Annotated in this window: 48 protein-coding genes (2 of these 48 cut by a window edge); 13 read left to right on the top strand and 35 right to left on the bottom strand. The window is 44.8% G+C overall.

Features of this window, described 5'->3' with window-relative positions; translation table 11 throughout:
- A protein-coding gene (locus ASD24_RS08760) for a CotH kinase family protein (protein ID WP_056694529.1) crosses the window boundary here: on the bottom strand, positions 1 to 1,023 show its 5' portion. The gene continues 990 nt to the left of window position 1, outside the view; 1,023 of the gene's 2,013 nt are visible here — the first part of the coding sequence; it begins with the start codon at positions 1,021 to 1,023; the stop codon falls past the left edge of the window.
- A 488-nt stretch (positions 1,024 to 1,511) separates the two neighbouring features.
- Here ASD24_RS08760 and ASD24_RS08765 point away from each other — a divergent pair, with 488 nt between their 5' ends.
- Complete coding sequence (locus ASD24_RS08765; RefSeq protein ID WP_056694712.1) at positions 1,512 to 3,248, top strand: methyl-accepting chemotaxis protein; 1,737 nt, start codon at positions 1,512 to 1,514, stop codon at positions 3,246 to 3,248.
- Positions 3,249 to 3,387: 139 nt separating this feature from the next.
- Complete coding sequence (locus tag ASD24_RS08770) at positions 3,388 to 3,897, top strand: hypothetical protein (protein WP_156395387.1); 510 nt, start codon at positions 3,388 to 3,390, stop codon at positions 3,895 to 3,897.
- Between the two features lie 536 nt (positions 3,898 to 4,433).
- Here ASD24_RS08770 and ASD24_RS08780 read toward each other — a convergent pair.
- Both ASD24_RS08780 and ASD24_RS08785 read right to left on the bottom strand, forming a co-directional pair.
- On the bottom strand, positions 4,434 to 5,534 hold the full coding sequence (locus tag ASD24_RS08780; RefSeq protein WP_056694534.1) for a hypothetical protein: 1,101 nt from the start codon (positions 5,532 to 5,534) through the stop codon (positions 4,434 to 4,436).
- A gap of 800 nt (positions 5,535 to 6,334) precedes the next feature.
- Positions 6,335 to 6,856 carry a hypothetical protein gene (locus tag ASD24_RS08785; protein ID WP_056694536.1) on the bottom strand — a complete coding sequence of 174 codons (522 nt, stop codon included), beginning with the start codon at positions 6,854 to 6,856 and terminating at the stop codon, positions 6,335 to 6,337.
- Positions 6,857 to 7,166: 310 nt separating this feature from the next.
- On the opposite strand from ASD24_RS08785, the gene ASD24_RS08790 reads away from it, so the two are divergent.
- Positions 7,167 to 7,745, top strand: coding sequence for a TetR/AcrR family transcriptional regulator (locus tag ASD24_RS08790; protein WP_056694538.1), 579 nt, complete (start codon positions 7,167 to 7,169; stop codon positions 7,743 to 7,745).
- A gap of 73 nt (positions 7,746 to 7,818) precedes the next feature.
- Positions 7,819 to 10,005 (top strand): YhgE/Pip domain-containing protein, encoded by a 2,187-nt coding sequence (locus ASD24_RS08795; protein ID WP_056694540.1) that lies wholly within the window; start codon positions 7,819 to 7,821, stop codon positions 10,003 to 10,005.
- Positions 10,006 to 10,276: 271 nt separating this feature from the next.
- Here ASD24_RS08795 and ASD24_RS08800 read toward each other — a convergent pair whose 3' ends face one another.
- Positions 10,277 to 10,669, bottom strand: a complete 393-nt coding sequence (locus ASD24_RS08800; RefSeq protein WP_056694543.1) for a DUF4190 domain-containing protein — start codon at positions 10,667 to 10,669, stop codon at positions 10,277 to 10,279.
- A gap of 279 nt (positions 10,670 to 10,948) precedes the next feature.
- Between ASD24_RS08800 and ASD24_RS08805 the strand changes: the two genes are divergently transcribed.
- Positions 10,949 to 11,500: a hypothetical protein gene (locus ASD24_RS08805; RefSeq protein WP_056694545.1), complete on the top strand. Its 552-nt coding sequence runs from the start codon at positions 10,949 to 10,951 to the stop codon at positions 11,498 to 11,500.
- 83 nt (positions 11,501 to 11,583) lie between these two features.
- Here the strand turns inward: ASD24_RS08805 and ASD24_RS08810 are convergent, their stop codons facing one another.
- The 9 genes from ASD24_RS08810 to ASD24_RS08850 form a co-directional block, all read right to left on the bottom strand.
- A complete protein-coding gene (locus ASD24_RS08810; RefSeq protein ID WP_056694549.1) occupies positions 11,584 to 12,015 on the bottom strand; it encodes an ATP-binding cassette domain-containing protein in 432 nt (143 codons plus the stop codon).
- A 167-nt stretch (positions 12,016 to 12,182) separates the two neighbouring features.
- Positions 12,183 to 12,938: an amino acid ABC transporter ATP-binding protein gene (locus tag ASD24_RS08815; protein WP_056694551.1), complete on the bottom strand. Its 756-nt coding sequence runs from the start codon at positions 12,936 to 12,938 to the stop codon at positions 12,183 to 12,185.
- A 108-nt stretch (positions 12,939 to 13,046) separates the two neighbouring features.
- The gene (locus ASD24_RS08820) at positions 13,047 to 13,706 is read right to left on the bottom strand and encodes an amino acid ABC transporter permease (RefSeq protein WP_056694553.1); all 660 of its coding nucleotides are present in this window, start codon (positions 13,704 to 13,706) and stop codon (positions 13,047 to 13,049) included.
- Between the two features lie 140 nt (positions 13,707 to 13,846).
- The gene (locus ASD24_RS08825) at positions 13,847 to 14,617 is read right to left on the bottom strand and encodes an amino acid ABC transporter substrate-binding protein (RefSeq protein WP_056694555.1); all 771 of its coding nucleotides are present in this window, start codon (positions 14,615 to 14,617) and stop codon (positions 13,847 to 13,849) included.
- Positions 14,618 to 14,749: 132 nt separating this feature from the next.
- Positions 14,750 to 15,304 (bottom strand): DUF4825 domain-containing protein, encoded by a 555-nt coding sequence (locus ASD24_RS08830; protein WP_056694557.1) that lies wholly within the window; start codon positions 15,302 to 15,304, stop codon positions 14,750 to 14,752.
- Positions 15,301 to 15,996 carry a permease prefix domain 1-containing protein gene (locus ASD24_RS08835; protein ID WP_056694559.1) on the bottom strand — a complete coding sequence of 232 codons (696 nt, stop codon included), beginning with the start codon at positions 15,994 to 15,996 and terminating at the stop codon, positions 15,301 to 15,303. Before ASD24_RS08835 ends, ASD24_RS08830 begins: the two co-directional genes overlap by 4 nt.
- Before the next feature lie 2 nt (positions 15,997 to 15,998).
- Positions 15,999 to 16,358: a PadR family transcriptional regulator gene (locus tag ASD24_RS08840; RefSeq protein ID WP_056694562.1), complete on the bottom strand. Its 360-nt coding sequence runs from the start codon at positions 16,356 to 16,358 to the stop codon at positions 15,999 to 16,001.
- A gap of 350 nt (positions 16,359 to 16,708) precedes the next feature.
- Positions 16,709 to 18,214: an alpha-glucosidase/alpha-galactosidase gene (locus ASD24_RS08845; protein WP_056694564.1), complete on the bottom strand. Its 1,506-nt coding sequence runs from the start codon at positions 18,212 to 18,214 to the stop codon at positions 16,709 to 16,711.
- Between the two features lie 184 nt (positions 18,215 to 18,398).
- Positions 18,399 to 19,412, bottom strand: coding sequence for an AraC family transcriptional regulator (locus ASD24_RS08850; protein WP_056694714.1), 1,014 nt, complete (start codon positions 19,410 to 19,412; stop codon positions 18,399 to 18,401).
- A 454-nt stretch (positions 19,413 to 19,866) separates the two neighbouring features.
- Here ASD24_RS08850 and ASD24_RS08855 point away from each other — a divergent pair, with 454 nt between their 5' ends.
- A complete protein-coding gene (locus tag ASD24_RS08855; RefSeq protein ID WP_056694566.1) occupies positions 19,867 to 20,511 on the top strand; it encodes a histidine phosphatase family protein in 645 nt (214 codons plus the stop codon).
- 387 nt (positions 20,512 to 20,898) lie between these two features.
- Here the strand turns inward: ASD24_RS08855 and ASD24_RS08860 are convergent, their stop codons facing one another.
- The 8 genes from ASD24_RS08860 to ASD24_RS08895 all read right to left on the bottom strand — a co-directional run bounded on the left by ASD24_RS08860 (position 20,899) and on the right by ASD24_RS08895 (position 33,914).
- Positions 20,899 to 23,235, bottom strand: a complete 2,337-nt coding sequence (locus tag ASD24_RS08860; protein ID WP_056694717.1) for a rhamnogalacturonan lyase — start codon at positions 23,233 to 23,235, stop codon at positions 20,899 to 20,901.
- A 449-nt stretch (positions 23,236 to 23,684) separates the two neighbouring features.
- Positions 23,685 to 26,132: a glycoside hydrolase family 6 protein gene (locus ASD24_RS08865; protein WP_056694568.1), complete on the bottom strand. Its 2,448-nt coding sequence runs from the start codon at positions 26,130 to 26,132 to the stop codon at positions 23,685 to 23,687.
- Between the two features lie 816 nt (positions 26,133 to 26,948).
- A complete protein-coding gene (locus ASD24_RS08870; RefSeq protein ID WP_056694569.1) occupies positions 26,949 to 28,025 on the bottom strand; it encodes an efflux RND transporter periplasmic adaptor subunit in 1,077 nt (358 codons plus the stop codon).
- A 63-nt stretch (positions 28,026 to 28,088) separates the two neighbouring features.
- Positions 28,089 to 29,456, bottom strand: a complete 1,368-nt coding sequence (locus ASD24_RS08875) for an ABC transporter permease (protein ID WP_056694571.1) — start codon at positions 29,454 to 29,456, stop codon at positions 28,089 to 28,091.
- A gap of 26 nt (positions 29,457 to 29,482) precedes the next feature.
- Positions 29,483 to 30,157 (bottom strand): ABC transporter ATP-binding protein, encoded by a 675-nt coding sequence (locus ASD24_RS08880; RefSeq protein WP_056694589.1) that lies wholly within the window; start codon positions 30,155 to 30,157, stop codon positions 29,483 to 29,485.
- 426 nt (positions 30,158 to 30,583) lie between these two features.
- On the bottom strand, positions 30,584 to 31,741 hold the full coding sequence (locus ASD24_RS08885) for a hypothetical protein (RefSeq protein WP_056694590.1): 1,158 nt from the start codon (positions 31,739 to 31,741) through the stop codon (positions 30,584 to 30,586).
- Positions 31,738 to 33,204, bottom strand: coding sequence for a sensor histidine kinase (locus ASD24_RS08890; protein ID WP_056694591.1), 1,467 nt, complete (start codon positions 33,202 to 33,204; stop codon positions 31,738 to 31,740). Before ASD24_RS08890 ends, ASD24_RS08885 begins: the two co-directional genes overlap by 4 nt.
- Complete coding sequence (locus ASD24_RS08895; RefSeq protein ID WP_056694593.1) at positions 33,201 to 33,914, bottom strand: response regulator transcription factor; 714 nt, start codon at positions 33,912 to 33,914, stop codon at positions 33,201 to 33,203. The genes ASD24_RS08890 and ASD24_RS08895 overlap by 4 nt, the downstream gene beginning before the upstream one ends.
- A gap of 374 nt (positions 33,915 to 34,288) precedes the next feature.
- Here ASD24_RS08895 and ASD24_RS08900 point away from each other — a divergent pair, with 374 nt between their 5' ends.
- Positions 34,289 to 34,765, top strand: coding sequence for an RNA polymerase sigma factor (locus ASD24_RS08900; protein WP_056694594.1), 477 nt, complete (start codon positions 34,289 to 34,291; stop codon positions 34,763 to 34,765).
- A gap of 368 nt (positions 34,766 to 35,133) precedes the next feature.
- The gene (locus tag ASD24_RS08905; RefSeq protein WP_056694598.1) at positions 35,134 to 37,941 is read left to right on the top strand and encodes a DUF5689 domain-containing protein; all 2,808 of its coding nucleotides are present in this window, start codon (positions 35,134 to 35,136) and stop codon (positions 37,939 to 37,941) included.
- A 122-nt stretch (positions 37,942 to 38,063) separates the two neighbouring features.
- Here the strand turns inward: ASD24_RS08905 and ASD24_RS08910 are convergent, their stop codons facing one another.
- The 7 genes from ASD24_RS08910 to ASD24_RS08940 form a co-directional block, all read right to left on the bottom strand.
- Positions 38,064 to 38,324, bottom strand: a complete 261-nt coding sequence (locus tag ASD24_RS08910; protein ID WP_056694599.1) for a hypothetical protein — start codon at positions 38,322 to 38,324, stop codon at positions 38,064 to 38,066.
- An 18-nt stretch (positions 38,325 to 38,342) separates the two neighbouring features.
- Positions 38,343 to 38,762 carry a hypothetical protein gene (locus ASD24_RS08915; protein ID WP_056694602.1) on the bottom strand — a complete coding sequence of 140 codons (420 nt, stop codon included), beginning with the start codon at positions 38,760 to 38,762 and terminating at the stop codon, positions 38,343 to 38,345.
- On the bottom strand, positions 38,762 to 39,259 hold the full coding sequence (locus ASD24_RS08920) for a hypothetical protein (protein ID WP_056694607.1): 498 nt from the start codon (positions 39,257 to 39,259) through the stop codon (positions 38,762 to 38,764). The genes ASD24_RS08915 and ASD24_RS08920 overlap by 1 nt, the downstream gene beginning before the upstream one ends.
- Positions 39,260 to 39,651: 392 nt before the next feature.
- The gene (gene phnE / locus ASD24_RS08925; RefSeq protein WP_156395388.1) at positions 39,652 to 40,458 is read right to left on the bottom strand and encodes a phosphonate ABC transporter, permease protein PhnE; all 807 of its coding nucleotides are present in this window, start codon (positions 40,456 to 40,458) and stop codon (positions 39,652 to 39,654) included.
- Complete coding sequence (phnE, locus tag ASD24_RS08930; protein WP_082560341.1) at positions 40,455 to 41,312, bottom strand: phosphonate ABC transporter, permease protein PhnE; 858 nt, start codon at positions 41,310 to 41,312, stop codon at positions 40,455 to 40,457. Before phnE (ASD24_RS08930) ends, phnE (ASD24_RS08925) begins: the two co-directional genes overlap by 4 nt.
- The gene (gene phnC / locus ASD24_RS08935; protein WP_056694609.1) at positions 41,309 to 42,106 is read right to left on the bottom strand and encodes a phosphonate ABC transporter ATP-binding protein; all 798 of its coding nucleotides are present in this window, start codon (positions 42,104 to 42,106) and stop codon (positions 41,309 to 41,311) included. The genes phnE (ASD24_RS08930) and phnC overlap by 4 nt, the downstream gene beginning before the upstream one ends.
- Positions 42,107 to 42,301: 195 nt before the next feature.
- On the bottom strand, positions 42,302 to 43,303 hold the full coding sequence (locus ASD24_RS08940; RefSeq protein WP_442952587.1) for a phosphate/phosphite/phosphonate ABC transporter substrate-binding protein: 1,002 nt from the start codon (positions 43,301 to 43,303) through the stop codon (positions 42,302 to 42,304).
- A 270-nt stretch (positions 43,304 to 43,573) separates the two neighbouring features.
- On the opposite strand from ASD24_RS08940, the gene ASD24_RS08945 reads away from it, so the two are divergent.
- Positions 43,574 to 45,322 carry a bifunctional metallophosphatase/5'-nucleotidase gene (locus ASD24_RS08945; RefSeq protein WP_056694616.1) on the top strand — a complete coding sequence of 583 codons (1,749 nt, stop codon included), beginning with the start codon at positions 43,574 to 43,576 and terminating at the stop codon, positions 45,320 to 45,322.
- A 158-nt stretch (positions 45,323 to 45,480) separates the two neighbouring features.
- Here ASD24_RS08945 and ASD24_RS08950 read toward each other — a convergent pair whose 3' ends face one another.
- The 6 genes from ASD24_RS08950 to ASD24_RS08975 all read right to left on the bottom strand — a co-directional run bounded on the left by ASD24_RS08950 (position 45,481) and on the right by ASD24_RS08975 (position 53,415).
- The gene (locus tag ASD24_RS08950) at positions 45,481 to 45,798 is read right to left on the bottom strand and encodes a hypothetical protein (RefSeq protein ID WP_056694618.1); all 318 of its coding nucleotides are present in this window, start codon (positions 45,796 to 45,798) and stop codon (positions 45,481 to 45,483) included.
- Between the two features lie 256 nt (positions 45,799 to 46,054).
- Positions 46,055 to 47,362, bottom strand: a complete 1,308-nt coding sequence (locus ASD24_RS08955; RefSeq protein ID WP_156395392.1) for an MATE family efflux transporter — start codon at positions 47,360 to 47,362, stop codon at positions 46,055 to 46,057.
- A 236-nt stretch (positions 47,363 to 47,598) separates the two neighbouring features.
- A complete protein-coding gene (locus ASD24_RS08960) occupies positions 47,599 to 48,021 on the bottom strand; it encodes a MarR family winged helix-turn-helix transcriptional regulator (protein ID WP_056694621.1) in 423 nt (140 codons plus the stop codon).
- Between the two features lie 470 nt (positions 48,022 to 48,491).
- Entirely contained in the window at positions 48,492 to 50,330 is a 1,839-nt protein-coding gene (locus ASD24_RS08965; RefSeq protein WP_056694624.1) for an ABC transporter ATP-binding protein, read from the bottom strand.
- Complete coding sequence (locus tag ASD24_RS08970) at positions 50,311 to 52,116, bottom strand: ABC transporter ATP-binding protein (protein ID WP_056694626.1); 1,806 nt, start codon at positions 52,114 to 52,116, stop codon at positions 50,311 to 50,313. The genes ASD24_RS08965 and ASD24_RS08970 overlap by 20 nt, the downstream gene beginning before the upstream one ends.
- A 246-nt stretch (positions 52,117 to 52,362) precedes the next feature.
- Positions 52,363 to 53,415 (bottom strand): CotH kinase family protein, encoded by a 1,053-nt coding sequence (locus tag ASD24_RS08975; protein WP_235540470.1) that lies wholly within the window; start codon positions 53,413 to 53,415, stop codon positions 52,363 to 52,365.
- A gap of 345 nt (positions 53,416 to 53,760) precedes the next feature.
- Between ASD24_RS08975 and ASD24_RS08980 the strand changes: the two genes are divergently transcribed.
- Genes ASD24_RS08980 through ASD24_RS08990 form a run of 4 tightly spaced genes read left to right on the top strand, consistent with a single transcriptional unit; the run spans position 53,761 to position 56,727 of the window.
- Positions 53,761 to 54,510, top strand: coding sequence for a hypothetical protein (locus ASD24_RS08980; protein ID WP_056694630.1), 750 nt, complete (start codon positions 53,761 to 53,763; stop codon positions 54,508 to 54,510).
- A 53-nt stretch (positions 54,511 to 54,563) separates the two neighbouring features.
- Positions 54,564 to 54,704, top strand: coding sequence for a hypothetical protein (locus tag ASD24_RS30200; RefSeq protein ID WP_156395389.1), 141 nt, complete (start codon positions 54,564 to 54,566; stop codon positions 54,702 to 54,704).
- Positions 54,705 to 56,051: an arsenic transporter gene (locus ASD24_RS08985; RefSeq protein WP_056694632.1), complete on the top strand. Its 1,347-nt coding sequence runs from the start codon at positions 54,705 to 54,707 to the stop codon at positions 56,049 to 56,051.
- Positions 56,052 to 56,064: 13 nt separating this feature from the next.
- Positions 56,065 to 56,727 carry a hypothetical protein gene (locus ASD24_RS08990; protein ID WP_056694634.1) on the top strand — a complete coding sequence of 221 codons (663 nt, stop codon included), beginning with the start codon at positions 56,065 to 56,067 and terminating at the stop codon, positions 56,725 to 56,727.
- 202 nt (positions 56,728 to 56,929) lie between these two features.
- Here ASD24_RS08990 and ASD24_RS08995 read toward each other — a convergent pair whose 3' ends face one another.
- Positions 56,930 to 57,671, bottom strand: partial view of an extracellular solute-binding protein gene (locus tag ASD24_RS08995; protein ID WP_056694635.1) — the final stretch only. It continues 914 nt past the right edge of the window; the window shows 742 of its 1,656 coding nt (coding positions 915–1,656); its start codon lies off the right edge, out of view; the stop codon is at positions 56,930 to 56,932.

The following is a 57,671-nucleotide window of genomic DNA, read 5'->3' on the forward strand; positions in this document are numbered from 1 at the left end:
TACGTTGGTCGCGTTCGTATTTGTCGTGGTTGAGTCAGTCGTCGCTCCCCCGCGACCTCCACCACCAGCTGAATATCCATTAAAGGACATATTGAAGTCCCAAGGCACAACCGTAAATTTGCCAGTAGCATCACTATATAGCATATAGTTATGTCCCTTGTCTCCGTTATAACTGTCATAGTTACCTAGGACGGTATTTCCTGCAATATATTGAAGTGCAGAATCAATGTCCAGCACACTCTCGATATCGCCTTTTTCACCTTCTGGCATTTCGTTCAATGTTTGAATGAAATTTTTAAGCTTTGTTTTGTCTTTATCGGAGCCTAAGTCCTTGGAGAGTGTACTGTATTCGCCATTTTCCTCATATTGAAGGTAGCTCTTCTCCTCAGTATCGTAGAGGACACCATCTTCGTAATCTTCCCCATAGTTACGCTCCAAATAGCTGTCATCTACAGCTTCAACACCTGTATAAAAACCAACCAGCTCACCGTTAACATAGAGGTTGACGTAGTTCGTCATCGGCACATCCATGCCAATGCTACGCAGTGCTTCATAATGGAGAATCTCACGCATATACGAAGGATCTGTATAGTTATTATTGAGTACCATTTTATCTAGACCGAGCAAGGTTTGTGTCTTGTCATACTTGTCGAATTTCAATCTGAAACTGTAACGGTCGGAATCCTCCATGGAAGCAACGGATCTTAACGTCATATTGCCTTTCGTCGAGAACCCTACGTTATCCAACTTGTTGCCATCCACTTCCACGCTAACTTGTTTGTAATCTTTATCAAGCGGGCTTTCGAGCATGCTCTGCCAGTCGGCATCTTCCATCGTAATCTTCACATCAATTACATTATCCGTTTGGAACAAGGATTCGTATGCTTGGGTAACGCCTGTACTTGAAGTTGTAGCTGTACTCTCTGCGGCATATGCCTGCTGACCTCCAACCCATGCAAAAGATGACGTAACCATTGTCACAGACAAGGCTGTCACTGCAACTTTCCGTAGTAAATGATTCAAATGATGATTCCTCCTTCTTGAGTCTCTGTTAAGCAACTGTGGCTTATGGAACCATCGTAGAGGACGAACCTTTAGTGAATCTTAAATGTTGAAACGGAAGCAAAATTGAATAGTATGTATACCGATGAATTTTTCATGGTCATACAAGAAAAAAGATGAAAAAAACGCAAAATATTACCTAAGAACCAGTTCTTAAGAACTAATTAAGCGCCAAAATCTAACATTAATATGGCTATATTACGATATATCACAGGTATAGAACTTATATGGAGGTCCTGCGCATGACATAAGTGACACACGATAGAACGGATCTATAGCAATTAGATAGAAGAAAAGCATCAAAGAAACCGAAAAAACTTAGGTTAAGAAAATTAACTTCCTTTAATAATGACCTGAACATACATACGTACCATTTCGTCCAGGCCACACATCTATTAACATCCACTAAGGAGTGAACCACCTTGTTAAACAAGCTTCGTTGGAGTACTATGCCTTTCTTTGCCAAAAATCTAGTCATCTCATTCGGTAGTATCGTGTTGATTGGTATCATCCTCATTACTGCCGCGTATCAGTTACAAAAGAATATTCTTGTCGAACAACTGCATGATCAAGCAACTGTCATTACCGAGAAATGGTCTGTCGATCTGGACACAGCCAAAGTAAATGAAGCCATGAATGAGAAAAGCTACACAGGCCCTGCTCAGCAGGAAATGAAAGCTTACCTTGATTCCATTCACGAACTCTATCCAAACATCGCTCAGGCTTATATTTTCGGTTCGGAACTTGAAGGTGGAGACGGAACATCGATTATCGCTGTCCCTACGAACCTCGTAGAACCCTTCCAGGAAAGCAATCTATCCGCAGGCGACATGTACCCACTGCCCCAGAATAACGTTGTGGTACTTGAACAGATGAAGGTGGACGGGAAGCCTGCGTTCAGTGATTTCTACACGGATGAGTACGGCACTTGGACAACCTTGATCTATCCGATCAATAACGCCGATGGTTCCATGTATGCTGCTCTTTTTTTTGATGTAGATGCAAGTGCAGTGCCTAAAGGTCTGAATGAACTGCTGTTGTACGGCACGATATGTCTGGTTGGTTTCCTACTTCTATTCATGATCCTGCAGTACATTCTACTGAAGCGAACACTTGCCCCGATCCGTAGCCTCATGCACGGTATTGAGGAAGTGAGCACAGGTAACCTCGATGTAACGATTCAAGTAGGACGTGACGATCTAGGAATTATCAATAGCAAATTCAATACGATGATTCAACGAATCAACGATACGATGTACAAGGTACAGAATACGTCGCATCACCTGTCGAACTCATCCAAGAAACTACTTAATATTTCAGAGAAAAATAATGAAAATATTCAAAGCATTAGTAACCACATGAAGGATATCTCCAGCGGACTTCGCTCCCAAGATCAAGCAACGGTTGAAAGTGCACGCGCCATGACGGAGATGTCCACCGTTATTCAGACGATTGCCAGCAGTTCATCTGACGCAGCGGATCAAGCTTTAAGTATGGAGCAACGCTCCAGTGCAGGGAATGAAGTAATGCAACAGGTCGTCGAGCAGATGCGTCTCATCGCGGGCGCGGTGGAGAATACGTCCGAGTCGATTCAATCATTGGAAAATAACTCGAATCAGATTAGCAACATTGTCAATATGATTACGGAAATTGCTGGACAAACGAACCTGCTCGCACTGAATGCTTCCATTGAAGCGGCTCGTGCAGGCGAGGAAGGCAGAGGCTTCGCCGTCGTAGCTGGAGAAGTTCGTAACCTGGCAGAACAATCCCAAGAATCCGCGAAACAAATACGTCAACTGATTGAAGAAATTCAGCAGGATATCGTTCAATCCTCCGAGTCGATGCAGCTTGGCTCTCAGGAAGTGAAGAAAGGCTTAGAGGTGACGCAAGAGACGGGCGTGTTCTTCGAGAACATTCTTACAGCAACGAATAAAGTAGCAAACCAAATCCAAGATATCTCCAGCTCTACAGAGGAAATATCAGCAAGCACACAAGAGATGTCTGCTACTGCAGATGAACTATCTTCAAGTGTCAGCAGAGCGGCTAGCAGCAGTAAACAGATCGAGCAATCCATTGAAGAGCAAGAATCCTCCATGGCTTCCATCGTTACCGCTTCTGATGAACTGTCAGCGGTATCAGAGCAATTGCAAGAACTAATCTCGTTCTTCAAAGTAAGAGCGAATTAAATAGAAAACGGCTGAATGGCAGAAATGCTGTTCAGCCGTTTTTTATTTGAAATAGGTTAAAGCAACATTTTTTTCTTGTTCTTTCTGAAGTGATTTATTTTGAAAAATGGTACCGTGTATTTTCAACTCACGCACCCGTATGGAGTGCGACCATGGAACCACATACAGTGACTTGAGTACGGGTTTAGATCTACTTGGCTTTCCTTCAATGTATTTCTATCAGACTGGTCATCGTTTGACGATTGTTCGTCAAGCAAGCGGGAGACATTGGCAAATTGGTCAGAAAAACGCTTGTGAGACTGTCTACAGTGGGTATACAGGGTCTATGCAGGAACTTGCTATTAATCTTATGGCAACTAAGATGAACGCAGCCTTAGCCCTTGAAAGACAGTTTAGTGAGGATGGTTTATCCGCGTTGACGGATAGTTCTGGTGGTGGTAATTTGGCTAATGAGTTGGCCAAACGTTTCATTGGAAATAAAATAGATGGTGTAGAGAGTGCAGAATCTATTTGGGGTAAGATGACTATAGATGCAACTCAATTTACGACTCACATAGAGTCAGCCACTGTCGATGCTATTGAAGTAGAAGAACGTGTTAACAGCGAATTGCTTCCTGTCAGCAATTCGAGTTGCCATAAGCGGGGATGATACAGCTTTCCGTAGATGGGTGTTTAACCTGACGAATAGGCCTGTACAGGTGAAAGCCGGTATAGATGAATGGACTCCGTCAATTGTTATCGAAGGAAAGAAAGCTAAGACGAAAAGAAAGAAAATCTATAACGTGTCTGAAGGGCAGATAGCTTTTATTTTGTAGACATTAGGCTTAACCCGGAATGAAAATTTAATTCCGGGTTAAGCCTTTCATTTCAGATATTTACCTAACAAGGGTAGGAAGTAATTCCATATGGATGTCAAGGTCTGAAAACATGGTCTGTTATGAGATTATATTAATCCAGACTTAATCCATTTTCTTATTCTGTAGAAACCAAATAAAATGACCACAAATAGTAGAATTGAGAATAGTAAAAAAGTTATGTTACTTGAACCTAGCCCATCCCAATTCAAAACAGTAAAGATTATTATAGAAATATTAAAAATCAATAAAAAGATAAGAGGAATAATCCATGCAAGACGGAGTTTGTAATTTTTCAAAGTTAAAACCTCCCGTCACTATATATTATGCCTTAAAAACCTCTCACAAAGCTCAAATCAATATTGGGCCAGTATTTTCCACCTTGAATATTCATTACTGTTGCATTGTGTTGATATTGAGCTGCTGTTTTACTTAAATCCATTCTCGCTTTAGTTGCATAGGCAGTAGTAGTTAATCCTGCAAAAGTTGTTAGAGCACCTACATAGTTTGAAACAATTGCAACCCATCCAGCAGGACCACCGAGAAATCCTGCTACTAGTATAGCTAGACCGGCCAATGCAGAAACCCAACCCACTGTTTCTGGCCATTTTGCTGCATCCATATATTGTATGACATACTTCTCATAATTGTTGATATGTGATTTAAATGTTACCAGCGAACTTGCAGCAGTAGAATTATTTTTTATTGTACCTGTGTATTTCAAATATGTGTTTGCTGCGGCACTTAATGATTGTGCAACGAATTCACCGGTAACTATATTATGATTATAATAGTTATCGTAAGCACCAGCTCTTTCAGTTGTCGAAGCCATTGCCATAGTTTCTTCAAATTCTGAAATAAATGATTTCACTTCTTCTAGTTGAGCTTTAGTAATGCCTTGGCTACTTCTAGGTGTAGCATTAGAGGATAGGCTAGACGTAAGAATCTCCACTTTTTTACGAACATTTACTTCTTCCTTAGTAGTCAAACTCGATTGATAGAATTGGGTTTTTCCTTGAGTATTAGAATTAAGTTTAATTTGCGTAGCATCAGTTTCTACAAGTGGAGTTATAAATGTTTCAGCTTGTTTTAATTCAGTAGCCTCCCCAGTTTTCCAATTGTTTTTGAATTCTTCATACGCAACACTAGAATCTTTGTAGGTATTGTTAGTGTCATAATAGTCTTCAACTACACTTAATTTCGTTTCGATTTCTATACCGTTATCTGTTATTTCAGTTATTGCATTTACATTTTTATAACCTGTTGGTTCATAAAAACCTTCTTCATTTTGATTGTCTGACAACGTTTCAATCGTATAGGATTCTACATTCACTACAGTGTTGTCAGAAGTTTTCGCCTGGGAAGCAGGGGCTGTTACTGTTACAAAAAGTAAAGTAGCCGCAAGAAATGTACTTAGAGTCTTTTTAATCAATACTAAAACCTCCCATATCTTTTTTTTAAAGACAGGCAGACAACTATGAAGTGTAAGTTTTCAAATAGATCCAATTATATACATTAACCACCTCTTTATTCCATATTTAGATAAATAATACCATAATTTTGCTAACTGTATAGCTTTTAATTTAAATAATTTAAATAAAAGGTTATTTTGTAGTTTGGGCAAAAATAGTTTTTTCATGTCCTCGCGTTGTACAAAATTCAGTTAAGATATGAAATAGGCGGCATTAACGTAAACATCCTGTTATCAGCTTTAATCCTAGACACCGGTGGGAGTGCTCAAGCCCATGCATTTCATGTGCTTATGGGTTGTGCTAGAAACACAGTCGCAATGACCAGTACACTCCATAAAGATATAGAAGCCAAATCTAAAAATCCCAACCTAGAATTAATATGATTTAGTTCTGAAAATAACTGATAAATCTATCCTTTATTACCAACACACAAAAAAATCCACGCACTCCAAACGGAGTGCGACCACGAGGTCAATCATCCAGACACTGAGCATTATTGTATTTCAATCCACGCACTCCATACAGAGTGCGACAGCGGAAAAAACGTAATAAAGTCATATCACATTCAAATTATCACGCATTCCCAGTAATTGTTACACTTATTCTCTCATCATATGATAAACAACAAGGGAAATTCAAGGTTTGCCATTGCCAAAAGGTCACAGAAATCTCACGTTCGACAAAATGTGAGATGCGAATCCCCCAGGAAAATCATGTGAGCTTGGCATTCGCACCTTCACCACCCTGCATTAGTCCATTATCAATCAACCGCTACCAAACCCCACTTTCCTTCTTCGTCTTTTGCAAAATAATACGTAATCGCATACTCCTCTACATCGTGGGTATCTCTCATTATTTCACCGAGCACACTTACGAGGATGTGGTTCTTCGTTGTGTCCTTGGAAACATGCCCAATCTCCGTATATCTTACGTTGCCTCCGAATTGCCCCCAATGCCGATCAGCTACTTCAGGCTCTAAGAACAAACTTCGAAAGGCAGACTGATCCGATCTCACGTTAGCGTCTAAAGCTTCTTGCAATACCTCTCGGATCTCATCATTAAGAAGAGGATCATGGACCTGCTCCCAATCAATAAATACACCTTGTTCAAAGTTGGTCTCGCTGTCCTCCGACTCAGTCACCTGCTGTGCAGATACTGTTTCACTTTGCACTTTCTCCTTACTTTGCTCTGCTGACGAGCTGCCCTCTCTGTTCAAGTCATTGCACGCCGCCATTCCGGTAGCAAGGAACAACAACACTAGAATACTAGCTACTTTTCTCACTCTATTCACCCTTATATGAAATGATTAATCTCAATCTCACACTGCTCTCTATACGTAGATTAAAGCTATTTTACCATACAAAATAATCCATATAATCAAAATCTATGATAGTAGAATTCAGCTCTATTTTCTCAACACTGCTTCCATAACTCAAAACATTTATTAAAAATATGATATAGATCACTTTCTCCTCCCCCAGGAAGGTGCTACATTTGTTAACGACCAATTGACCAAAATAGTAAACCAGTCAAATTGAACAGGATTCACCACAATTATCACCAATCCACCTCATAAAGGAGATGCATAACCTATGGCTGCTATGGATCGAAGGCAGCAAATTATGAATTCCGCAGAACGATCGTTTGCCCTGTTTGGTTATAAGGCCACAACGATGGAACAGGTTGCCCGCATTGCGAATGTAGGCAAAGGCACGATCTATACCTTTTTCGATAACAAAGAAGAACTGTTCAGGGAGATTCTGCGCTCCATCATTAGAGACATGAAGCACATTACGGAAGAAACCGTGCAAGACGATCAACCTTTTCTCGACAATGTGCACCAGAGCATGGATGCTCTACTGGAGTACAGGCAGAAACATGAACTGTTAATCAAGTTGTTTCAAGAGGTCAATGAGTTCGGCACACCGCAAGCGAAGGAGGGTTTACAAAAGGTAGAATCAGCCATTCTTGAATATATGGAGCGTCAGGTTACGAGAGCCATGGAGCTGGGACAGATTCGCCAAGACAATCCCAAGATCGTGTCCTTTGTGCTCCTGAAATTGTACGTCACCTTAACCTCCGATTGGAACAAAACGAACCCAGCCTTACACAAGGCTCAGATACAGGCATTTGTGAGTCAGTTTCTCCAAAGCGGACTATCCCCAACCTAGAGACTGGCTCCACAATCCATACAGAACAATACAGAAATATAACGATAGTGTGATAATGGGGAGAGAGCGCATAATGAGATCCATACAAGTATTTTTCCAAGATATAAAGTCATCCTTCAAGAAACCCAAAGTATTCATCCCAATCCTCGTGGTGCTGTTTATTCCTGTGCTGTACAGCGGCATGTTTCTCAATGCATTCTGGGATCCTTATGGCAAAATGAATGAGCTTCCTGTAGCTGTGGTCAATAACGATCAAGGTGCCACATTTAATGACCAAACCTTAGAAGTCGGTAATAATCTCGTCGATGAATTGAGAAAAAGTGATGATTTTCGCTGGGAGTTTGTAAGTCGTGAGCAAGCGGATCAAGGCATGAATGATAATACGTATTATATGACGATTGTGATCCCCGAGGACTTTTCCGCAAAAGCAACAACGCTAATGGATGACCACCCTACACCAGCAGAGCTTATATATGAGCCTAACGAAGGTTACAACTTCTTGGCAGGGCAGATTGGCGGTACCGCGGTCAAACAGATTAAGGCAAAGGTATCTGCGAAGGTCACTGAATCCTACACCGAAACACTGCTAGATCAGGTAGCAACGATATCCAGTGGTCTGTCTGACGCGGGTGATGGTGCGAGTAAGCTAAATGAGGGCTCAGCCAAGCTAAACGATGGAGCTAGCAAACTGAAACAAAACCTGTCCAAACTCGTGGACGGAACAGATCAACTCCAAGCTGGCGCAGCAACCCTGCAAGATGGTACAGGTACACTCGCAGATGGTATCGGCACACTTCATCAAGGCGCAAACTCTCTATCTAGTGGACTCTCCCAACTGGCCGCTGCTGTTCAGAAGCTGGAGAACGGAGCCACACAAGCTCAAGCTGGAGGTCAGCAACTACAAGCAGGTATCCAATCTGCTCATGATGGTGCTTCTAAGCTGGAGGCTGGTCTCGCCGCATCCGAAGAAGGCAGTGCGAAGTTAACCGCAGGTATTCAGGCTTCTGTTGATGGCAGCAGCAAAGTAAGCGAAGGAGCAAAAGCTGTTGCACAAGGATTAGCTCAGTTAACAGCGGCAAGCCCAGAGCTCGCCAGCAATCCAGCCGTACAGCAATTACTTGCTGCAAGTCAGGCAGTTGCTACGGGTAGTGAGCAGCTGGTACAAGGTGGACAACAATTGATCACGGGTAGTCAGAACCTGCAGGCAGCTCAGCAGCAATTACATCAAGGCAGTACACAGCTTGTACAAGGTGAGCAGCAATTGCTTCAAGGTGCTTCTCAGCTCTCTGCCGGACAGGAGCAATTAGCTGGTGGCATACAACAGTTCAATACCAAATTATCTGAAGCTGCTGCGGGCGGAGCCAAACTTGCAACAGGTGCAGATCAACTGAATACTGGTGCAGGCAAATTAGTGGCAGGTATGAATGAATTTTCAGGCGGCATGACTACGATTGCAGATGGCTCCAGACAGCTGGATGCCGGCGCAGCCCAGTTGCAGGATGGCACCACGAAGTTAACCGATGGATCAGACGAACTTGCGAGTAAACTGCTTGATGCTGCTGAAGAGACATCCAGTGTACAAAAGACGGATGAACTTGTATCCATGTATGCTGAACCTGTCCAAGTCGAAGAACAGAAGCATAACGAGGTACCTAACTATGGAACAGGGTTCTCTCCTTACTTCCTTTCCTTAGGTTTATTCGTCGGGGCTCTAATCGCAACATTAGTTGTACCCACGCGCAATAGCTCAGTCACAGATGCGAGTGGTTGGAATCGTTTTGTGAGTCGAACCTTAGCTTTTACATTGATGAGTGCCATTCAATCTTTGCTCGCTTCGTGGCTCGTTCTGTCAGGACTGGGGCTAGAAGTGAAAAGCGTTCCACTGTTTCTCTTATTCAGCTTCGTCACCAGCCTCAGCTTCATGTACATTATCCAGGCTCTCGTGACATGGCTTGAGAATCCAGGACGCTTCCTTGCTATTCTCATGCTGATCTTCCAATTGACGACAAGTGCAGGTACGTTCCCACTGGAACTTATCCCGAACTGGCTAAGAGTATTCAACCCATGGTTGCCGATGACCTACAGTGTAACTGGATATAAAGCGGTAATCTCAAGTGGCCAATTCAGTGTCGCATGGGATCAGATCGGGCTTCTGTTGATCTTTGCCTTTGTGGGGTTAGCAGGTTCGTTCACTTACTTCATGGTGCATCGTGTCGAGAAAGCCGAACTTGTTCAAGGTGAGGCAGCGCTTCATATGTAAAAAAAGATAGCAAGCAAGGCGGATATCATTAATGCACTTTCCTCGACTTATGAGCGAAGGTGGTTACGAGATATCTTGTCTTGCTTTTTTTATTGAGATAAAGCGGTGGTACGCTATGTGTCTTCTTTATTTTTGCGACTACGAAAATGGATAACAGAAAAGACGATCCTCAGGTAACTACATACCTTACAGACCGTCTAATGATTAACCCTATAAAATCACACTACATGCTCCGCCATCAGGTGGTATGCACGTAGCCTGAAATATCTGCTTAGAACAGATACGTAAGTGAATACGTAGATGAGTACGAATCCGCATAAAAAAGAGCTACTAAGATAACAAACAAAATAATCAGTGCATAGATTAGTGTGCCGATAATTCCGCAGACCAGACCGGCAACGGCTAGCCCTTTCCCCTGCTCCATACGAGCATTGATTTCTTTAAGCGAGAGTGCTGCAAAAATAATAGCTACAATTCCGATAACAAATCCAATATATGGGATCATAATCGACAATATCCCCAACACAAGTGCTGCAATTGATTTGCCGTTAGTCTTCGGTGCCATATATGGTGGATAAGGCGGAAACGGTGGTAGTGGATCATTATAGTTCGGGTGTTGATTCTGATTATAATTCTGATCCACATTATTCTGGCGGTAATCCAAGGTAAATCCTCCCTATTCATGAAGTATTATCATTATACTTGATTATGCGGAAAACCAATATATGTATTTATATAAGAAAGCTAATATCAGTGAATGTATTCCCTATTATATAAGGTTTGCATATTTTATAATCCTTTCTTTAAATTCCAACTACTGTTTTTTCTAAGTTTATATCGGTCTATCTCGCAGTTAAATGAAGTAATAAACTACAAAAACATCTAAAGCCCTCTATAAATAGTAAAAATATGTTATTCTAACTTAAGGAATGGGAGGTATAATATGTACAAGATTGCACTTATATTGATATCCGTAATTGGTTTGATAGCGGGATGTACCCCATCTGAAGCACCTGTCGATACGTTGCAGCAAGTGGATCAGAACCAGGATCAGACGCAAACGATCACGGAGCTTGAAGAGGAAAACCAACAACTTCAGGAACAGATCACTCAACTTCAGGTAGATGTAAATAGTGAGGAGATTAGAAACAATCTAAGAGAAACATTGAATATGACATTCAAACTAATTGCTGCTATGGAGTCTGGGGATACTGCATACATGAAGTCCATTTCCTCACCAAACGTGGAGATGTCTCAGGATAACAAGCAATTCATCATTACAAAGGAAGATCAGTCCTATGAGGTCAACTTCATTAGCGGATTAGCGTGGGATGAGTTCGAATTCAGAGGTTACAATCAGACGGATTCAGATCATTTTATGCTCTTCATAGCCCATTATAATAACATAGAAGGTTCAGAAGGACATGCCGCGTATGAGTTTTCTTTTGTCCGTTCGTCAGGAGGAGAATGGCTATTTGACGGATATATTTCTTAAGTGAGAAAAAAATAGAAAGGCCTCTGATTACCCAATAGGATGAAGAGGCTTTTTTCATATGTCTCGCAATTAGCAATTTTAGCTTATTCTTCTCGGCTGATAAAACCTCGTACACATAAATCCTTAAGTACATACCACAAGAACGAGACAAGAAGCTCATCCTCATCTGATGCATACTCATGGCAATGATCGAATATTACAATCCATTTACCTCCAGCAGTTCGAAGATCAAAATCGTGGTCGTATGACAACACACTAATTAAAGAACCAACTGAGAATAGAGGAAATACGTTCTTTTCAGGTACTCGTCTTCCTCCATTGTAAATAATAATCCAATGGTCGTCATATTCTTCGATCGCCTCTACATAGTGGGTTTCATAAGTATATGGAGTCATGATAAAAAAAGTATCTCCGACTCTCATAGAATATTTAATTGAACGGATTACACTCTGGAACTCTTCAGGATCCAAATCAAATACTTCATCAATTATCAACACATCTGAATCATATCTCATACCTAATCTCTCCCTAGATGTAATACTACTTCATTCGACAACTGGTTTAATTTACCTCCCCATTATCATTACAATTTAAATCTATGTATTCCACACAGTGTCTGATAACGAAAAAACACGTAACGACGGTATGTAGAACTACCTCATTACGTGTTCATATTGTTTATTTACTCTTCCACCTCTACACGTTGTAAAAATGTCCGTGTACGCTCCAGTTTCGGTGCACCAAAGATCTGTTCTGGTGGGCCGGCCTCGGCAATTTCTCCGTTGTCCATGAAGAACACGCGATCCGCTACCTCACGGGCAAAGCTCATCTCATGGGTTACGATCATCATGGTTATGTTCTCCTGTGCTAACTGCTTAATTACACGGAGCACCTCACCTGTTAGCTCTGGATCAAGTGCGGATGTCGGCTCATCGAAGAGCAGAATATCCGGCTGCATCATTAAGGCACGAGCAATCGCCACCCGCTGCTTCTGTCCACCAGACAGGTTCGCTGGGTAAGCATCTGCCTTGTCAGACAGTCCTACTTTGCCGAGCAATTCCAGGCTACGCTGCCGAATAACTGCCGCGCTTTCTTTTTTCAACGTCTTCGGAGCCAGTTCCAGGTTCGCTCGCACAGTCAGATGTGGGAACAGGTTAAAATGCTGGAATACCATACCCATCCGGTCAGTGATCTTTCGGATCTCCGCGGCATTTGCATAACTTCCGTTCTCCACCAGCTTCTGTCCTTGAATGCGAACCGTGCCTCCTGTGATCTCTTCGAGATGAATGAGGCTACGTAGCATCGTACTTTTACCCGAACCGGACGGACCGATGACAGCAATGACTTCGCCGGGTGCAACGTTAAACGACACCTGTTTGAGCACATCCAGTGCACCAAATGATTTTTTTAACTGAGTTACTTCTATTATATGTGTCATCCATACACAGTCCTTTGTTTAAATAATCTGAAAACTCATTCCAACACCACGGCGGAAGATTGATCTGTTATCGAAGTAATAGATGTAAGTATCCCTATAGTTCAGCAATTACTCGAACGAGAAACGCTTTTCCAATGCCTTAAACAGCAAGGTAAGCACAAGCGTCATCAACAAATACATAACTGCAGCTATAAAAAATGGAACCAACTGAATATCTCTATTTACCGCAGCTTGAGCGTAATATAGCAATTCAGGCACAGCGACAGCATATAACAGTGCCGTATCCTTGATCAACGTAATCGACTCGTTCGCCGTTGCAGGCAACACCACGCGGATCATCTGTGGAATAATGACTTTTACCATCGTTTGTCTCTTGGACAGTCCAAGTACCTTCGCTGCCTCATGTTGTCCCTTGTCAATGGAGAGCAGGCCACCTCGGAAGATCTCAGCAAAGTATGCTGCATAATTGAGCACAAATGCCATCGCCGCTGCAACGATACGCTCAAATACTAGATATTCGCCGATTACCGGCAACAGCGGAAGACCGAAGCAGAAGAACAAAATTTGCAGCAATAGTGGTGTTCCACGCATCACATAGACGTAAGTGTGTGCAATCCAGGCTAGTGGTTTAAACCGGCTACGCATCAGTAAAGTAATACCAAAACCAAGCGGTATAGATAGAACAATAGAGAATAAAAACATCAAAATCGTCGTCTGAGTCCCTTCAAGCATAGGCTTCATTACTGTTAATATATAATCCCAACTCATGAATATGTCTCCTCTAATCTGTTAACCCCGCACTCCTCGGCAGCATCACATGCTCCATTGAGGAATACGGGGTCATTATGGTAGCGAACGTTCTGGACAAGCCAGATCCATTCACATCAGTATGTCAGGCGATCGCCTGTCTATTTCAGAACCTTATCTTCACCCAACCATTTGGTTGAGATCTCAGCTGCTGTGCCATCCGCATTCAGCTCATCAAGTGCTTTTTGCAGATCGTTCAGCAAGGCCTCATTTCCTTTTTTGATACCAATACCATATTGCTCTGGAGCAAGGGATTCATCTAGCAATTTGTAGGTTCCCTCTTCCTTCGCCATGTAGTATCTAGCAACAACCTCATCGATAATGACCGCATCAAGACGAGTCGTTTTCAGATCTGTCAGAGCCAATACGTTATCTTTAAACTCAGAAGCTTTCACTTTGTCGTTCAGTGGACTTGCCGCCAGTGCATCTGCCGCAGAGGACAGCGCCTGCAAACCTACGTTTTTTCCGTCCAATTCATCAAGCTTCGTAATAGGTGAACCTGCAAGCGTAATGACTACCTGACTATTTTCAAGATACGGCTTCGTAAACAGCACTTTCTCTTTACGCTCATCCGTAATCGTATATCCGTTCCAGATCATATCGATCCGACCACTATTCAGCTCAGACTCTTTGGAAGACCAGTCAATCGGCTGGAAAGTAACCTCTTTACCCATTTTCTCCGCTGCTGCCCGTGCATAATCAATATCGAAGCCAACAATTTCATTCTGTTCATCCCGGAACCCCATCGGTGCGAACTTATCATCAATCCCCACAATAATGGTGTTATCGTCCTTGCTTCCGGAACTGGAGCATCCAGCCACAATAATCATACATATACTGATGAATAATAGTAAAATCGCTTTTTTTCTCATCTCTCTTACCCCTCCATGTCTATAAACCAAGCCCAAACGCTTTAGTTCGTTACCACGTTATCAGAGACTTATAATAACATAGCATGGGAGAAGAGTCGAGCATGTTGTGCAATTCCATTCATATCATACAGCTTAATTGTCAATAATTTGTGAAAAAGCGACATCCACCTGCTCGGGTGACACGAGCTGCTCACGCACATGGGAATCCCACTCATCTGGCGTCTGAAGCGCTCCTAGTTCAAGCCCAGCCCATTGTTTGGTAGCCTCACGACTCAAAGAATAACGCGTATCCTCCAATTCGTACACGATGTGCTCCAGATTATCAATCAGTACAAAATTGGCAGTTGCATTATAAACAAGCTTCCGCTTCAGTTCTGTCTCTGGCAACTCATCCGAACGTAAACTGTACTTCACTTCCGCCGTAAACGTATCGGGATACAGCTGATAACCATTCAGATATTCAGCCAAAGGTAACCCCTGATTCAGATGACTAAGATTAGAGAAGTCTCCCATATATGCACTACGATATTTCTGTATGGCGGCAAAATCATGAGTTAACGGATGCTGCTGCTCGGCAGCATAAGCCTTCTGCTTCGCTTCAATTCTAGGATTAATGATCCCTTCAACCACAGTAAGAGCTCCGAGTCCGACGAGTACTAACACAATGATCCAACGATTCTTCCTCATCCTCTGATCTCACCCACCTCAAATTCTCTCACCAGCCGACCTGCCTTCTGCACAACTAATGGCACGACAATGGTCAGCAAAGGAATCACAAAAGCAATAACTAGTACAGCAAATTGATAAGGACCCTCCACCTGAAAAGGCCGGCTATACCAGATGTTACTTCCGAATCTTAACGCAGCCTGTGTTCCCCACATAATCAAAATTAATGCACCCCACATCCACCAGACGATGCGCGTCCACTTCCTTAATGTCGTTGATCGTATGACAGTCGTCGCTTCTGCATTCCGTTGACGTTCTCGATTGCTCCACATGTATAGCAGGTATACCCCACCCACAAGTGCACTTGCAATCATAAGCCAAAAGTTGACGATCTTACCCTCCATCAGAACTCTCATCGGAATAGTAATGATCCACGCGATCAAACAGTAGATCAATGCAGACTGCAATACCGCAGTCCAATAAGGGAATCGTTGTACCTGATGTTGATCACTCATAATCTGATCCAAACCCGCAATATGCTGAATAGCCTTCTCAAAAGCTTGTTCCTCACTCATTCCCTGATCGATATAATCCTCCATTCGGGCTGTAAGGTTGCTATGTATCTCCTCCTTCAATTCTCTGTTCGCTGTTGAGTCCTGCGCATGTTCAAACAGACGTTCCATATGCCTTGAAATACGTTCTTCTAGATTCATGTCTATCCTTCATCTCCCTCTGCTCTAGATATAATGATCATGCTATCAATCAACGTCTTGGCTGCTTGCCAGTCCTGAAGCTGTCTCTCGTAGGCTATCCGGCCCTCTGAAGTAATTCGGTAATATTTGCGTCTCCCGCCCTGCGTCTGTTCTCCCCAGTACGATTCTACATATCCATTCGACTCCAACCGCTTCAAGCTAGAATAGAGCGTTGGTTCTTTCAATTCGAACCGTTCTCCACTCTTGCGGTAAATTTCCTTAATAATGCCGTACCCATAATGATCTGTCGCCAGAAGAACACTCAGAATCATGGGATCAATATTTCCTCGAATCAAATCACTATTAATGGTTTGCTCTTGCATCTGACCGACTCACCGACTTTCCTTAACCTGGGTATACTATAAGACATATTACTATGTCTGTAAAGGTAATATGTCTATCATAACAAACATTGAAAATAAAAAAAATAGTGATACACACCAGCACGAGAACTGGAGCACATCACTATTGAAAACTAGAAGTATTTATTCAAAAATGGTGGTTCTCACTACCACGAAGATGGGATGAAGCTAGAATTGGAGTAGCGAAGCGTAGGCAAACCTACGTGAGCAATTACATGGTCTCCGAAGGAAACAAACTTCGTAAGCCTCCCCTTATTTCAGCTAAATCCCATATTCGACGCTGAGATGCCGTCACCCCTGATAGTACCAAACTATTGTTGTACTTTCTCACGATCTTTCCCTTTGTCGGACTCACCTGCATTTTTGTTCGCCGCATCCCGATCCTGCTGCATTTCTTCCACCGTCTTCACCTTAAGACGCGCAGCACCTTCATATTCCTTCGTTGGAATGAGATTACCCGCAGCCAGTCTCGCTTCAGCGGCAGCAATCGCTTCTCCATACTGCGGTAGCCATTGTGCCTGAGCAACCAGCATCTCATCAACCATTTGCCAGATTTCCTTCGGATTACATACCGCACCAACGAGCGGATCCATCATGAAGGCTTGGCGGAGCAACGTGTCATCTCCATGCACAGCCGCCTCAACGGCAAGCCGCTGCACCGAAATGCTCACATTACATACAGCTGCTGGCCCGAGTGGAAGATCACCTACATGCGGCATTGAAATCCCATTGCGATCCACATACCCCGGAGCTTCAATTATCGCATCATCCGGCAAGTTGGAAATGACTCCATTATTCACGGTGTTAAAGTGTCCACGATACACACGCCCTGTCTCAAGTCCTTCAATAATATAGGAACCATGTTCCTCCCCACGTTTCTCTGGAACAAACCGCATCGGTTCATCCTTCATCCAGTTCGGGAAATCCGTCTCAAACCAATTTCTTCCCTCTGTACATACACGCAAGTATCCGCCCGTCTCACCATTAATCCAGTTACCTAGATCAATCCAGTCTGTGATCTCTTCAGGACGCTTGCGATACCAAGGCACATACTCGCTAAGATGACCATTCGATTCCGTGCTATAGTAGCCAAACCGGCGTAACATATCAATTCGAACTTTCTCCGTACGGCTAAACTCTGGATGCTTCTCGAAGGCTTCAAGCAGATCGCCCGTTAGATCCCGCCCCTCATGCGATGCCTGAATGTACCAAGTCTGATGATTAATCCCTGCACAGATGATATCGACTTCACTCTTTTGCAATCCAAATGCTTCGGCAATCTGATGATGCCCGTGCTGCACACCATGACACAATCCAATCGTACGCACGCCGCCATACTTATTACATGCCCAAGTTAACATCGCCATCGGGTTGGAGTAGTTCAAGAGCAATACATCTGGTGCACTGTGCTCACGAATATCCTTACATATGTCCAGCATCTCGGCGATCCCACGTTGCCCATACATGATGCCACCCGCACAGAGCGTATCGCCTACACATTGGTCAACACCATATTTGAGCGGGATATCCACATCGGTTGCAAAAGCCTCCAGTCCACCTACACGAATGGTGCAGAGCACATACTTTGCATCCTTGAGTGCTTCTCTGCGATCTGTCGTTGGCTGGATTGTAATATTCAGTCCATTCTCACGAATGTCCCGCTGACATAACTCTGTAACCATGTCCAGGTTATGCTGATTAATATCACAGAATGCGATCTCAATATCGTGGAACTCTGGAACAGTTAACAGATCGCGCAACAGCCCCCGTGTAAACCCAATACTTCCCGCACCGATAAATGCCACTTTAAAAGACATATCTAATTCCTCCCCGTGATCCGAATCTTGAGCTTCGGTCATGATCTCATCTCAGTGGATGTACTTCGTGAAATCATTGTATCAACGGCGGTGAAGGAAGCGTTATCAAAATCATGACTTGTTCAGGTTGAGGTTGTCAAAAATCCTAACCTTTGAAGGTTGGCTGCAAGCTCTGCATATCCCTTTATTCTTCCATTGGATGTATTGGATAGTGACTGACATGACGGTCTTTGGAAGAACGAAAGGCTACAGGAGTAAGTGACGTATACTTTTTGAATAACATGTGAAAATACTGCCTGCTTCCTACTCCGACATAATCGGAAATTTCGGAAATAGGGATATCCGTCTGTTGCAGCAGCATCTTAGCCTTCTCCATCCGAAGCATCGTCAGATAGTCCGTTGGTGTTCGCTGCGTGTGCTGACGGAAAATCCGGTGCAGATACCCTGGATGTAAATTCACAGCCGCAGCAATGTCCTTCATCTGAATGTTACGATCCATGTTCTGATGCATGAATTCTACCGTTCGTTTCACATACAGCTCCGTCTGATCCGAGGCACTCCGACTCATCTCCCCACGCAGACGCGCAACGCGAATCAACAGTTGAATAAACAGGGTTCGCACCAGTATGCCTTGATCCAGCGCTTTTAGATTTCGTGCCTCTCGGTGTTCCCACCGTTCTTCCTGAGGGATCACCCTCATCGGCTGGAAGCTTCGCCCTTGCTCTGATAATCCGCGCTGATCCAGCTCTAATACGAGGCTTTTCATAATGTAGTACACCTCTTCGGGGTCAGGCAGTACCAGATAGGCACAAGCATGTTGAAGGAATTGCTGCACCTCTTCTTCTTCCAGCGCCAATTGGCGAATAGAGGATTGACCCAATGCCGACGATGCAGAGATGGCAAAGCCAAATTCAACATTCAGCATGCGGCAAGCAGCACCATCCTCAACTATCAAGCGGTGCGGGACACCGGCATCGATCAGGATGAACTGCCCTTTTTTCAACAAGGTCTGCTCCTCGCTTCCATCTGGCATCTGCACATCCACACGGCACATTCCCGAGATAATATACATAATTTCCGTAGAGGCGTGGTCATGATAGTTCATCCGGTAGTTATTCCACTGCTTGTAATAATAGGCATAGAAACGAGGTTCACAGTTCTTGCTTCGTAATTGCTCTTGAAACAAACTGCCTGTCATAGGTTCGTCTTGCTCTTGTTCCATTCTGCACACCTTCCTCGCTGCAGTAATCCTCACTTCCCCTATTGTATCAATAGCCCTTGCGTAAATTAAACTACCTATATAGATTGAACTACAAATATTTATACAGTCCACTCCGATGACAGAACAACCTTCCAATCGCTGTTATCCCCAGATTTTTCGGATTCCCTTTTCCAAAGGGGAAAATCCGGGGATAGCTTGTGCTTCCGATGTAGCTTTCTTTCAGAAATCTTTCAGGCAAACGCTCCGCTTTTTCAGTTTTTTTCTGTCCTCTCCGTTAAAGTGTAAATGTCTAGTTCAATCTATGTAGCTTAATTAAAAAACTGATATAATATTATTAAATTAGATGATAATCTAATTAGATAGATGAAAAAACTACTCTTCAATGAGAAAAAGTAACTCCATATTTATATTATCTAGGAGGTCTATGATCATGAGCATGATGATTTATCTTGTTAGACATGGAATCAAGGAACAGCATATAGGAGATGTCGGGCTTACGGTGAAAGGGATAGTGCAAGCTGAACAGACCGCGGAATATTTCAAACACATGCCGAATGCCCGCATCTTCTCCAGCCCTCTTCGAAGAGCAATGGATACGGCTAATTACATCAGTCTTGCTACTGCAATTCCTGTAGAGAAAGATCAACGACTCCGTGAGCGTGCCAATTGGGGAGATGACCCTGACCAGACCTTCGAACAATTCGTCGAGATGTGGAATCGTTGTACGCGTGAACCGGATTATATCCCACCAGTAGGCGATTCAGCCAGGCAGGCTGGGGATCGTTTAGCCAACTTTCTATCTGAGCTAGCACTGTCTGAACCTGAGCAGACTACGACTGACCATTATATCCTTGTCACCCATGGCGGGTTAATTACGGATTTCCTCGTTCACACCCTGTCCACGCAAGAGCTTCACGCATGGGTTCCTGATTTCGTTGCTGTACAACATACACTCATCCCCGAATGCTCCATCACTACACTCGCATATGAGCAGGGACAGGTTGTCCTTAAGGATCTCGCCTCTGTGCAGCATTTACATTCCGATGTTGTTCACAAGCAAGAGCAGAAGAATTGAACAGCAACCATGTCATTCATTGTTGTATCCAAGTCACTTTCTCCATGTAAAACAACCTCCTGTAATGGCTGTCTCACCTAATCATACGAACCTGATCATACGAAAAAAGCTCTGACTGCCCCATGTGTTTAACCACAGGGTCTGTCAGAGCTTTCTCCAAAGTTGCTTCCACCAAATGAAAGGAGCTAACGTGCCTAACTAATAACTGATGCAGAGCATAATCTGCCCGTCTAAACTTCATCGGTCACTGGTTAGCTTTTAACATTAACCTTCAACTTTAGCTTTTCCATTAGCCTCAACTTTAGCTTTTTTCATTAACTTCATAGGTGTTTACTATCATTCATTCCGCATACACATACTTCAATCCGGATTTACTTGTGGTTCAGCTTACTTACCGCCCTTACCCGTATGGAATTTAGGCAGTGGCACTTTCGACCAGTCTATATCCGAAGCCATATAGAAGGATGGATAGGAAGGCTGATTGTATCCGCTGTTCTGTCCAGCAATACCTACGCGATACATTGGATCATGCATGAGCGTGTACAGCTTCCGATCCGTCTCTTCGGTGCTGAGATAGATACGGATTGCAGAGCTGTCTGCGGTTCTCACCAGCATCTCTTCTCGCCAATCCCCGAAAATATCTGCCACTAAACCAGGTGTACCCTTGGTGTAGTTATTGGTCAACGTTCCTGTTGCGGTTAGCAACGTACCGCGCTTCCAATCTTTAATGGTAGGCGTGACATCGATAGCGCCATCCACGATCTGTGTCGTCATATCTCCAGCCCAGCGAATGTTCATATTCGTACCTGGTGCTGTATCACTTATTTTCTCACCTTGGGCTGTCCACAATCCCACTGCCCACGTCTCCAGTCCACGGCGTGTTGGATCAACATCTCCAATCATTCCGCGTCCTGTGTCTTTACCAGTGTAACCACCATAGATCACTTCGCCAGTCTTCGCATCACGCAGAGAGTATCCATACGGAGCCCATGGCCCACCTTCATGCACCATGAAGATCTCAAGTCCTGGACGATCCGGGTCAATATCTGCTACATGCAGAGCATCGCCGTGTCCCAATCGTGCTATTGTTCCTGGCGCTGCACTTTCAGCAGGCATGACATCCTTCGAGTTATACAGCACGCTACCGTCATGATCTATCGTAACAGAGCCGTATACAATCTCTTGTTTGCCATCCCCATCTACATCAGCCACACTGAAATAGTGTGCACCTTGTGTTGTAATCTCACCATACGTTGGATCTGTGCCATCTACGCCATGAGGTCCATCATTGAATGGATTTTTCATTGGCGTCCATCCACTATCTACCTTCCACTCACGTTTGAGCTTCTTGCCATCCCAGTTATAAGCAACCATCGTGGTGCGGGTATAATACCCACGCGCGAAGATCGCGGATGGCTTCTTCCCATCCAGATACGCCACACCTGCCAGGAAGCGGTCTACGCGGTTTGCCGGTTCGATGCGGTTCATCGCATAATCTCCCCACATCAGACCATCATCGTGACGTTCCGGTTCATAAGGGATCGTTTCCAGCTCTTTGCCTGACTTCCCTTCGAATACCGTTACATACTCAGGTCCATCCACCACGAATCCTTCGAATTTGCGCAGCTCATTGCGGTCACTGCGGCTCGGTGCATACACATCGATGAAGTAGTCAGCTAGACTCTTCGCATCGGCTTCAGACAGCGGATAGTTATACTTCTTCTCTATACCAAATGCTTCTTCCAGCGTAGCAGGCCAGTTGCCTTTGACCACTTCTTCGTGCTTGTGCCAGTTCTTGAACATATCTACAACATGGTTGTAGTAGTCCGTTGCACTCATGCGGTAGTCATCCTCATGGGAGTATCCTGCTTTGCGATCTTCTTTCGGTAACGTAATATATTTCTCGGACGTTACTTTTCCTTTTTTGTTATACTTCACGATTTTGGTACCCGGCGCCGTCTTGAACATCAATTCAGCCTTGCCATCCCCATCAAAATCATAAACCAGCATCTGTGTATAATGGGCACCTGAACGGATGTTAACCCCGAGGTCGATTCGGTACAACAACTGTCCATCGAGCGTGTAACAATCTACGTAAGTATTACCTGTATAGCCTTTTTGGGATACGTCCTTGGAGTTGGAAGGATCCCATTTCACAAAGAACTCATACTGCCCGTCCCCGTCTACATCGCCAACGCTCATATCATTAGCCGAATACGTGTACTTTTCTCCAGCAGGAGTAACCCCATCGGCTGGTTTTTGCAAAGGTAGATCAACATAACCGTTAGCCCAAGGTTTGACCGATGAACTGCGCTTGCTCTCCTTGCCTTTCGCATTAACTGCGGCAACTTCATAACGAGAGGAAGCTTTGCCCGATTTATCTACATAGTTGGTGCTGTCCTTGACTGTAGCGATTTTCTTCCCGTCCCGGTATACGTTGAAATTAGTGCCTGTCAGTCCTTGGTCACTGTAACCAGTAGCTTCATCTCCAAGCAAACGCCAACTGAGAAAAACACCTTCCGAAGTCGATGCTGCCACGAGACCGCGATCCAAGTATTCCAGTTGAATGTCTTTCACATGCCCGCCTCCCTTACTGGATTGCAGACCTACCTCTGCTGAACCTGCTCCGTTTGCAGCGGCGGTTGCCCCACCGATTCCGGCCGTTCCTGCAAAGAGCAATGCTACACTAAGTGCAGAAGAGAGCACCTTTGCTGCGAGTGGCATCCCCGTTTTTTTACGATTACCATATTGCCGAGAAGCTGCTCTCTGTTGCACCTGCGTTGTTGTTTCTGAGTTCATCTACCTTCACTCTCCTTAAGACAGAATAGTGACGCCAAAGAAATGATTGCGCTTACAATAAATCGGATCAACCTAGCCCTTATCTGACTTAATTCAGTACTGTCCCCCTTCGATCTCATCAGTCAGGAGCAGTAAGATCCTGCCATCGGGTACTATTATAGACATCCTCCCGTTTCCACCATAGGTAATTATCCGTTGAAAATGATCAATATTCAGTGTTTGTTACCAATGAGTTGGACATATGTATTGACCGTTCCAATATGACATAGAGAAAACCGCAATCCTCCAACATTCGGAGAATTGCGGTTACTCTGATTAAGACAGCTGTTCCAGTGCGTGTTCATAACGATGGATTTTCTTTTTTCAACAATCTCTTAAGGCTCGATTCCCCATACCAGGTTTCCACCTTGATAGAGCGTTACCTTGCTCCAGTCCTGATACGATGTTTTGGTTGGATCAAAGGAATAATCGTTAGACTCGTCAAAGCTCGACCAATCCGTCTTATACATCCGAAGTTGAATCTCTCCGGATTGTCCGCCAGGCTGGATGCTTCCAGCTCCTGATGTGAAGCTGAGCTCCACATAGGAATCCGTGAAGGTGCGTTGAATGTTGGATGCACCGATCTGTGCCCAGTCAATCGCGGAATCCATCGCGGCTGTGCCCTCTTTTGAGAAGTAATAACGGATCTTCAGATCGCTCAAGTCCACAGCGGTTGTACCCACATTTTTGATATTAAAATATGGCTTGATCTGACTGTCTGTTGCATTCGTATCCCCTGCACGATATTGCAATACGAGATCACTCGTTGGCACAACTACACTCTGAGGTGTAGCGGAAGCCGCAGCAGAGTTAACACTTTCACCTGCTGTATTCACAGCCGTTACCACATAATGATAGGTTGTCCCATTTGTCAGCCCTGTGTTCGCGAATGAAGTTCCGCTCACATTGGCTGCAATGGTGGTGAATGGACCTGCTGCACTTGTTGCGCGTTTCACATTGTAGCTTGTCGCTCCTGCCGATGCCGTCCACGTCAGGTTAACTTGTGCGTTGCCTGCCGTTGCGGTTAATGCTGTCGGCGCTGCAGGCGTTGTCACACCCGCTACCGGAGTAGCTGTAGCTGTCGTAGAATTAACACTTTCACCTACAGCATTCTTGGCGGTCACAACATAATAATACGTTGTACCGTTAATCAGTCCAGTATTGTTGAATGACGTTCCACTTACATTTGCTGCAATGGTAGTGAACGGTCCAGAAGCACTTAACGCACGCTTCACACTATAACTCGTTGCACCAGCAGAAGCTGTCCAAGTCAATGACACCTGAGCATTACCCGCAGAAGCAGTCAATGCGGATGGCGCTGCCGGAGCTGTGTCGCCACCTCCTGGAGGGTTGCCCCCGCCATTACTTGCAGGCAGAACAGGGAATGAATTTTTTACCAAAGTTACGAATTGATCATGGAACCAGTGACCGGAGACTGGAGCGTTAGGTAATGCACCTGTTAATACGCCATCCCGCGTGATGAAGGTAGGATCACACATCCGGTCGAAGCCTTTGCCTTCATTATTCGGAATTTCGGAACTGGAGCCATCCGATTCACCTGGAGGTTTCACCCATACATAGGCATCCAGATGTGCCGGACCTGGAGCAGCTTTAGGTGCTTCCCCTATGCCTGCGCCACTGTTATTACACCAATTGCCTCGGTGATCACGACGATCGATCCGTCCAGAATTCACGTAGTCGTTGATGTTACTGCCTGTAGCCGATGTTGGACGGTTCACCCCGCCCCATCCGTTACGGCTGGTATCAATGAGGAAGCCTGTGCTGGTCGGCCATCCCGCTTGAACGAATCCAGAATAGAGCGCTGCAGTGAAATCCGTCTCATCAAAGTACGGGTTCCATTCATAGAAACTGGAGGATCGAATCGGTTGTCCACCAATGTTCAGATCCGGATTAGGCAGATTTGGTTCATGCAGAGGAGTCGTATTAGCTGTATTCGTGATGAAACCATCAGCACTTTGCAGACCTGCTGCTGTATCTTGTACTACACTAGTGTAAAGAGCGATGGCAGGTGCACGATTGGTATCCCACCCAAGCCAGCCGGAGTGTCCGATATCCAGATAATTGTATACGTTTGGAACGGCATGCAGCTTGTCCAGCGCATATTTGATGCCATCTTCATAGATACCTGTTGAGCTCGCTTGAGCACAGGCTGGTGTACTCAGGTTCGTTACAAGGTTCGGCAGACTATCCGGTTCAATGATCGCAACAATACGAATATCCTGATATTTCGGATCTGCGAAAATATCTGCAATAACATCAATGTAATCCGTCTTATATGTCTGTAGTGCAGCCTGTGTTAGGGGAAGTTCTCCGTTAGATGCAAGGGCATGACAATCCCGACCTGGTAGGTTATAGATAACAAAAGATGCCGTTATAGGTACGCCAGGTTGCTTCTGAGCGAGGACTGCATCCAGATGCTGCTCGATGCTTTTGCGTCCCGCATTATCCGTACCGCCATAGATGGCAGCAATGCGGTCGATCCAGACAGCCGTTGGATATGATTTGACAGTTTCCATCTTCGCTTTTAGCGATGTATCATTGGTGAGGGCAATGGACGTATCCACGAGAGCGGAATAATCCTGATTCAGATAAGCCGTCGCTCCAACAAACGGGTTGTCCACACGTGCCTCTGCCGCCTGAGCTATACCCGAAGACATCCCAGGGAATATGCCCGCCGCAAGCAACGTAGCTGCCAGCATTTGTTTTACACCTTTGCGCAGCGCGTTCTTACCTCTCGATTTAGCTTTCAATTTAGTCTTCATAGTTCCACCTTTCCTTTAGTTAGATTTGTTCAACTAAAGAAGTTTTACACTGACCATTTCGATGACAGAATAACCTTCCGATCGCTGTTATCCCCAGATTTTTTGATTCCCTTTTCTAAAGGGAAAATCCGGTGATAAAGGCGACCACTTCGCTTCTTCACGTTATTTCTGTCCTCTCCATTAGCGTGTAAAAAATTTAGTTGAACCTGTTCAAATTTGGTTTATACTCATTTTCTGATCCTCTGTGTTAGCATGATGCATAGCACGTAGAGAACATTCGGATGAGCTGAAATAACACCTCCATGCGGGATTCATTCATGTTGAAGAACAACCAAGACAATAGCCAAGGAACGAAGAGCATACCAAAAACAGAACCATAAACAATCGAGTTTGTCGTAGGTCGGAATGACTGGAATTGTGGGTAACTAAGGATGTGTGGGGTCGAACCATGTGGTAATCATGTGGGTGATGTTGATTGTGTGTATAGACGTAACGAAGATGAAATGGTGTGACGAACAGACGAACGAACGTGCCTACTTCATTTTAGTAAGCGCTTACTTATTAAGGTTATAAAAAAGGCTCATCGCCTGCAAACCTCAACCTCCCATCGCATGTTCACCTCCTTATAGATCGATTATACGACATGTAAATATTACTGTAAATTGAATTAACTAAAATTATTTATATTTTTTTCCATAAATTTGGCAGGAATTCGAGAATCCCTTTCCCAGAGCCCATAAAAGGCTCATCATAGCCTATTTTGCCACAATGAACCTCTCATTAGAACACTCCTCTGTCTAATAGCAAGCAACCTTCCTAAGGGATGACTACAACATCTCCCGGTTTTAGACCGCTGAGCACCTCTGTTTTGTCACCTGACTCCATCCCGGCTTTAATCGTCAGTGGCTCGGTCTGTCCATTTCCTTTGTCGAGTAACACATAAGGCTCCGTCTGATCACGCATAACGGCTATGCTGGATACAACCGTGGCTTTGTCTTTGCGCGTTGTCTCAATATCCCCCTCAAGACTTACCCCTCCAAACATTTTTGCGTCTGGCTTCAGGTCAATCACCACATCGAATTGGGAAGCTTGTTTCAGATCTGTATCCGTACTCTTGCGTGCAAATTTGGACACTTTGCTTACCTTACCCGTAAATTCGAGATCTTTCTGTGCGGTCATTCGTACCTGAACGGGCATACCTACCTTGAGCCTGAACATCTCTTCTTCTCCAACGATCGTCATAAATTTCAGCTTGCTCGTGTTCGTAATGGACCCGATCACTTGACCCTCTGTCACTGCACGCGTTTTGCTGTCCTCGTCATTCATCTGGAATATCCCAGACGCGGGAGCATAGACAACGGCTTTACTCATCACATCTTTCTTCTTCTGTATCTCCTGCTCCTTGAGAACTAATGCTTTTTGACTCAACTCACTTGTCAGGCGTTTGCCCTCCCGTTCAACAAAAGCCTTCTTGCGTTCTTCCTCGGTTACACCAAGCGTTTCCGTCATCCCCGCTTGCTCAACGCTAACCTGATTGATTTCATAATCTAGCCGAGCTTTCTCCAGATCGCTTTCCAGTTGCTGAACTTCTGTTTGTTGCGCTGTAGTATCTAACGTGAACAGAATATCTCCCTTCTTGACCTGATCTCCATTTTTCACATGCCATTGTTTAATGCTTGAAGCATACGGAGCGAATACATCTGTCTGATCGGTGTACACCGATTTTCCCTTCACCTGGATGGTCTGCGTCATCGTTTCCTGTGTCACGTCAAATGTAATTGGCGGTGGAATCTCTACCGGCAACTCCGGCTTAGGCTTGTACTTCTCATATAACCAGTAGCCAACGCCTGCTAATAGTACGATTGTGATGATGATTTTAATCCATTTCTTCATGTGCCCATATTCCCTTTCGCTGATAAAGTTTGGGGAGTTCTCTCTCCTTATACAAGCTGTGTATTACATCGATTTGATAACGTTCAGTGCATTGGTGCGGGATGCACTAATGGCTGGATAGATACCGGAAACAACCCCAACCAGCACAGCAAAAACGATGCCTAGCGGCAGAGCAGACTGCTCGATAATGACCGTCATTGGCCCGTTCTGTTGATCTGCCATCTGGCTTGCCAACAGACTATTCACTCCATCCAGGGCAGCAAAGGCAATACCGACACCAGCAACACCGCCCATCAGTCCAAGCATCGCTGCTTCAGTAATAAACATCTGGCGAATCTGCCATAGATTCGCACCGAGCACCTTCATGACACCGATCTGTTTGCGCCGCTGATGCGTAGACATGATCATGGCTACAATAATGGATAGGGAAGCCAACAGCATAATAAATCCACCAATGCCCATAGCAGCCTTTTGATACATCGCTAACTGACTCGACATCGCTTCCTCTTGAAACAGATTACTCTGTGTATTTAATGTCAGTTTTTTGATCTGTTCCTCAACCTGAGAGACATAGCGTTTATTCTCTACCTTGACTAGAGCTGAGTTAAGACGCTTTGCAGCCGAAAGATCTGTCTGTTGTATGCCTAGCTCATCCTGCAATGCACGAACTGTATCCAGTGGCAAATATACTTTTTTATCATTTTGGGCAGTAAAATCATCCATATTAGAAGGCTTCGTCAATTCTCCAGATACAGTCACAGAGCCGCTCAGTTTGGTTTTGCCTGGATTCGTATAGTCTTCATAGCGAAACTGAACTCGCTGCTGTACCAGTTGATCTTGCTTAGATGACATCTCCATATACTGCTGCAAGAGATCGTTATTGTATGGATCGGCATTCAATTGTTCGATTAACTTCTGAGTTACCTTGGGATCAACCAGTCCAAACGCAGCCCCATAACTCGTCACCGCAATTCGTCCATCCTCCGCCCCGCGTCCTTGCGAATAGCTGTATCCGAATCCTCCCAGTGCTTCAAGCTCCGTTCCAATGACCTCAACATAAGTGCTGCGTCCGTCTGGCAGAACCATTTCTAATGTGTCCAGCTTCAACATCGGTGCAACAGCAACCACATGGGGAAGTCTTTGAATAATCTCAATCTTCTCTAAGGTCAGAGCTCCCCGTTCAAAATTGGACTTCTGCCCTCCACTACCGCTACCGGTACGAATACCTTCATTAGGAGAAATCGTAATCTCATCCATCTTATAATTGGCATTTAACGTTTGCTCGCTAAAGGTCTGTACCGATTGCCCTACACTAAGGGCGATAATCATTGCCGCCGAGCCAATGGACAATCCGATCATGCAGAGCAGCGTTACCATTTTCCTACGAATGATCTGTCCCCAGGCCATACGTAATACATCCAGTAATCTCACAATTTCTCTCCTCTACCTCAAGCTTCTCATGCCGTCTCTTCAACCAACACACCCTTATGTAGCGTAAGTACAACCTGCATCTGCTCAGCCACCTCTGCCTCATGCGTCACAATGACAAAGGTCGTGTTCATCTCCCGATTAAGCTTCTGCAAAATCGCAATAATCTCTTCCTCCGTCTCCGTATCCAAATTCCCTGTAGGCTCATCCGCGAAAATAACCGACGGCTCAGTAATGAGGGAGCGTGCAATACTGACCCGTTGTTGTTGACCACCAGATAATTGGGAAGGGAACAGATTAACTTTCTCACCTAAACCCACCTGCTCCAGCAACTGTAGCGCCTTTACCTTACGCTTTGAGGGACTCACGCCCATAAACACCAGCGGCAGCTCCACATTTTCCCGAATCGTAAGATTGGACAACAGCTCATACGATTGAAAAATAAAACCGATATGACTGCGTCGGAACTCCGCCAGACGATTCTCGCCGAAGCGAACAATATCCTGATCAGCGATGAGAATTTTGCCTTGATCTGGCTTCATCAGCCCAGCCATTAGATTAAGTAGGGTGGACTTTCCTGAACCTGAGCTGCCCAGCAGAGCAACCATCTTGCCTTTCCCAATCGTCAGATTAATATCTTGAAGCACCGGCACGCTTCCCTGTGCGTTGCGGAACGAGTGGGATAAATGTTCAACTCGTAACATTCCTTCTTGTCTTCCTTTCAAGCTGCTGATTATGTATGACTATAGTACATGTTCAAAAAGTCGGTTTTCAGTACCGTATACGTTGAACTAAAGAATATTTACACTTGCCACTCCGATGACAGAATAACTTTCCGATCGCTCTTATCCCCAGATTTTTTTGATTCCCTTTTTTCAAAGGGAAAATCCCGGGATAAAGGCGAACGCTTCGCTTCTCCATGTTATTTCTGTCCTCTCCGTTCTCGTGCAAATGTTTCGTTTAATTCAGATGCTGACTTACCGAACTTCCTCTAAATTATAGGGTGGAGATGTATCTTAGCCGTCCATAGATGTATCTAAGTTGTAAAATGTGGCACAAAAAAGACCTTGTTCGCAGAATGGCTACAACCACCATTGTGCAGAACAAGGCCATACAAATTCCCCTCAACACTACCAAGCCCGGAAGCTAAACCGATATAACTCGCTTTTGTCTAACGAGCTGCCTACTACGAATAATTCATCATCATACCACTTCAGCTTCATAAAGTTCTCAATATTACGATAGATTACCGTATCCGAACTTAGTTCATTGTCATTTAGATAAGCGATGTGCACTTCATTATTCTGATTATCCATCGGGATGACGTAGGCCAGACGGGATTCATCTGCATCCAGATCGAAGTTCCAATACGTCCCCTTTAACAACAGATGCAATTGACCTTGCTCTGCAGTGTACCGATACAATCCCTGTACGTTGTTGTCCTCGCCTTGGACAATCATATCCCCATTTTTCAACAGCCTAAATTGCTGAATGTCTTTCATTTTCATAACCATGCTTACTTCATGATCATCTTCAAGAGAAATACGATAGATGGCGAAGCTGTCTTTGAGCATAACGAGGATATAGGCTTGCTTCAAATCCGGACTCACTTCGAATACATCCATCACGATAAACGTGTCACTTGCATTCTTCACATCACTCGCATCCTTGAGCACGGACATCAGTTCCTGATGAGTGTATATCACACGTGCTTTACCTGTACTCATATTCATCTGGCTAAAGGCAAGTTCATCCTGACCAATATAGGTACTGTTTCCCACAAACGTTCTGTAGTACGAGTTATCCTGTCCAAACTTACTGCGCTCCCCCGTGCCCAGTTCATAGCTAAATGTAGTGCGCTGAACCTGACCTGAACGGTACTGTGAATAGACTAGCTTCTTGCGGTCTGGACTTAGGAAAACGCCATAGTCGGTATTGCCGCCAATATCCTTCACCTTATTATCATCCAGAGATAAGAGGGATAATTTCAAGCCAGTATAGGACTTCTCCGGGCCATTAACGACCAACGTATTACGATCCACCACGTCAAAATCATAAATCCCAAAGTCATTCGGAATCTTTGTAGCAGATTCAATCTGAATAGTACTGCTCGGAGGTGGTGCCAGGGCGCTATTGAATTGCTCACTCGGAAGAATTACCGTTCTGGGCTTAAGGTTCCCGATGCTAAACAGACTGCCGATACCGAAGATGCCACAGGCAAATACAATCAACAGCCCGAACAGCATCAACCTATCACGCTGATTACGCCAAAATCCTGAAGGCCTCATGCGTTCCTTTCCCCCGGAAGACGGATATGCACTTGTGTCCCTTCATGTATGATGCTCTTCATCTCTACTGTTCCCCCATGACGCTCAACGATGTTTTTCACAATGGACAATCCGAGTCCAGCGCTTCCTTTTTCCGTGCGATTAATCCCTTTATCCTGATAGAAAGGCTCGAATACATACTGGAGCGCTTCCGCACCAATTCCCTCTCCCTGATCGCGAATGACAATATCGATACTGTCTCCTTCACGAGAGGACTGTACCTCGATAATCGAATTCACATCGCTGTACTTCACCGAATTATCCAGAACGTTGAGAAATACCTCCTTGAGCTTGTCGCGATCCCCGTGAAGGTAGAGCCCTTCCTCCAGTTCATAGTGGATACCAATGTTGTACTTGCCTGCCTTGATGGACATGTCCTCACAAGCTTCGCGAATAATATCGGAAACTTCGATACGCTCGAACCGATACGCCTGAATGACTGCTGATGACACAGACACCTCCAGAATATCGGCAACCATCGTATTGAGACGGCGGCTTTCTTTGATGATATAGTTCATGCCTTTATCAAAAAATGCCTGATCCGTAAATCCATTATCCCGTAAGATCTGGGCGTATCCCAGAATCGTCGTTAGAGGCGTTTTTAATTCATGCGTTACATTATCAAAAAAAACTTTGCTTCGTGCCTGCACTTGTTTCACTTCGTCCCGTTCTCGCTCAATGACATCAATCTGCTCTCGAACCCGGTCAATCATGACTGTAAAGCTTGAGGCCAGCTCACCAATCTCATCCTTCGTAGTAATCTGAATATCTGCATGGAGACTTCCTTGCGCCACTTCAGCAGACCGTTTCGTCAGTACACGGATCGGTTGAGTGATTTTCCGGGAAATAAAGATCGATGCGATAAATATAAATACGAAAATAGCCGCCGCAAATAGCTTAATCGTATTTTGGAAACGGAGGTTCCGCTTATACAGATCGGTATAATCTTTCTCCAATTGCACAATGCCAATCACTTGTTGACCTGATTGAATCGGAAAAGATAGACTTGCAGTCACTTGACCTTGATCGACCACTGTTGTGTATGCAATCTTAGACTGCATAGCCTGCTCAACATCAGGCATGTCAGTCCGCTTAACAACGTTAACCCCGCTGTTCGCGGCGCTATATAACGACGCATCCGGACGGTAGACCGTAATCGTTCCACCAACCGCAGAACCGATCTGCTCCGCAAGCTCGCGGCTTCCAGCTTCGAGCGTATCCTTGCTCATTCGTTTATTATGAATCAAGAAATACTGATTCAGCGCAATATCTAGGTTTTTTTTCGATTGAACGATATCTTCATGCACTTCTCGGTACATATTCTCCTCAGCTACCTTGCTTGAGAGAATCAAGAGAGCAGCGAATCCGATGAACACGATTGCTGAAAATAACACGACCATTTTGAACTGAATCGTCCACTTCATGTCTGCACCTGAATATTCAATTTGTATCCTACGCCAAATACCGTTTCAATCATCGATATTCCTTGTGCTCCGCTATCGAGCTTCTTACGGATTCGTTGTACATGAATGTCCACCGTTCGGGTATCTCCAGCGAATTCAAACCCCCATACCTTGTCCAGCAGTTCAGAGCGTGTATGCACCTTACGGTGATGGTTCACCAGAAATAACAGCAGATCGTATTCTTTATTCGTTAGACCTGCACGTTCCCCGTCCTTCCACACTTCACGCTCATCCTTGCGGATCTCGATATGTTTGCCTAACCTTACAACCTCATAAGATTGATTCTCCAGCGTTTCACTAATCAGGTCGATCCGGCGAAAGATGGCTCGAATACGTGCAACAACCTCACGGATATCAAAAGGTTTAGTAATATAATCATCTGCTCCAAGCTCCATGCCGAGCACCTTATCTAACATATCGGACTTCGCTGTAATCATGATTACAGGAATTTTGGAATTCACAGATAGCTGTCTGCACACATCAAACCCGCTCATATCCGGCAGCATCAGATCCAGCAGGATCAGATCGGGCTTCGATTGACGAAGCAGTTCTAGGCCTTCTTTGCCAGAAGCGGCTTCCTTTATCTCAAATCCTTCTTTGCGCAACGAATACGATAAAATATCTCGAATGGATTCTTCGTCCTCAATAATCAAAATCTCTTTTTGTCTCATGGTCCTCTCGTAATCTCCCTGCTCTATGAATTTCTTCTGTTGCCTAGGTCGTGTCTGAAAACTCGCTGAAGTGCATCTTTTACCGCCTTTTCGCCCCTACTGCGTCACTTTCCCTTGACGTGCCCCGGCACGCCTGCGGAAAACTTCCTTGCTTGCAACGAAAATCCAGCAAAATCTGCTTCCTTCGGAGTTTTCAGTTACGCCCTTATTTTGTATCGCAAATTGGCTCCTTGAACAGAGGAATGCGAGAAATGTTACAACTCCGATACAACTCTGAACGGTTTGGAAACAACCGCCCGATATACTTGCATCATAAGCAAGAGTAACCAGACCGGAATCAAGCCTGATCTGTATCCAAGGGGGATTCACATCATATGAACAACACACAGATAAATGATGCTTACATCAACTATAAATCAGAAATTACAAGGTATCTATCACATATCCTCAAACAACCGCAGGATGCCGAGGATCTAGCCCAGGAATGCTTCATTCGGCTCATGAAAGTTACTGATCCCATACCCGAAGATCGACTTCTCTACTATCTCAAGCGTATTGCTCGCAATCTAGCAATGGATAGCTTCCGCAGACGTACTCGAACGTTACGGCGTGACAGCCGACTGGAAGTACCCACACATCATTTGGATACACCAAGTCTTGAAATTAATGAAGGTGTTAACGATCTTGTCTCCCATATTAACAATACCGAGCATCGTAAAATACTAGAGCTACGCCTGATCCATGGATATTCTATCAAAGAAACAGCGGAGCTGGTCAACCGCAGTGAAGGCATGATTAAGTCCTCTGTCTTCCATGCGGTCAATCGAATCCGAGCCAAAGTCATCTCTTAGGAGATGGCTTTTTTTATTACGAAAATGAACATATTGTAGCACACGGAAAAGTGATTATATACACCTAAGACCTATATGAATATGTCATAATACCCAATTTTACAAATATCGAGTTAATTTTTACAATTTGGTATGACTATGTTAGATTTTGGTATGGTAGAATATGGACGAACTTATGAATCAACTAGGGCGGGGCTGAAAACTCCGAAGGAAGCAGATTTTGCCGGATTTTCGTTCCAAGTCAGGAAGTTTAACGCAGGCGTGCCGGGGCACGTCAAGGGAAAGTGACGCAGCAGGGGGCGACAAGGCGGTAAAAGATGCACTTCAGGGAGTTTTCAGGTACGTCCTAATATTTGGGAGGGATTTGGTTGGGTAAATTGAGAAGTTTGCGGGGAGTTTGGTTAAAATCACTCCTAGCATTGTCCATGGCTTTGCCGCTTCAGATTGGATTGTGGAACGGAGATGCATCGGTACATGCGGAAGGGCCGACAGATCCGGCACCATTCATTCAGGCGAAGGTCGTTAACGAAAATGCTGGCAAAAAGGTATTGTTCGACAACTCACACGGTCAGACGGCTGGAGCCGCAGATTGGGTGATCGATGGTGGTTTCTCGGACTTTGGAAATGCGTTAGCGAATGATGGATATGATGTAAAGGAACTGCGCAAGACAACCCCATTTACCTATGAGGATCTGAAAGAGTATAGCGTATTCGTTATTGCAGAACCTCAGATTCCTTTCAAAACTTCGGAACAAGCAGCAATGAAACAATATGTTGAGCAAGGCGGCAGCATCTTCTTCATCGGAGATCATTACAATGCCGATCGTAACAAAAACCGCTGGGACGGTTCAGAAGCCATTAACGGTTATCGCCGTGGGGCGTTCGAAGAGCCAACTAAGGGCATGAGCACAGAGGAACGTAACTCTGAGGCTATGCAGAATGTAACGAGCACAGACTGGCTGTCCGAAAACTTCGGCATCCGTTTCCGCTACAACGCACTTGGTGATATTGACGCCAACATTATCGTACCGGCTGACCAAGCCTTTGGCATCACGGAAGGTGTATCCTCCGTAGCTATGCATGCTGGTTCTACACTGGCGATCACAGACCCAACGCTTGCGAAAGGTATCGTGTATCTGCCAAAAACCAATGCAAAATGGAATAACGCTGTTGACCAAGGTGTATACAACGGTGGTGGCATTGAAGAAGGCCCTTACGTCGCTGTATCCAAGCTGGGTGCGGGTAAAGCTGCCTTCATCGGTGACTCTTCCCCTGTGGAAGATGCATCGCCTAAATACTTGCGTGAAGAGACAGGCACACGCAAAACAACTTATGACGGCTTCAAAGAAGCAGATGATGCTGTATTGCTCGTGAACACCGTGAACTGGCTCGCGACGCAAGAAAACTATACTAGCCTGACAGAAGTGGCTGGGCTGGAACTAGATACCGCTACTGCCCTGTTGCCATTCGAAGAGCCAGCGGCTTCTACAGAACCACAAGCTGAACCTTGGGCTGCACCTGCTGCTGGATACAAGTGGTATGATCGTTCCACATTCAAAGCTGGATCTTACGGTGGACCTGCATCTAGCGCGAATGCTTCTTACAGCTTCGTAAAACAGGATACACTCCCTAATGCGGAAGAATTCCAGGTACGTGTTGTAGTAGAGAACATGCCTCCAAATACAACGGTATCAGGCTATAGCGCAGGGATCTACCTGACTGGTGGAACGCAAGTAGCTATGATCCAAAATGACAGCGGCACATGGCCGACATCATACGGTTATAGTTCTACTTTTAGTGTAACCTCAGACAGTAAAGGTCGTGCAATCAAAGACCTCAACGTTCGCATCAAACCAGGTACAAACGGCAATGCAAGCTTGCGCCTACGCTTGAACGGCAGCAACTTGATCACCAATGCCGTAACTGTAGGTAACGTACCAGCTACGCCGCTGCCAGAGGAAGAAGGACCAATCCCAGCAACAATTACGGTTGCTGAAGCTCGTACCAAAGCAGTTGGTTCAACGGTAACCATTGAAGGTGTAGTTACAACACAGCCAGGTTCATTCGGCGGACAAGCCTTCTATCTTCAGGATGAGACAGCTGGAATCTATGTATTCCAGCATACTAGTGGCTTCCAAGTTGGCGATAAAGTGAAAGTTACAGCACCAACGACGATCTATAACAGTGAATTTGAGCTTACCGATGTTGTAGCTATTGAGAAGACGGGTACTGCTTCTGTTCCCGCTCCGGCTCTCGTTACTGCCATTAATGATGCTAACCAAGGTCAACTCGTACAGCTGAAAGATGTAACGGTTCAAAATATCATTAGCTCTACGCCTGCTGGATCATTTGAATTCGATGCAGTGACTGCTGACGGAACAACTACACATGTGCGCGTGGATACACGTACAGGTGTAACTGAAACGTCCTTCCCTTATGCTGCAGGCGACAAGCTGGACATCACAGGTGTATCGGCAATTTTCAGAGATGTATATCAATTAAAACCTAGAAGCTTGAATGATTTTGTTGCTGCCGAGGAACAAGGTGGAGGCGAAGTCCCTTCCACTCCAGCTGTGGGAGCACCGGGTAAACCGGTGCTTTCTTCCGATAATGGCTATACAACAGGACTGTTCGGCGGTTCTTATAACGTCACGATGAATCTGTGGTGGGGCGACAATGGTTCGGAATACAAATTATATGAGAACGGCGTACTCGTTGATACACAGAAGTTAACTGAAGCTACACCTTCTGCACAATCAACCAAAACAGCGATCACTGACAAAGCCAATGGCACATATACGTATGTAGCCGAGCTGACTAATAGCAAAGGCACTACGCGTAGTGACGAGCTGACGGTACAAGTAACCAATGCGGCACCAGGTAAAGCTACTCTTTCCCAAGATAACTGGGATGGCGATGGCATTTACAGTGTAACAATGAATCTCTGGTGGGGTACAAATGCTACAGAATACCGCCTTTATGAAAATGATGTACTTATCGATACACAGGAATTGAAGGCTGCAACACCAGCATCTCAGCGTGCTGTAACCGATCTGTCTGGTCGTGCCAACGGAACGTACACGTACCGTGCGGAACTGATCAATGCAGCAGGTGTAACAAGCACTGAGACCATTACAGTTCAAGTCACTAAAGCAGCTCTGCCATTGGCAAGCTAATAAAACAAACCAAAAAACCGAAACCACGAGTAGCCTGGATGGGATCAATCCCCACGTTGAGCTACCTGGATTCGGTTTTTTTACATATATTCATTAATTCGTTAGTTCATCAATTCATTTGTTCATGACAAGCGCTCCGGCTCATTGATCTTTCTGGTCAACAGCATGCCGTTCACTACAGCAGAATACGCAGCGATGGCAATAATGGCAAAGAATACGATCTGGTTCATCTGCAGCATTGTGTAATTACTCCACGTGAAAATAATCAGGATTCCACTAAGTCCGATATTCTCTCTGTTATGCTCCTTAAACTTCTGAAAAATCATTCGATATAATAATATGGCTATCATAAACACAATCCAGACGATAGTAAATGTCTCCATGTGCTTCACCTTCTTTCCTCACTCTTCATCACTAGATATCGCTGTGTAAATCTGAGAACGATACTTATCCAGGTTACCGTCATGTGCGAATTGAATAATAATGACATTATTATTGGTATACTCACCGACCTTGGTTATGAGCGAGATGTTAAAGTTCGCTTTTACCAGCGCTTGCCTTGCTTGTTCAATAGAATCCGTAAAAAAAATAAATACGGTGTCGCTGTCCTCCCCATTGTGAGAAATGCTGAATTGATGAGGAATCAAACCCTGCATATCAACACTGGATGAAGGCTCCATGACCTTAACCTCCAGCCCCTGCTCTTCAAGTGAGGTTTGGAATTGATGTAGAAACTCGTTTGGATCGATGCGCTGATTCTGCCCTGTACAGCCGGTAACAAATGTCAGCAAAATTATGATTAAAATGGTCGCAGTTCTCATTACTTCCCTCTCATCTTCTCTTGAATCTCCACAGCTTTTTCGTAATTGGAAGCTCCTGTAACCACATGCGTTTGTGTTCTCTCATCCCCAGTAGATCCGAGAAACATACTGATCTCTCTCCAATCATCACTGAAATAAATGAGACCAATCAAGCTATAATCGAAAGGAGTTTCCATTCTATTGTAAGTTAAACTACCTTTATTAACATGGTTCTTCCTCTCTAGTACATAAATCGTCGACATATACTCCTTCTGAGTTAGATCAAAGTTATCTACAGACACGTGGCCTTCAAAGGATGCATGACGGAAAAGAGGACGAACCATCCTTCCTTCCACCTTGATCTTCGTAGTTACCGCAGATGCTGGATCATCTTGAGTATATTGAATAGCTTGCTGCTCAATATGAATATTCTTCGGAAATGGATAGAGCCATGCAACCAGCCCAACTCCAACTAAAACAACAATAATAATGAACAAACGTAATTGTGTTAACCTCAACCTAAAGCCCCCTCACTAGATAAGTGAAAGTGAATAAATTATAAATTTCCCTTTTCAATCATGTATTTATAAAGAAATCATACCAAAAATTCTCCAAAGAAACAGCATTTGACGATCTGAAGTCACTTCCATTGATCCTGCACCTTCCATCTCTAACGAACTCATTTAGCCTTATTCGGGGGAGAACTGCATCCAGGAAATGCTAACGAATCGTTGGCACGCTCATATGCCTTTTGGGCGCAAAAATTAGATACATTACCTAGTACTTCGAAATATAACGCTTCTCGGATTCGTTAACACCTAGGGTATAACACGTCCTGACTTAGATACAAACAAAAAAAGAAGACTACTAAATGCTGTATCATAACTAGCACTTAATAATCTTCTCCACATTACACCAGCTTCTTCCGAATATATCCCGAGATCAAGTCAATGATTGTAATCATCACAATAATGCCAAGCAAAATAATACCTACACGCGGCCAGTTCCGCGTACTCAGTGCAAAGATCAGCGGTGTACCAATCCCCCCGGCTCCAATGACACCCAGGATGGTCGCAGACCGGACATTGATTTCAAAGCGATACAGGGTATAGTTCAAGAATCCAGGCATGACCTGCGGCAAAATAGCGAACCATAATTGCTGAATACGATTGGCTCCAGTAGCGAGCAACGCTTCCGAAGGACCATAGTCGATATTTTCCACTTCATCCGCGTACAGTTTGCCGAGCATACCGATGGAGTGTAAACCAAGGGCAAGCACCCCAGCGAACGATCCGGGACCTACAGCCTTGATAAACATCAAAGCCATAATAATCTCTGGAAACGTACGAATGAAGCTAAGCACCATTTTACCTGCACCCGAGATTGAGCGATGCCCACTCATATTACGTGCAGACCAGAAGGCAAATGGAATACATAATACAGCAGAGATCACCGTACCGAGTACGGAGATGGCGAGTGTATCCAGCAATCCACGCAGCAAATCTTCTCCTTCAGGCAAATAAACAAAGTCCCAATCTGGTGAGAATATACCAGCGATAATCGCCTTCATAATCTGTCCAGCGGTTTCTTTAAACCCGGTAAACGGTACACCGGCAAGAGCCCAGGCATACACCAGAATCAGCAGGATAACAATAACCCAGCGAAGCGGGTTCTTCCGTGGTTTCGGCCGGATGCGGCTTGTTTCATTTTTCATCATAGCAATTTCTCCCGCAGCTTAGTACTTACATAATCAATAATTAGAACAATAGCAAGGGTAAATAGAATGATTACGCTGGTCTTGTCATACTCCAGGAATCCAAGTGTAGCCTCATAATAAAGTCCAATACCTCCGGCTCCCACCAATCCCAGAATGGCAGCAGCACGTACATTAATTTCAAAGGCATATAGGACATAGGATGTAAATTGAGCAGCCAGTTGTGGTACAACGCCATACACAATGAGCTGAATACGGTTCATGCCAACAGCTGTCATCGCTTCCAGTGGCCCCTGATCAATCGTTTCTAGCGTCTCATAGGTGAGCTTGGCAATTAGACCTACAGAGAATACCGCCAGTGCCAGGATACCAGGAATTGGCCCTAGGCCAAACACCGCAACAAACAAAGCAGCAAGCAACAGATCCGGCACTGTCCGAATCAGGTTGAGTACAAAACGTGCAGGGAAGTAAATCCAGCGACTAGGCATTAGGTTACCCGCACAGATAATAGCCACCGGAATGGCAATGATCGCCCCAATGGTTGTACCAATCAGAGCCATACGAATGGTTTCCAGCATGCCTTGAACGATATTATCAAAGTAACTCCACCGGGGTGGAAACATTTCTTTTAGCAGATCCCACATGTTCGGCAAGCCTTCAAAAAGCTCCGTAAAGCTTGCATCGGTCTGCTTCGCACTCGCCCAGAGAAGAAGCAAAATAATGGCTAACGTGAGTAGATGCTTCGTGCGTCCAGGGGGTTTGGGACGCTTAACGACCTGACTCGGGCCGGAACCAGGTTCCTTGCCTATGCCTGGCTTGCCTGAATTCTGGAGTGAAACATTGGATTGTCCCTTCATACCAGAACTTCTCCCTGCTCATGCACAGCCTGCTTGTCCAGTAATTCATCAGCTAGAATCGGTCTGCCGTAAATCTCTGCAAATCGCTCATCCGTTGCTTCTTCAACTGGGCCGTCGAATACAACTTTACCTGCCCGCAATCCTACGATCCGGGTCGCATACTCTCTTGCCAGATCGATAAAGTGGAGATTGACGATTGTTGTAATGCCTAGCTCCTGATTGATATGTTTCAGATCATCCATAACTTGCTTCGTCGTAAGTGGGTCTAGTGATGCCACCGGCTCATCAGCTAGAATAATTTTGGCTTCTTGGGCAAGTACACGCGCAATCGCTACACGCTGTTGTTGTCCACCAGACAATTGATCTGCACGGGAGTAAGCCTTCTCCGAGATGTTAACCCGATCTAGCGCGGTAAATGCCAATTCAACATCCTCTTTAGGGAAACGACCCAGGATGGTACGCATGGTGGAATGATATCCCACACGTCCACACAGTACATTACGGAGTACACTGGAGCGTTTCACTAGGTTAAAACTCTGGAAGATCATACCAATATCACGTCTGATCATACGCAGGCGTTTGCCCTGCGCCTTCGTAATCGAACTTCCATTGATCTTAATCTCACCTTCACTAATATCGTGCAGTCGATTAATGGACCGTAAGAGGGTTGACTTCCCTGCTCCAGACAAACCAACGACCGCAATAAATTCGCCTTGCTCAAACTTCAGATTAATATTATCCAGGCCTTTTGTGCCGTTTGCATACGTTTTGGTGACGTTATGAAGCTCAATCATGGCAATAATCCTTCTTTCATTCGTAATGATCATACAGGTCGAAGCCTTGCTATAATGGCACAAGCCAGCGCAGCGTAGATCACGCTGAACTGGCCTGCCCACTCTGATACGATATAGCTAGTCCCATCAAAAGAGATACGTGAAGCAACAAGATTGTAAAACGACTTCTAGAGTTGTAGCACTTCTAAGCTACAATTACTCGCCTTTTACTTTTTCGCCATACTGACGAACGATCTCGAACTTGCTATCATCGGACTCTACGTAACCTTCATGTGTGTAGATCTCTTTAATGATTTGGTGGCCTTCTGTGTCTTTACCGATATCGATGAAAGCTTGTTTGATCTTCGCAGTCCAATCTGCATTCATATCTGTACGAACAGCAATGGTATCGTTAGGAATTGGCTCTGTGAACGCCAGTACACGTGTATCTTCAAATACAGTTGGGTAGTCTTTCGCTACAGTGTTACGAGCATCTTGGAAAATTGCTGCTGCATCAACGTCACCGTTCAGTACAGCGATAACACCTTGGTCATGACCTTTCAATGTTACAGGTGATACATCTTTCAATGGATCAATGCCATTATCAAGCAACAAACCTGCAGGCCATACATAACCAGCCGAAGACGTTACGTTCTGGTAAGCGATTTTCTTACCTTTAAGATCTTCGATCGTTTGGATCGGTGAATCTTTCTTCACGATAAACATCGATTTATAAGAATCAGCCAATTCCTCTGTTGGAGCACCTGTCTCATCATTTACGCCAAAACGTTGAGCTTGCAAAATAACTTGAGCTGCGCCTTTTTCTTTAGCTAGTACATAAGCTGTCGGAGGCAAGAAACCTACGTCTACTTTGTTAGAAGCCATTGCTTCAATAATTGTGTTGTAGTCTGTGGATACGCTGACTTTTACCGGAATGCCCAATTTGTCGCCAAGCAGTTTCTCCAGCGGCTTAGCTTTTGCTTCAAGCGTGTCTGCATTTTGAGAAGGAACGAATTGAACCGTTAGTTCTGTTGGTACATAACCTTCGGCTTCTTTTTCTGTTTCTGCCGTATCGGTAGACGTACCGGACGCATTCGAACTCGTATCAGCCCCGTTAGACGAACCTGTCGTAGCATTAGACCCACATGCACTCAGAAACAGAACCAAAATCAACAATGGTAAAAATAAAGCGGACTTCTTCAAGCGAACACCCTCCAAAGAGTTTCTATTTTTCAATACTTATCTACTATAATTGGCAAATATTTGCGCCATGTGAAACGAAATTTGGAGTTTTGTAAAGTTTTTTGTCATGCTGTCAGGGACGATTTCATCTGTTAGAATAGGCTCATTATGGATGAGAATTGAAGAAGACAAGCATCGAATAGGCACAAATATCAGGCATGCATCTATTTCTTCCATTCTTTCTATCGTTCCATTTTTTGGGGTCATTCCATATATATAAACTTATATATTAGAGGAGATTGTAAAATGAAACCTACTTACCCGACGACAACCTTCGATATTTTGTTCACCAGTGATCTGCACGGAGCCATCCGTCCGATTCATTACAACACCAATGCCTATCGCCCTGCCGGGCTTGCTATGCTAGCTACACTCATTCGTAAAGAACGTGAGCGCTCTCCTGAACTGATGCTGGTGGATAATGGTGACTTACTACAAGGCTCTCCCCTGGCCTCCTACGCGGCTGCCAACGTATCCAAGCATCATATTCATCCTTTCATCACCGTGTTGAATGAACTCGGTTATGATGCAGCAGTCATGGGAAATCACGAGTTCAATTATGGTCAGGAGCTGCTCCATGAAGCCGTTGAAGGCTCTACATTCCCATGGTTGTCTGCTAACATCGTTCGGACTCGTCCGCAAGAAGATCATGAAAGATTACTAGAAAGTGAGCAAGCTGTTGGGGGCAAAAAGCCAAGCTTCATGACTTATGAGGATGACTCCATTGTTGTTCATTCTTACGGAACTGATTCCGAAAAAGGGAAACGTCCCCTAGCACCATTGGAAGCTGGCATTCCTGCATTTGGCCCTCCCTATCTGATTAAGACATTATCTACGGGTGTCAAAATTGCTCTACTAGGCGCGACTACACACTACATCCCGAACTGGGAACATCCCAAAAATATTGAAGGATTACAGTTCCTTGATGCATTAGATACCATTCGTGCATGGGTTAATTACATTCGCGAAGTGGAGAAGCCAGATGTGCTTGTGGTTAGTTATCATGGTGGATTCGAAAGTGACCTAGAGACTGGGGAACCGGCTGAACGGTTGACTGGAGAGAATCAAGGGTATGCGATCTGTCGAGATATCAAAGGGATCGATGTACTTCTCACAGGACATCAGCATCGCCAGCTCGCTACCGAAATCCATGGTGTAACCGTCATTCAGCCTGGATTCAGTGGAAGCGGCATAGGGCATGTATCAGTTCAGTTACAGCAAAGTCCAGATGAAACATGGCAGATTACAGATAAACAAGCTAAGCTTCTGCGCTTGGATGAACAGCATGAGCTTGAACCCGATGCCATGGTTATGACACTTACGGATGAACTGGAGACTCAGGCTCAAGCATGGTTAGATCAACCGATTGGTGCGGTATCCGGTGACTTGTCGATCTCCGATGCGACAACGCTCCGACTTCAGGCACATCCATTCATTGATTTTGTTCATCAGGTACAGATGGAAGCAACGGGAGCACAGCTCTCAAATACGGCCATGCTTAGTGAAGAAGCCCGCGGATTCGGAAGTCAGATCACGGTTCGGGATGTGTTATCGAATTTCATCTATCCTAACACGCTTACCGTATTAGAGCTGAGTGGTCAGGATATTCGAGAGGCGTTGGAGCAAAGTGCACGCTACTTCGAACTGGATTCCTCAGGGAATGTTATCGTTAACCCGGCCTACATCGAACCTAAACCACAGCATTACAATTATGATATGTGGGCAGGCATTGAATACGAGCTTGATATCTCTCAGCCTGTAGGCAATCGAGTCGTGAAGCTAGAGCGTCATGGTATACCAATTGCGATGGATAGCTCCTATTCTGTGGTCATGAATAGCTACCGTGCTGCTGGGGGAGGCGATTATGCTATGTATCCAGGTAAAAAGGTGCTGCATGAAGGAGCCACGGATATGGCTGCATTAGTGGAGGATTACATTCGTAGACATCAACCGTTGACGGTGCAGCCGGCGAATAATTGGAAGGTTATGAACTAGGACACGGACATGTCTTAACTTCAACTGAAACGATTATAAAGACCACTTGGAGGTTAGAAAAACCTCTACCAAATTAATATAGCCTATGAAAGGTTCTTGATTAAGAATCTCTCATAGGCTATTTCATTTCATGATTGGCCAGGCATTCGCCTGAACCTCTAAAAAGGTAATATACTGTTCACAATGAGCACGAGTATAAACAAAGCAATCCATACCAACAACAGGTTCGCCATAGCTATAGCCCACTTATACTTCCCTTTATGATAGAATCCCCAACAAGATAGTGATCCTAACACAGCAATCGGATAAGACATCAGTAAATAAAAGGCAGCAGCATAGTTCGATGCATAGTCATATGAAGTTAGGGCATCAAACATAAATAGGCTCATCATCAACACGATGGGATACGCAAATAATGTTAATAAGTACAAACCATTAAATAAAAAGAGACATGTTGCAATTGTTGAGTTTTTCAATGTTCCAGACAACCTCCATTACTTAGCTTACCTTATACGAATACCCGTGCTTTGTGAATAAGCTCTATTATATCCATTTTATTACATAACGTCATGGTTACTACTTCCATATTTCCTCTGTGAGATATCTGATAGTTTGGAGTGAATACTGGTATCACGCACTCCGTATACAAGCCAGGATTGAACAATAGTAAAGAGCAGGATCAGAAGGAATTACGCCCCTCCGTCCCGCTCTTATATTCAGCCTAGCCTAAGTTTAAGCATTGACTACAAGCTGATTGTTTTTTTGACTAATACGTCTGTAATGGAATACAAACAGGATCAGCCCTAGAACACTTGTAATAATTTCAGTTATAGTCATAGACCAGATCACGCCTGTGAGACCAAAGTAATTATGGAAAATAATGATCACTGGAATGAACAAGGTTCCTTGGCAGATTGCCATCACATTGGTTGGAATCCCCTCTCCAGCAGCTTTGAAGATACCAGTAAACAGTCCAGTAAGCCCGGTGAACAACGCTGAGATCAGCATCGCAATCAGGATAGCGGTTCCGGCCTCAAGCACCGAGATATCAGATGAGAACAGGCGAATGACTTGTTCCTTAAATACATAGACGATGCCGATAAAAATCACCGCGATCGCCGCAATATACAGCGTCGCCTGTTTATACGTTGCTTTTAATCGAGCAAAGTTTCCACTTGCAAAATTATGCGCCACGAGCGGAATAATTCCCATGAAGATCCCCATCGTTAGAAACTCAGGCAACTGCACAATCCGTAGCGCAATACCAAAGCCAGCAACAATGTGATCACCAAATGTCATGGCATAGTGGTTCAACAACAGAGTCGATACGATCAGGAATGACGTTTGCAGAAGTTCGGATACGCCAATCTTATACACCTCTAACTGATCTTGCAGATTCAGCTTCCAGTGCTTCAAGAAGCCTCTCAGATTCTCACTGCGATATGATAAATACCAGATATAATAGGCTGCTGAGCAAGCATTCGCCAGTACGATGGACAGTGCAGCACCGAATACATGCCAATCGAAGATAAGAATGAATAGTACATCCAATAGAATGCTGGCAACGATGCTAATGAGCATACCATACATCGATTCCTTCGATGCACCTTCCGACCGAATCAACTGTTCCAGTGCAAAGTTCACGATGACAATCGCTCCACCTGCCAATAAGGTAATCGCGTACTGACTCGTGTATGCATATACAGCCTGATTGGCGCCAAGTCCATGAACAATCGGCGTGATGAACAACCATGAGATAAGGGCAATCAATAAACCAGCAGCTAAGCTGAAGTAAAGTGAGTAACCTGCAACCTTCCTCGCTTTCTCCCCTTCACCCGTAGCCGTTAGGCGGGTAATGAAGGTGCCGCCACCGACCCCAAACATATTGCCAAACGCCATCAACACAGTGAAGATTGGTAAGCCGAGGGTAATGGCACTGAACATGCCTGTATCATGAACCAGACCAATGAAAAAAGCATTGATGAGGTTATACAACGTCCCCGCAGACATGCCCAACATCATAGGAATAGACAGATGCATAATGGATTTGTGGACAGGGGCTGTGCTCAGATAATATGAGTTTGAATGTTTTTCTTTCAACGGAATTCCGCCTCTCTTTTAATTATAACAATTAGACATCTAAGTTTTTGAACAAAAAAATAGATATCGCAGCATTACCAACCAACGTTGGAAAAACTGATAAATAGAATGCGAACTGTTTGAATTCTAACTATTTAGATATGAGCAGTTAATCCTGCTCAGGTGTGTCAGACCTCTTAGAGGTTCTGATTAACCTTAGTTAATAACTGCATCAATGTTGCCTGTTCTTCTTCGTTCAAGCTTGCCACGATCTCGTGCTCAACCTTGGCAAACATCTGGGCTACATCTTGAATCACTTGCTCGCCCTTAGGCAAGACGTATAAGTTCTTCTGCCGCTCATTATCCGAAGGAATCTTCCGCTCGATATACCCGTTCTTCTCCAAGCCTTTCAGCATACTCGTAATCGTTGCATCCCGCCGGTTGAATGCCTCGGCTAGGTTTTTCTGAATCAATCCGTTATCCTGATGTTCATAGATATATCCGATAATTCGACCTTGTTGAGCATTAAGCCCTAACTCGTTCACTTGATCATCGGCTTTGCGTTTGATCTTGATCCCAATCGTTTGAAATAGATCCGAATACGGTGTATCTTTCCGCAAGAGTACTCTCCTCCTTTTAGTATTACACCTTAAAGTTAGATATCTAAGTGTTCGTAAGCTAAATATACATCCGCCTCGTTACACTGTCAAGCATCGTATTTGATACATTACGTGAATGCTACACTAATCATTCATATGGCTGCCTGAGTGTAAACAATATGGCAAGGCCATGTTTCAACAGCTCATCGGTGTAATCAAATCGCTGCCCAACCACCTTTCTCATGAAACAGGGCACCGCCTGTGAAGGAGTATCGTAACAATAAAGTACATCATACAATCCACACAAAAACGGACACCCTTATAGATCAATGTCATTAAGTTTAGCTTATCTTAATGACATTGCCCTATAGATGTCCGTTTTCTGTATATCCTCTTATTCCATTGCTCTTACTTGGGTCATGAATTCATCTCGCTCAGCACCTGTGGTACCGAGAAGCTCTATCTGAGAATGCCAATGACTCACCCAGCCATTACTGTGCTTTCTTGCGTAGCTGACTATAATACAGCTCGCTGTAGAAGCCACCTTGTTCCAACAAGACGTCATGCGAGCCTTGTTCCAACAGATGTCCATCCTTCAGCACTAGAATCCGGTCTGCTTGGCGGATCGTGTTCAGCCTGTGAGCAATGACAAAGCTGGTACGCCCCTGCATAAGACGTTGCAGCCCCTCCTGAATTTTGATCTCCGTAACAGTATCAATACTACTTGTCGCCTCATCTAACACAAGAATGGATGGGTCCGCTAGAATCGCGCGGGCGATGGCAAGCAGTTGCTTCTGTCCTTGACTGATGCCGCTGCCATCGGCCTGGAGCACTTTGTCATAACCACCCTTCATTCGCGTAATAAAGGAATGCGCATTGGCTAGTTTGGAGGCAATCTCCACCTCTTCGTCTGATGCATCCAGACGGCCGAAGCGGATATTTTCCCGAATCGTCCCTTGAAATAGGAATGAATCCTGAAGAACAAATGCCATATGAGAACGCAAATTCTCTCGGCGAATGGTTGTGAGATCCCGTCCATCCACAGTCAGCGTACCCGCAGTTGGATCATAGAAGCGGGACAATAGCTGTATTAGCGTGGTTTTGCCTGCCCCAGTTGGACCTACTAACGCAATCATCTCTCCCGGCTTCGCTTCAAAGCTAATTTCATGCAAAATGTCACGACCTTCATCATATCCAAAAGAGACCCGGTCAAAGCGCACCGCTCCCTCTACCTTCTCAAGGGATACCGCTGCACCTTCATCCTTCGCTTCTTCATCTTCATCAAGCACTTCAAATACACGCTCCGCTCCGGCTATTGCCGATAATAACGTATTCCACTGATTCGCAAGATCGTTCAGCGGACGTGTAAATTGACGAGCATATTCGACGAAAATGATAATGATCCCCACGGTAACCGTACCCTGAATCGCCAGAATACCACCGATCCCTGCTACAATGGCGAAGCTCAGGTTGTTGAGTCCGTTCATCAGCTTCGGTATAAAACCCGAGATGGTCTGCGCCCAGAAGCCGGAAATCCGGATTCGTGTATTTCGCTCCTCAAACCCACGAATAACCCGTTCCTCTTGGGAAAATGCTTTAATGATGCGCTGACCAGATAACGTCTCTTCAATATATCCATTCAGTTCACCCAGATTACGCTGCCGCTCCTTGAAGAGTGGCCCTGTTCTACGCGTAATCCAGCGCATGCCAAGAGCCATAAGCGGTACGACGATAAATGTAAGCAAGGTCAGCAATGGACTCAGCCAGAGCATGACACCAAACGTCCCCAGTAGCGTTAATATACTTGAAAAAATCTGAATGGCTGAGCTGTTCAATGTACCGCTAACATTCTCGATATCATTCGTAACCCGGCTCATAATCTCACCTTGCTGGCGCTTGCCGAAGAATGGAATAGGCAATTTGTGCAGGTGGGAGAACAGGTCATACCGCATACGATATACCGTCTCCTGTGCGATTTCGATCATCCATATGTTTTGCAGCCAAGATGTCAGGGAGAACAATACATACACCGCAACCAGTCCAAGCAGGAACCTGGTCCAACTAGCGCTGGTTGATTCTCCATCCATAAAGCTATCTACTGCGACGCCCACCATATACGGCCCAAGTAGCGCAAGTGCTGAGCTTGCAAATACCATCAGTAGCACCAGTGAGAGCTTCACTTTGCGGCGTGCAAGATACGTCCAGATCCGCCCCAATGTGCCTGACCAATTCTTCGCCCTTGCCTTCGGCTTAGAGCCGCCGCCTTTGAGCGTTGCAGGATCAAGCGGTGGTGGCGGTTGACGGAAGGGTTCAATGAATGCTTTGAACATGCGGCGTGCCCTCCCCATATTGTGATTGATAGATGCGACGGTACAATTCCGATGAATCCATCAGATCTTCATGTTTACCTTGCCCAATTAGCCGTCCATCATCCAGTAGCAGAATCAGATCAGCAGAGGTTGTGGAGCTAATTTTCTGAGTAATAATAAAGGTCGTACACGACAGTTCTTCCAATGCATCCAGTAATCTTGCTTCTGTGGCTACATCCAGCGCACTCGTACTGTCATCCAGGATTAGAATGCTCGGACGACGGATCAACGCTCTTGCAATGGATAAACGTTGCTTCTGCCCACCCGATAGATTCACTCCGCGTTGACCTAACTGTGTATCATAACCATTCGGTAATTTCTCGATTGTCTCATGAATCTGAGCACGCTTGGCGGCTTCCTTGATCTCAGCCAGCGTAGCATCCTCTCGACCCCAAGCGATATTATCACGGACAGAGCCTGTGAATAGAACGACCTCCTGTGGAACATAACCGATTGCCCCTCGCAGCAACGAGGTATCCAGACGTTCTGCGTTGGTACCGTCAATCCGGATCTGACCTGTGTCCTCCGTGTAGAGCCTTGGAATTAACTGTACGAGTGAAGACTTGCCTGAGCCCGTGGCTCCCATAATGGCAATGCGCTCACCTCGACGAGCAGAGAACGAGATATTTTCAAGTACGGTAATATCGCTGTTCGGATAATGAAAACCAACATTTTTGAATTCGACTGCACCTTGTATCGCCTGTTGTTTTTGAATCGACACAGATGTCCCTCGTTGTCCTAATGAGGCAGACCCTCCTTCATCTGCTGAGAAGCTAGATGCTGACTTCTGAGCCGATTCTGAATCGTCCTCTGTATCAAATACTTCATTCAGCCGCTGCGCTGAAGCGCTTGCTCGAGAGAACGTCACGAGAATCCACGATAAGGCAGACATTGCCCCAATGGTACGAAGCAGGTAGTTAATGACAGCAACCACTTCCCCCACCGTTGCACTGCCCGAGTTAATATCGACTCGCCCGAACCATAGCACAGCGATAATGCAGCCGTTCATCATGAGCAGCATGAACGGCATCGTCGTCTCCGTTAAGCGTAGCGCGGAGATCGTGCCTTTCATCAGCTTGCCGCTGAAGCCGGCAAAGCGTTCAATCTCATGGCCCATCCGTACGAAGACACGGATCAGCCGAATGCCTGTCAGATTCTCCTGGATGACTCCGTTGACGGCATCCAGCCTGCGCTGCACATTGCGGAACAGCAGCGCTGCCTTTTTGATCATCCAAACCACGACAATAAGCAACACAGGCACCATAACGACCAGCAGCAGACCTAATCGCGGATTCACAACCACGGCCATAATCATGCTACCAATCACGACCAGAGGCACACGTGTCATGAATCGCAGACTCATGAAGACGGTATCCTGAACCTGGGTAACGTCCCCTGTTAAGCGGGTAATGAGCGATGAGGTGGCGAAACGATTGAATACGGCATAAGAGAACGCTTGCACTTTATCATACAGCTTCTCCCGCAGATCGTATCCGAATCCTAAGCTCGCATGGGATGCAAAAAACGAACTGGCAATTCCGGCAGCAAAAGCAACAACTGCACTCGCCACGAGCACGCCGCCCCATAACCAGACAACCGACAGATTCCCTTCCTGAATGCCGTTATCGATAATCTTCGAGATGAGATACGGCTGAGCCAGCTCCACTGCAAGCTCAATCAACATCATGACCAGGGCAGCAATGGCGGCAACTCGGTACTTCTTCAAGTAGTGCAACAGCTTGATCATAAGCATTCCTCCGGCTCGGAGCGCTCTAAACGTATATTTTACTCCAGTTCAGAGCCTCCCTTAGACATGTTGTTTTCTCCACTTTGCCCACTATGTAATCATTTTCTATGTACATATATGGTTATTATAACGTATTTTACAATCCTGCTCCTATTCTTATTACCCTACTTTTCTCCAAGAAATAGTCTTCCCCTCTTTTTTAACGCAAAAAAAGGAAGGTATGCCCTTCCCAAGCGGTTTGGATGCTCACAACTGATGTAGCTTCTGATGTAGATATTCCCGGCGTTCTGCCACGTAGGTACGAATTCTCTCAGGTTCACCAGCAAACACATCCATAGGCCATTTCATATAAGGGTCTTGCTCGACTGCTTCGGAAATTTCACGGTGCATGCGATATACAAGCGGCATAATCCTCTTTTCTGTAAAAACGCTCATTAGGTGCTGCTGCATCAGCTTCTTGTATTGTTGACGGAAACTGCGGAATGCCAACAGTCGTCCAGTAAGTTTGTTATAGCCCTGAATACGAACAAGATTGGAGTCAACTCGCGTTCCATAACAGTTCCTCCCCCAAGTGCCCTCATAATCCCAAGGTAAGATGCCATATTTCCCGCTTTTGATTTTCTCATACCATGTGTAATTTTGATGAAATCCGTCAAAGTTTCCTGTAAGCACAGCTCCACTTAACCAGCGCAAATAGTTGTCCGTATCTACCCTCGACTGTAAAAAACGAAACAATTCCAGCCTGGACTTTGTGTTCAACTGCCGAACAAAGGTACTTAACCTTGTACGATCCACATCTTTGCCTCGAATTAAGCTGTATCCGGATAATAGATCGATGCTTGTTGAAGAGGAATCCGAATTTAATGTAAAACCAGCATGATCATTCACCGCGTAAAAGATACTACGTACAGGTATTTTCCTTTGGCGAAAAAAGAAGGATTTCACACCTTCGATTCTCAGGTATACACCCAGTAGCTGTCCGTTTAAGTATAAAACGCAGTGCTTGGTAGATGGCGCAGGCACCCGGATCGACTCAAAAAAGCGAAAAGACAGCGCATTGCGAATGAGCGAAGGATCATCGTACTCTGCATTAAAGTGATACGTTCGACTAGCTGTACGAATCTCGAATGATTTTTTGGCATAACCGCGTGTATGCCCCCCTCGGTAACGAATCCGGATCGGAAGCTGCTTGCCATCCATCTGCATCGTGCTGTTCACAAACGTATCCGACCATATATTGGACGTTAACTGTTGATATTCGGTTGTAGACAAGCTGATATGGTAGACAGGTAAAGCCATTTCCATCCGCCTTTCGAGTACCTGTGAGATTCGCCCGTAGGTCTTTACCTCATCCTATGCAGAAGTACAGAAAATCGTATGGGCGAATGCACGGTCCTGTATGTATCACATCCAACTTCACATGTAAAAATGTGAAGTAACCGTGTTATAAATCTATAAGTATACATTCAAATTTCATAGATTATAGCCAAAATAGTATAAAAATAGATTCCTGGCTAGTCCCTCCAAGAAGCATGTCACATATGCTTAAACTACAGACAGACACGAATGACAAATGGAAGGGATCACGATCACATCCACCATTTTTGTCCATCTGAACTTAAATCATGGAAGGGGTAAAACACAATGTCTATGAATGGTCAAGGAATGAGAGGTTTGTTGGGAAGAGAAATTAAGATTAACCGGGGAGGTCCTGATTCAGTACAAGGTACACTGACGGACGTACGCTGGGACTATATGGCAATAAACTGTAAAGAAGGGATCGTCTACGTTAATGAATCACATGTCAAAAGCATAACAGATACAGGTCGTTCCGGTGGTAACAGAAATGCAGCCATGGGTAATCCTATTCCCTCCAACACGTTTTTGGGCGTTATGCAGGCTCTCCGCTTCCGCCGTGTTCAGATCAACCGGGGCGGCCCTGAAAAAGTCGAAGGTATCCTGGCTGATGCCAACCAGACCCAATTAATCATGGCTTTGAAAAATCAGGAGATTGTTCGTATTCCGATACAACATGTGAAATCTGTATCCGTCGTACGTGGTGGGAGCAACAACAATAACAATAACGGTAATACTAACAACAACAGTAATAATACAAGTCAAGGAAACCAAGCCGCTCAAGGTAATCAGGCAGTTCAAGGAAACCAATCCCGTGGCAATCGTTCCCAAGGAAATCAAGCCCAAGGTAATAAGTCCGGCGGTACTAAATCCAGTGGCAACAAGTCGCGGAACAATCAAGGCAATCGCTCCCAGGGGCAACAGGTTCAAGAGAACCAAGCCCGTGGCAACAAATCAGGTGGGAACAAATCCCGTGGCAATCAAGGCGACAAAGGCAGTCAATCCCGTGGCAACAAATCTGGCGGTAAAAAGAAGTAACCAAACTAAACTAATATCTTAAATTATCTATTAGCTTAAAGGGGGGAATTATCATGTTGATCTTCATTACATTAGTCTTAATTGGTGTGCCTTTTTACTGGATCGTTGCGCCCGGAAGACCTACCACTCCATCCCATGAATATCTACTCCAAGCTTCGTCCGGACTTCTCCCCCTGGGAGGTGAATCACAGTAAATGTCGGACTACCAGATGTGGTTAACCTTTGGGGTATTTATCATCACTGTCATTTTCCTGATGTGGCGTCCTGGTGGATTAAATGAATCCATCCCCACTTCACTTGGCGCCCTTCTTCTTATTTTAACTGGAGTGAGCAGCTATGCTCATATTGTTGGAATCTTCGGAATCGTATCTGGTGCAGCCGTAACGATTCTCTCTACAATTGTAATGTCAATTATTCTGGATAGCATCGGTTTTTTTCGCTGGATCGCCTTGAATATGATTGAGAAAGCGAGAGGTTCTGGCTTTCGATTGTTCTGGCTAATTCTATTACTTTGTTTTCTCATGACCATCTTCTTCAATAATGATGGCAGTATTCTAATCACAACGCCGATTATTATTCGAATCTGTTTCATTCTTCGTTTGAAAATGCATCAACAGTTGCCCTACCTGATCTCCGGTGCGCTCATCGCTACGGCTTCCAGTGCGCCAATTGGACTAAGTAATCTGGCTAATCTGATTGCTCTGCAAATGGTAGGCTTAAATCTGAATACGTATACTCTGATGATGTTTGTGCCCTCTATGCTTGCGATCATGGTGATGACCGTACTTCTATTCTATTATTTCCGCAAGAGTATTCCCAAAGTCATCCATCACTTCCCTGTATCCCTGCAATCTTCATCAGGTTCAGGATATCATCCACTACAGACGGATGAAACGGAGAATAAAGTAGACTGGTGGCTGTTCCGTGTCTGTATAGGCATCGTTGTATTTATCCGAGCAGGATATTTTTTAGCTGAGCAAGTCGGTATACGCATGGAAGTTGTCGCACTCACCGGTGTTATTCTCATGCTCGTTGTGCGTTGGTACCGTACCCGTACTGGACTCAAAGATGTGATAACACAAACACCTTGGCACATTCTACTCTTTGCCTTCAGCATTTATGTTATTGTGGATAGTCTTCACCGAGCAGGAATGACAGCATCCATTATTCAGTGGATGCAACCTATGATAGAAGGGGGAAATGCCAGTATTATCGCTGTATCGGGGTTGATGCTCACTCTGCTTTCCAATCTGTTCAACAATTTACCTTCTGTCATGATTGGAACCTTTGCCGTTACAGATCTTCAACTGAGTGAATCTCAACTACATCTTGCGTATCTTGCAAATATTCTGGGAAGTGATATCGGAGCCTTGCTGACACCGATAGGTACCTTAGCAACATTAATTTGGATGTATATATTAAAGACCCATCATATTCGAGTCTCCTGGAAACAGTATATGAAAGTAACCATCATTGTGGTACCCATCAGTCTGATTGTTAGCCTAATTTCATTATTTATTTGGACATCTATAATCTATTGAGAGGAGGAATACTGTGGAACTCGTTACGCATTGGCTGGGTAAATCAATTGAATTGGAACTGTCTGGTTGTAAACTTCCAATTCAAGGAGAGATCATTGATGTAGGTCAGGATCTGATTGTAGTCTATGAAAACAATCGTTTTGTCTATGTTCCACTTCACCATATTCAAACCATGCACGCCAACGCCTCAGATTTAAGTGTAGTTATTCCGAAGCCTGATCCTGAGATAGATCACGACAACATTTCGTACCGAAAAATGCTGATGAACGCCCGTGGACGATTCAGCGAGATATCTATCGCAGGACGAAAACTGCATGGTTATATTACGAACATTATGAATGACTATTTTATGTTCTACTCTCCCTTATATCATTCTTCTCTATACGTTTCAATCAATCATCTGAAGTATATTATTCCATCTCCTACCAACAGCACCCCCTACTCTCTTAGTCAGCAACACTTTCCTATTCAGCCCTCGTCCATGTCACTCTCCCGTACATTCGATCAGCAACTGCATAAAATGATAGGCCAACTTGTTATCATCAACCTTGATTGCAAGCCTTACCATGCAGGAGTACTGAAGAATATAAATGGTCATTTACTTGCACTGGTAGGAGCGGAAGGGACTTCTTTAATTATGCATACCGACCATATCCAGACTATTCACCTCCCTTGACTACCAGCAGAGTGAAAGGTTCATCTGTCTATAATTGATGAACCTAACCTAATACTTCCCTCCTACCATCCCTTTAGTTTAGAGCTAACATTCAAATCAAAAGAACCAGGACATGATGTCCTGGTTCTTTTGATTTGAAGTAGACCAGTGCTTTTCACTGTAATCTAGTCCCTCCAGATATACTTCATTCCAAGCAATAATTTCACTCTGACTTTTCAAAATCAGCCTGTTGCTGTTCATAGATTTCATAGAAGTCTTCCCACACTAGTACATTGTCCTTTTCCTTACTCCACCAGTCTTTGTACCACGCTTCAATCTCCGAGCCGCCTCCTTGCTCCCACTTCTGCTGCGCTTCCGTCGCAGCCTGTTCCACCGTATACTTACTGCCGCCAATAATGGAACGAGTGTATATATCATTGATGGCTGTCGTTACATTGGTCAACTTCACTTGCAGTTCTTTTGGCAGTTGCGGCATGTGCTCTGAATGGGTAACCCCTTCTCCCACAGGAAGGTCCGTCATATATACCTCTCGCGCTTCCTTGAAGAGACGGAGCCCCTCCTTCTGAGATGGAATTTCTTCACTGAACAGCATTTCAGTGTATCCGCATTTACCTTCCTCTAGACGACTGTATAGCATCGCATAATCACCCGCCCAACTTACCTCTTGTTTATATTTCTCCTGATCCGAGATACGCGGACAGCCTTGATCGTTCAACGTATAATGTGTGCCTTCAAATCCGTTTTTGAAGGTGCGACCGTTTTCTGTTTTGGTTAGAAAATCAATATACTGCATGGCCGCTTCGGGATTTTTAGCACGAGCATTGATGGCTGCGGTCATCTGAACCGGGTTGTTCCACACCATCGTATACTGCCCTACCGACGTAGAAGGTAACGGGATAACCTTCAATTTTGCCTCTGGAACATTCTGCATTAATGTATCCAGT

The organism is Paenibacillus sp. Root52 (assembly GCF_001426865.1).
In the GTDB taxonomy this organism is placed as follows: domain Bacteria; phylum Bacillota; class Bacilli; order Paenibacillales; family Paenibacillaceae; genus Paenibacillus.

What these genes read in the sequence shown, in the direction of transcription:
- ASD24_RS08895 (WP_056694593.1), bottom strand. Translation starts at nt 33,914, where the DNA reads ATGAGACAAAAAGAGATTTTGATTATTGAGGACGAAGAATCCATTCGA.
- ASD24_RS08845 (WP_056694564.1), bottom strand. Translation starts at nt 18,214, where the DNA reads ATGTCTTTTAAAGTGGCATTTATCGGTGCGGGAAGTATTGGGTTTACA.
- ASD24_RS08855 (WP_056694566.1), top strand. Translation starts at nt 19,867, where the DNA reads ATGAGCATGATGATTTATCTTGTTAGACATGGAATCAAGGAACAGCAT.
- ASD24_RS08970 (WP_056694626.1), bottom strand. Translation starts at nt 52,116, where the DNA reads ATGATCAAGCTGTTGCACTACTTGAAGAAGTACCGAGTTGCCGCCATT.
- phnC (WP_056694609.1), bottom strand. Translation starts at nt 42,106, where the DNA reads ATGATTGAGCTTCATAACGTCACCAAAACGTATGCAAACGGCACAAAA.
- ASD24_RS08835 (WP_056694559.1), bottom strand. Translation starts at nt 15,996, where the DNA reads ATGAATCTAGAAGAACGTATTTCAAGGCATATGGAACGTCTGTTTGAA.
- ASD24_RS08860 (WP_056694717.1), bottom strand. Translation starts at nt 23,235, where the DNA reads ATGCCACTCGCAGCAAAGGTGCTCTCTTCTGCACTTAGTGTAGCATTG.
- ASD24_RS08840 (WP_056694562.1), bottom strand. Translation starts at nt 16,358, where the DNA reads ATGCAAGAGCAAACCATTAATAGTGATTTGATTCGAGGAAATATTGAT.
- ASD24_RS08880 (WP_056694589.1), bottom strand. Translation starts at nt 30,157, where the DNA reads ATGTTACGAGTTGAACATTTATCCCACTCGTTCCGCAACGCACAGGGA.
- ASD24_RS08790 (WP_056694538.1), top strand. Translation starts at nt 7,167, where the DNA reads ATGGCTGCTATGGATCGAAGGCAGCAAATTATGAATTCCGCAGAACGA.
- ASD24_RS08865 (WP_056694568.1), bottom strand. Translation starts at nt 26,132, where the DNA reads ATGAAGACTAAATTGAAAGCTAAATCGAGAGGTAAGAACGCGCTGCGC.
- ASD24_RS08810 (WP_056694549.1), bottom strand. Translation starts at nt 12,015, where the DNA reads ATGAGATATGATTCAGATGTGTTGATAATTGATGAAGTATTTGATTTG.
- ASD24_RS08795 (WP_056694540.1), top strand. Translation starts at nt 7,819, where the DNA reads ATGAGATCCATACAAGTATTTTTCCAAGATATAAAGTCATCCTTCAAG.
- ASD24_RS08945 (WP_056694616.1), top strand. Translation starts at nt 43,574, where the DNA reads ATGAAACCTACTTACCCGACGACAACCTTCGATATTTTGTTCACCAGT.
- ASD24_RS08910 (WP_056694599.1), bottom strand. Translation starts at nt 38,324, where the DNA reads ATGGAGACATTTACTATCGTCTGGATTGTGTTTATGATAGCCATATTA.
- ASD24_RS08870 (WP_056694569.1), bottom strand. Translation starts at nt 28,025, where the DNA reads ATGAAGAAATGGATTAAAATCATCATCACAATCGTACTATTAGCAGGC.
- ASD24_RS08805 (WP_056694545.1), top strand. Translation starts at nt 10,949, where the DNA reads ATGTACAAGATTGCACTTATATTGATATCCGTAATTGGTTTGATAGCG.
- ASD24_RS08850 (WP_056694714.1), bottom strand. Translation starts at nt 19,412, where the DNA reads ATGACAGGCAGTTTGTTTCAAGAGCAATTACGAAGCAAGAACTGTGAA.
- ASD24_RS08955 (WP_156395392.1), bottom strand. Translation starts at nt 47,362, where the DNA reads ATGCATCTGTCTATTCCTATGATGTTGGGCATGTCTGCGGGGACGTTG.
- ASD24_RS08965 (WP_056694624.1), bottom strand. Translation starts at nt 50,330, where the DNA reads ATGTTCAAAGCATTCATTGAACCCTTCCGTCAACCGCCACCACCGCTT.
- ASD24_RS08770 (WP_156395387.1), top strand. Translation starts at nt 3,388, where the DNA reads ATGGAGTGCGACCATGGAACCACATACAGTGACTTGAGTACGGGTTTA.
- ASD24_RS08815 (WP_056694551.1), bottom strand. Translation starts at nt 12,938, where the DNA reads ATGACACATATAATAGAAGTAACTCAGTTAAAAAAATCATTTGGTGCA.
- ASD24_RS08975 (WP_235540470.1), bottom strand. Translation starts at nt 53,415, where the DNA reads ATGGCTTTACCTGTCTACCATATCAGCTTGTCTACAACCGAATATCAA.
- ASD24_RS08900 (WP_056694594.1), top strand. Translation starts at nt 34,289, where the DNA reads ATGAACAACACACAGATAAATGATGCTTACATCAACTATAAATCAGAA.
- ASD24_RS08765 (WP_056694712.1), top strand. Translation starts at nt 1,512, where the DNA reads ATGCCTTTCTTTGCCAAAAATCTAGTCATCTCATTCGGTAGTATCGTG.
- ASD24_RS08825 (WP_056694555.1), bottom strand. Translation starts at nt 14,617, where the DNA reads ATGAGAAAAAAAGCGATTTTACTATTATTCATCAGTATATGTATGATT.
- ASD24_RS08985 (WP_056694632.1), top strand. Translation starts at nt 54,705, where the DNA reads ATGTCGGACTACCAGATGTGGTTAACCTTTGGGGTATTTATCATCACT.
- ASD24_RS08915 (WP_056694602.1), bottom strand. Translation starts at nt 38,762, where the DNA reads ATGAGAACTGCGACCATTTTAATCATAATTTTGCTGACATTTGTTACC.
- ASD24_RS08885 (WP_056694590.1), bottom strand. Translation starts at nt 31,741, where the DNA reads ATGAGGCCTTCAGGATTTTGGCGTAATCAGCGTGATAGGTTGATGCTG.
- phnE (WP_156395388.1), bottom strand. Translation starts at nt 40,458, where the DNA reads ATGATGAAAAATGAAACAAGCCGCATCCGGCCGAAACCACGGAAGAAC.
- ASD24_RS08890 (WP_056694591.1), bottom strand. Translation starts at nt 33,204, where the DNA reads ATGAAGTGGACGATTCAGTTCAAAATGGTCGTGTTATTTTCAGCAATC.
- phnE (WP_082560341.1), bottom strand. Translation starts at nt 41,312, where the DNA reads ATGAAGGGACAATCCAATGTTTCACTCCAGAATTCAGGCAAGCCAGGC.
- ASD24_RS30200 (WP_156395389.1), top strand. Translation starts at nt 54,564, where the DNA reads ATGTTGATCTTCATTACATTAGTCTTAATTGGTGTGCCTTTTTACTGG.
- ASD24_RS08820 (WP_056694553.1), bottom strand. Translation starts at nt 13,706, where the DNA reads ATGAGTTGGGATTATATATTAACAGTAATGAAGCCTATGCTTGAAGGG.
- ASD24_RS08980 (WP_056694630.1), top strand. Translation starts at nt 53,761, where the DNA reads ATGTCTATGAATGGTCAAGGAATGAGAGGTTTGTTGGGAAGAGAAATT.
- ASD24_RS08830 (WP_056694557.1), bottom strand. Translation starts at nt 15,304, where the DNA reads ATGAGGAAGAATCGTTGGATCATTGTGTTAGTACTCGTCGGACTCGGA.